Here is a 57,671-nt window from a genome sequence, read left to right on the forward strand (position 1 = left end):
GCGATAGCCCGAAAGGATATCGGTGAGCTTTACGCGAAAAATCGAGTTCAGAATAGCAAGGACCAGCCGGTTGGCCCAACGATTCAATTGCTTGAATTCACTTTTCGTTTGCGCGTGCAGCCGCGAGCCTACGACCATATCGGCCTCGTCATGCAAAATCGGCTCGATCAGACGTCGCACTTCGCTCGCGGGGTAAGTGCCATCGCCATCGACCATTACAAAAACGTCAGTCTTAATGCGCCGAAACATTGACTGAACCACGAAACCTTTGCCGCGCCGCGGCTCGCGATACACAATCGCGCCGGCTGCACGCGCGAGTTCAGCGGTCCCATCGGTTGACGCATTGTCAAAGACAAAAATTTCCGCCTCGGGCAATTGTTGCCTGAAACTGGTGACGACATCAGCAATGGTTTTCTCTTCGTTGTAACAGGGAATGAGAATCGCGATGTTCATTGATTCGTATTGATCGGCCCCTTATTCTTCAGGCGCACATGTAGCGGAACAGGCAGGACTGACGCGCACATGCCGGGTTAGCTGCGTGCCGGGACGACCCGTTCGGAAGAAATTAACGGCTATTCGTAGCCTGAGAGACCATCAGATCAGGGATTGCCTTGGCACTCGCCACTTCACCAGGACTGGACGAGAGTTTCTTCCCACCTGCTGCAAATATTCGAAATGATCCTAAGCCCATCCTTTCCAAACGGAACTTAATTGAGGTGACCAGAACCCCCAACCCGTAGGTGACGCTGCGCGTGAAATTTATAGAAGAGGCTTCCTCGAAGTATCTCGTCGGGCACGAAATCTCACCAATTCTGAACCGGAAGTAAATAACCTGGGCCAGCACTTCGTTATCAAACAGAAAATCGTTCGTGTTTTCTTCCAGTGGTAATGACTCCAAAACCTGGCGCGAGAAGGCCCGGTAGCCAGTGTGGTACTCCGACAGCTTTTGTCCGATCAGCAGATTCTGAAAGGCAGTCAAAAAGCGGTTCGCGACATACTTGTAAACGGGCATGCCCCCTTCAAGCGCGCCGTTACCTAAAATACGTGAAGCCAGCACCACGTCGTACTCACCGAAAGCGATCATTCCCACGAGCGGCGTTACGAGTTTTGGCGAATACTGGTAATCAGGGTGGACCATAACCACGATATCGGCGCCCCGCGCCAGGGCCTCGCGATAACACGTCTTCTGATTTTTTCCGTAACCCAGATTCTTCTCATGCACAAAAGTTGTCAGGCCGAGAAGCCGCGATAATTCAACCGTCGTATCCTGACTGGCATCATCGACCAACAGAACTTCATCGACGAGATCAAACGGGAGGTCGTGATAAGTCCTTTCCAGTGTCCGCGCGGCATTAAAAGCGGGCATCACGATAATGATTTTTTTCCCGTTGAGCATAGGCTTGCGTTTCTAAAACGTTAAGGTGGTGCGAATGATCAAACGATCAAAGTCGGGCGCCCTAACCTGAGTGAGATTCATCCCTAATTGATTTGACATCCAGTCATGCCGATCAACACAATGCCTGACTTAACCTTAATCAAGGAAAGCAAATAACAGCCTGGCCAAAATGATAACGTCAGCGTCAACTGAGACTCAACACTCGAATGAGCACTCGGGAAGAAAGACAACGTTAAGGAGAATAAGTCAACGCTTGGCGGGCAACAAGTACGCGCGCGAAGGATTTATTATCGCAGGTTTCCTGGCCCTCACGAGCCTGATGACCTGGCCATGGGTAACGCGGCTGCGCGATGCCTGCGCTGATCCGGGTGATCCGTATCTGCTTTCATGGGTACTCTGGTGGGATTACCACCAGACGTTCACCTCACCGTTGCATCTCTTCGATGCAAATATCTTCTATCCCCTGCGCCAGACGCTGGCTTTTAGTGAGAACGACTACGGCATCGCTCTGTTGTTCTTTCCGCTCTTCGCGCTCGGTTTTCAACCGCTGACGGTAAACAGTATTGCCACATTTCTGGGTTTCGCTTTTTGCGGTTACGGGGCATTTCGCTTGACCCGAACCTTGACGGGATCGACGGGCGCGGCGTGGATCGCCGGCATATTTTTCGCTTTCCTTCCTTATCGTTTTCATCTTCTCTCGCAGGTGCATTACGTTTTTGCCGGCTGGATACCGCTGACCCTCGAGGCGCTCATTCTTTTCGCGCGTGAGCGCAGCCGCAAGCGCGCGGTCTGGCTGGGCATCGCTTTTACGATGAACGGGCTGTCCTGCTTATCCTGGCTCGTCTTGTCGTCAGTCCCGCTCGTGTTGTCTTTGGCATTCCTGCTCATTCGTTACCAACTCTTGCGTGACCGAAAATTTTGGTTACGCGGTGTAGTCGCTGCGGGTGCATCGGGGCTGGCGCTTCTCCCCTTCATGCTGCCGTATCTTCGCGTCAGCAAGACATATGGATTCAGTTGGGGACCGGAAGTAGTTGCCAGAACTTCACCGACTGCACTTCGCTGGGTGGTCGCCGAATACCGCAACCTGCTTTGGAAAGGCTTGGGGGACAACGTGCCGGGAGGCGGTCCGAAATTGTTTCCGGGTCTGCTCGCCCCCTTGCTCGCCCTGGCCGCTTTGTTTCTGCCTGCGTGGGGGGGTTCTTCGCTGCGCAACTCGGAAGCAGAAACTACGACCGCTCGTAAAAGTGACGAGGACCACGGACCTGTCAAATGGGTTGTGGCGCTTGACGCGGTCGCAATCGTCGGTGCGATCTTTGTCGTGCTTTCACTGGGGTGGGCGGGGTCCACATCCCATCCATTCCTCGGACGATTTTTCGCAGGGGCCACGCTTTACCGATCGATCTATGTTCTGGTAGCCGCAGTCTTAGTGCGCTCTTTGATTAGGTACCCGGCATTCCTAAGGCGAGTGACAGGCGCTAAGAGCCTAATCAATCATCTCACCCGGCCCGAACGAACAGAACCACTGTGGCGCCGGGGGATATTGGTAATAGCCTCCCTTGCCATTTGGATCTCGGTGATTGCGGCGATCGTGCTTTTTCTTTTCGACTGGACTGGAGGTTCGGGGGGCGCGATTTCGGGGAAGTACCTAAGCGGGCCGCTGGATCAACTGCGGTTTGTTTTCGCTGTGGCCGTGATTGCGAGATTTTCATTTGCGTACCCCGGATGGCTAAGGCGCGCCACTGGCGCAGGAAACCTGATCGAACACATTCGCGAGGCGCGAAATGGTGACGCTTTGTGGCTGGGTGCGATTTGGGCGACCACAGGTTTCTTGATGTCCCTCGGAACCAACTCCTGGTTCTATCGAATCCTGTATGACCTGGTATTTCTTTTCCGCGGAATGCGCGAACCCTCACGCGCCGCGATGATGGCGAGTCTCGGCCTGGCCGTGTTGGCGGGCGTGGGTAGCATGAAAATCGCGCATGCCCTTGCGCGTCGTCGCCAACACGTTCGGCCCGCAATGGTCCTTTGCGTTATCGTTATCGCCCTGCTCTTCGAACTGCGCGCGGCGCCACTGCCCCTTTTTCGCGGAGCTGCCTACCCGGACGAATTGACGCTCCGCCTGAAGCAGACGCCCATGCGCGGTGGTTTGGTTGAGCTGCCAACGGGAAACGGCATCCTGCCCCATCTTTACATGCTTCGGGCCGCGGATCATGAAAAGCCACTCATCAATGCGATCTCAACCTTTGTTCCACAGCATGCCTGGGAGATTGAGAGCATGTCGAAAGCCGCCCCTATCCCCGGGAAATTACTGGACGCAATGGAAAAGGTACCCACTTCATATCTGGTGATCCATAGCCCGCTGATTGAACCGGAACGCCGGCCGGTTTACGAGGCGTTTCTATCCATCGGTGTGGCAACCGGCCGTCTGCGTTTCATCAAGCGGTATGGAGCCGGCGATGATCTTTATGCCGTAGTTAAAACTGAACCGGAGATAAAGAGTGAGGCGGAGTTACCTTTTGCGTTGAAACTGAATGAATGGGCGGCTCTTATTTCAAACGACCCAGTCAACATGCTGGGTCAACATCGCGAGTGGATGCAAACACTGTATCGAATCCACCTGGTCTCAACCCAGACGCTGCCGCGTTATAAAGAATTTCTCGAAGACGCAAAGCGAATGTCCGCCGGCGTTGTGTTTGGAGAAGAAGACCAACGGCAGCTCGAGCAAAATCTGCGCGACTTTGCGGCGACGTGGATCGAACGACCCGCCTTCAAGAGCAAGTACAATCAACTGACTAATGAAGACTTTGTTGATCAGCTCTTCCGAAACGCCGGAGTGTCCCCGGATCAGCAGGAGCGCAATACGCTCAGTCAGTCATTATCTCAGGGCCAGCTCAACCGTGCGGACGTCCTGCTGCGCGTAGTGCAAAACGAGAGTTTCAAGCGCAAGGAACACCATCGTTCACTGGTGGTACTGCATTACTTTGGCTACCTGCGGCGCAATCCCGACGACTTGCCGGACGGCAACTTAAATGGAATGCGTCATTGGCTAAACGCCGTCGAGCGATCAGGCGACATTTCGCGTCTCTCGGTAGCTTTCAAGGCTTCGTTTGAATACGAAAAGCTCCATCAAAAGAAATAACGTTTCCGCGGGCAACTGAATGCTGGGAATCCTCTTACTCGCCGGCTCCTGGTTAACAGGATTCGCTATCGTGCGCAGGCTGGCGAGCGAGCATTTCAGTCTTCCTCAACAGATCCTCTCCGGACTGGTTATTGGCTGGGTGTTGTCAGTGGCACTCACGTATTTGGCGGCTCGAGCGATCGGCAGACTGAGCTTTTCACTCATTATCGCTGCGACGGTCGTGGGTTGGTTCGTCGCACTCGCTCTTTCTTTCACGAAGATTAGATCACTTCGGACGCACTTTGAGCGCGGATTCTCGTGGCGTCGCGAACACACCGGTTTGGCGTTTGTGCTGGTGGTCCTCGCGCCAATCTTTTGGAAAGTTTTTTCCGCGCAAATGTTCGCGCGCGACGTGGACGGAGTTTATTCTGGTGGCTCGAGCCTCTACGACCTGAGCTTTCACGCCGCGATTGCATCATCGTTCGCCTACGGCGAAAACTTTCCACCTGTCTATCCGCTGCTCCCTCCTGAGCCGCTGCTGTATCCACCGCTGCCGGACTTTCACGCGGCAATGTTGATGGCCGCGGGCTGGGGTATTCGCGCGGCATTCATAGTGACTGCGATTCCTTTAGCGTTGGCAATTGCCGGACTCTTCTATTTTTTTGCGCTGCGTCTGGCGCAATCGGTACGCGCGGCAGTCATCGCAACTTTTCTGCTCCTCTTCAATGGCGGATTGGGTTTCATCTATTTTTTCCGCGATTGGCGTGCCAGCGGCCACGGCTTATTCGCCGCGCTGTCGCATCCGGCTGACAACTATTGCAATTCACCCGCGCACGGCCTGCATTGGGTAAATATCATCGCAGACATGCTCGCGCCACAGCGCACTAGTCTTTACGCCCTGCCGCTGGCGCTGATAGTACTCACGACCCTGGCGATTATTTGGCAGAGACTTGCGGAAAATAAATCGAACGAGCCGAAGTCGCGCACAATCGTTCTGCTTAGCGCTACCGGTTTGTTGGCGGGCGCGATTGCATATGTGCAGCCACACATTTTGATTGCTGTCGCGATTGTCGCGCTGGCGCTGTTCGCACTGAAACCGCGGCGCATTTGGTTTGCCTTTTTCGTTCCCGCAATCTTGATGGGCCTTCCGTTTCTTATCACTGCCGTTAGGCACGCTACCGGCGGCGGTTTCCTGCGGTTCCAGCCCGGCTGGCTGGGACGCGACGAACCAATCCAAATCATTTACTGGCTGCGCAACCTCGGCGCGCCTTTATTGCTGCTGTTTTTTGCATACTTTACCGCTCCGCTGCACTGGCGCCGGTTCTATTTGGCGTTTGCAGGTTTAATGCTCGTCACCGTGCTGTTTGTGCTTTCGCCGAACGATTACGACAACCTGAAGCTGATGTATGTGTGGTACGCGCCGACGTGCGTGCTGATCGGCATGTGGCTGGCGCGCTTGTCCAGAAAGAGATGGCTGGCACCGCTCGTCGCAATCACACTGGTAGTAAGCATGGCGTCAGGCGTCCTCGCGGTGCGTCGTGGGATGATCGAGCGAGAGATGATGTTTACCGCTGAACAGGCACAAGCGGCTGCTTATGTCCGCGAACACACGGCCCCGCGCGCGCTGTTTCTCGCCGCGCCCACGTTTCATCAACCAGTCTTGAGTCTCGCGGGCCGCCCCGTCGTGCGCGGTGTGACTGACTGGCTCTGGAGCCACGGCTACAATTTTCAGGACCGCGAAGCGGACGTGCGACGAATTTATGCGGGCGCTGAAGATGCCGCCGAATTGCTTCGCTATTATCGGATCGATTATGTCTACCTGGGCGATGCGGAACGCGCCGACATGAAAGCGGACTCGGCTTTTTTCGACCGTCACTTTTCGGTCTTCTATCGCTCCCGGTCAATTACTATCTATGACACGCGCAGTGCCTTTCAATCCTCGCCTGCGTTCACAAGACCTGAGCCGCGCGAACTTGCGTCGCGCATTGATAAAGACCCGTATGCGCTGCTAATCGAATTTCCACGCACAAGCTTTTTCGTTTATCGACTTTACAAGACTTCGTACGCGCGGCTGCCGCGCCGCGACGAATTCATGGCGGCCATGAAGAAGCTCGGTCAAGGAGTGTTTGTTGGCTCCCCGAACGGGGAAAGCCAATTGAGCGCCAACCAGACATCTCTGTTGAACGAGTGGATGCAAGGTGCCGAGTTCAAAACACTTTACGAATCCAGGTCAAACGCAGAGTTTGTCGATATGCTGCTGCGGAATACTAATGAACAATTGGGTGGGGCTGCGCGGGACCAACTAGTAAACCGATTGGACTCCGGAGCAGACACTCGCGCATCGGTACTGCTCCGATTTATTGAAGATGAACGTTTCCGAACGCGCGAATATAACTCGGCGTATGTGCTGGCGCATTTCTTTGGTTACTTGGGTCGAAATCCCGGTGACCCGCCGGACAAGGATTTGAGTGGATTTAACTACTGGCTTTCAGTTCTTGATCGGACGGGTGACCGTCGCAGCCTGAGCCGTGCATTTCTGGAATCATCCGAATACAAATCACGGCCCGTAAATTAATTCCGAGACAGGCTTTGCATTGGCAGACGCAAAGGCTGGGAGCCGTTCTGCGAAAACCAATTGTTCGGTTCCTGCACGAGATCAATTTCCAGAAGCGATGCGCCCAACGGCGGCGAAGTGACCGGCAAATCGACGTCGTTTACGTCTCCGGGTTCCAAATCGTAATTCAGCTCAGTCCTGCCCGCGTCCGAAAGAAACGTGCCGTCAGGTATAAGCCAACGCGCACGCACCACCACCGCATGCCGACCCTGACTATCGCCCACGCATGACCACGGCGCGTCGCTTGTGTTCTTCACCGTAACCCGCAGAGTTTCGCCACTACCAGTTTGCAGGATCTTCGGCGTGTGTCTCAGAGCAATTTGGGCGCGAAATGCTTCGCGAGGCAATGCGGCAACTTTCGGTTCAGCGTTCGAAGGCAGGACTACGTAGACAATGTAGTTCAAACTGCGCGCCAGCAAGCGACAACTGTCACATGTTCTCTCAGTGCTTATCACCACACTGTCCGCCGGTATGAGCTCGCGGCGGTCCGCGCGAACAAACCTGCCCGCATCAACATCGGTCAGGAGGCCGTGCCAAAGCGACTGGATGTAACCGGATTCGCCGGGCGGATCAAACAAGTAAATGCGGTCACGATGCAACGCGAGCGCCGGGGTCAGGACCTTGCGCGCGAACCGCGCGTCCATGAAATACCAGCGCGACGGGGACTCACGATGAAACAGAAATTGAAAGTACAGCCCCTGAAGAACAATGAGCGCAACTGTGGCCACCAGTAATGACGGTTGCAACCTTCCCTTTGCCGCGATGCTGTGCGCGCTGTCTTTCGCATTTGCGCCGGATGATAAGCGTTTGAGTGCCGGCACCATCAACACATGCAGAAACACCGGAAAGGCAACCAGCCGGAGCTGCGGAAACTCATTTACGGTCAGCGCGGCGGGCACGACTGAAACGAACAGCGCATAAACAATGAACCTCCACCACGCGTCGCGACGCAGCGTAGTAATGACGATCGCTAAGCCTGCTACTGCGATCACAAACGTCACCAGCAGCACGCTGCCCATGCCGCTTGTGTGATCTCGTGGATTGTTCTCGCCCAGAACCAGCATCGTCCAGGGGTTGATGTCCTGCAGGTAATGAAGGAAGAACTGCCAAACCTTTGCGAACGCCGATTCGTTGGCGCCGAGATAACTGATTGTTTTGAAGCGCGCAGACAACGCTCCCGGGTGCCTGAACGCAAAGACCATCATCGGCAAAAGAGTTACTGCATATGCCGCGAGGGTGCTCGCGACCGCGCGCCGGTTACCTTTGCCGGCAAATAAGATGAGACCTAACGCCAGCAACGGGCCGAGCAACCTGCCAATCGAATAGCTGTAGGTGAGAAGCGCGAGGGTTACGGCGATAAGAACCACGTCGCCTGCGCGCCAGGCAACTCGAACAGTGGCGCGACTCAACGCCAGCAGAAAGGCCACCACGATCAGTGGATAAGCAGCCGCTTCGAAGACCAAGCGGCTGCTTTCATAAAGCCATGGAGTTAGCGTTGCGGACAATCCGACGATCATTCCGGACATGAATTGGCCCGAGATTTTCCAGGCGAGCACCGCCAGAAGTAACGCCGCCGTCACGCCCAATAGGGCGCAAAGCGCGCGCGCCACAAACATGCTCGGGCCGGTGGCTTTAAAAACCAGAGCGAGCAGATAGATCAGTGTCGGATTTTTGAATTCTCCGAACGCCTGGAAATAGAGCGGCCAGGCCACGCCGGATTCGTCACGTCCGGATTGAGAAATGGTGTAAGCGTTGTAAGCGATCGATGACTCGTCGATGTAAAAGCCGGGTGGATCGGCGGGAACGCGATAGAAATAAATGGCGAGGGCAAACGCGATCAGTCCGGCACAGAAAAGGTAACGCCAAATCGACTTTGCCTCGCGCCAGCGATGAAGTTGAGTCTGCAAGCTTCGGATCAGGCCGCGCTGATGATCTTATCAACTACGTTCGACCAGCCAAGATTCATGGATGAGATTTTTTCCAGCCCTTTTTCGCCCATCAGACGCGCGCGGTTGCGATCGGCGTAAAGCTGATCGATTGCTTCAGCGATTGCTTTGGGGTCGGGTTGCACGATCCCTCCAGTGATTTGATCTTCAACGAATTCCGTCGCGCCGCCGCTGTCGCTCGTCACGATCATGGGCTTGGCTGACAACATGCCCTGCAAAGTTACGTAACCATAATCTTCATCAAAGGGCAGGTAACAAACGCCCAGCGAGTTCGCATACAGTCCGATCAGATCGTCCTCGGAAACAAAGCCGCGAAAAGAAATTCGATCGGCGACGCCATGTTGACGGGCCAGCGCCTGGTAATGCGAGGCGTCGCTTGAGCTGCCGGCAAAAACTGCCTTGACGGGCGCGCCTACATACTTCATGGCTTCGATCAGCAAGGTCTGTCGCTTCTGTGGTTCGAGGCGGCTGGGATAAAAGAGGTAATCGCTTTGCTCGCCCGCGCGCAGGCGATCAGCCAATGGCGGCGGATGATACAGCACCTCGCTTTCGAGGTTGTTGTATTTCTTCAGGCGGTCAGCAACGGTGCGCGAATTGGCGAAAACCTTTTTCGCGTCGGGAATCAGTTTCTCGTCACAGTGTTTGATCCACTCGCGGACGCGGGGGCCTTCGGGAAAGGTCGAAAGATCGTCGAACGCCGTACCCCAAAGGTTATAAGCCGAGCGATGCTGGTGCAAAATCCAAAGAACTTTATTTGGGTGCGCCACGAGGTAGGCCGGAAACTTCATTCCGATCACTAAATCGACGGGCCGTCCGTTCGCGGCCGACAGATCGAGCATGCGCCAGGCCATGGCGCCGCGCATGATTTCCATCGGTGGGTACCACTTGAAGGGCAGGGCTACGACCTCCGTCGCGTGCCCGGCGGCGACCAGCGCGCGCCGCAAGCCTTCGACGTGGTCTTCTGCGCCACCGCGTGTGAAAGGAACCTGGGTCGTGCAGATTAGGACATTTCGAATCATCGAGTGAACTTAGGGCGGGCCAAAACGTGAACGATATTCTGTCGAGCTAATGAACGCCTTGACCATTTCCGATCGAATGTAGTCGCCATTAAACGAGTTTAGCTTGGTCAGCCAGGAGTTGAACCCGGTAAAGTTGTTATCGGGCGGGTCGTCCGGGCTTCTGCGCAGATAGCCGAAGTACTCCATCAGTACAAATAAATTATTGAACTCTTGTTGTTTGAACGACGCCCTCTCAGATATTTCTCTTAGCACCGTCGCGCGTGTTTTCGTACCGCCGTTCAGTCCCGCCACCCACGCATCGCGATCGCTCGGAGGAAAGCCGCCACCCGCGTTCTGAATCAACCGGTCAACGTATTGCGCGTTGGACATCGCCGCATACGTATGCACGAATTCAGGCCGGGCAATAAAGTCGTTGAAATACTCCTGCTTGTTGGCAGCGAGCTGGGTCTCAAAGCTCCCGTTATCAAAAATGAGATTGCGCTGAAGCTGCTGCACGTCGCGCATGAACTGGCCGTACCGGACGGGCACGGGCGCCCCCGGAAGGTTTCCAAAGGCAGCCTTATTCGCCAGATACGAGATCGGGCCAGTGCGCTGAAATTCTATGGCCAGAAAGAACGCGGCTGAGACGTTGATCCGTTTGACTTCTCGGCACTGCTCCGTCAAGCAAGACGTGATTTCATTCGTCCAAAAATCCCAGCCCGAGGAGTCGGGTTCGCGATTTAGGAAATCGAGATAGTGCTCGCGCACAAACAGCCTTGCATCATCGTTCGTGTTGGGCGGTTGCCGCGGCGTGTCAAACTCGTTGTCCATTATCGACAACGTCGCCACCGAGGGCGCAACAATCTCTGCTCCGGTAGAGTTGCTCAGTGCGAGAAACAAAGGAGGTGCTGTGCCGCCGCCGATCTCATGATCGTCGATAATCAGAACGCGAAATGTCTTGCTGGTCTCTCCCGGATTGAAAGTTATTTTGCCCAGCGCAATTTCGTAGTCGCGGCCTTGCTGCGCGCTGTCGTCTACCGTTGCGTAATTCACGGTCGCCGGATCGCCGACGACGCCCGAACGAGTCACCGTAATGTCGACGAACGGATCTGTTTCGGAAGCAGAGTAAGACGCCGCACTAAATTTGATCGTGGTCGGCGGGATCCCGGTTACTGGTTTTAGCGATCCGAAGAGCCCGTGCCGTTGGCCGAAAATTCCTGCGGCGAAATACAGAACGTTGGCGTCACCACCGTTAACACCATTGCCAAACGTGAATCCGTGGAGATTGTCGATTTGCAATGCGGCCCCGGTAGCGTCACTCATGACGCCGATATGCTCACCGGTAGCCGTAAAGGCATTAATGCTGGCGCGGAAGGGTACGTTGATTACATTACCGACCAGCAACAACCCGCTGAACCCGCCGGAACCATCTGGTGCAATTGCGAGTCCCCAGGGGCCAGCCAGTGGCCCGTTGTCGATCGCGAAACTGGTTATGCGATTTCCGTCGAGATCGAATTTACGCACATAGCCGCTGGCCGAAGTTAAATCGGCGTAGGTGACATAAAGCGCGCCGCCAAGATTCTGAATATTGAATGGACGAAAACTGCCCGGGACGGTCAGGTCGGCGAAATTTCCGGGCAGCGATGCCGGGTTGAACGAACTATCGAACACATCGATCTTGCCGTTGGTGAAATCAGCGGCCAGCAGAAACGTACCCGATGCGGTGGTGGTGATTGCCACACCCGTGTAGTTATGACCGGGGACGAAACGCTGCACCGTGGCCATGTCGCCCATACCGGGCTGCCAGGCGTTAATCGCTCCGTTGCGGGTCACAAAAATGAAACGTGCAGGAGCTGCGGGAGTCGTAGGTGTCAACGACGCGAGGAACCCGCTGGTCGTGTTCGCGACCACCGCAGTCGCGGCTACCGGTATTGCAACGACACTCTCTGGCGGAACAATTGAAATTGAACGAAGGTCCGGATTGGGGACTAAGGGACCACCCGAAACGTCACCTACATAAAGACTCGCAGACGAACCCCCGTTGTTCACGACGCAGAACGGCGTATCCGGTCCGACTGAAACGCCCCAGGGGTTCCGAAGCAATCGATCTTCAATCAGGGCCACGCCCGGAAGATTTGCGACCAGGTTTGTTTGACGAAAGATCACTCCAAATGTAAGGGCGGCAGGATTTCGCTTATCAGTTCGGAGTTGTGCGACGGAAGTGAAAGAACTGACGAAAATCGCCGCGATCAAAGCCAGGCTGATTGTCGTGAATCGGAACGGATAAAAATTTACCTTCTTGACCATTGCATCCCCCAAATTCAACCGGCGATCGACGCCGTGGTGGCAACTATGTTGCAGACCGCGACCGACAACTCACGATCATCGCGAGTTTCATCCTGTCCCGGTCGCGGTTGCCATGTCCGGTCTGCGCGCAGCTCGAGCTCGAAGCGGTCAGCAGCACTGTTCGAGAGCTCATCAGGAACAGCCAAAGACATTTCGACCCAACCCTGATGAAATATGGATAGATACCCAATCCTAAAGCCGTTTAGCAGGACTTCGAGAGTCAGCGGTCGAGCGCGAAGCTCAGGCAGATGCGTAGTTAGATCGAATTCAATTAGTGAAACAGCGGGAGCGGAGAAGATCAGCTTAGCGGTCTTGCTCATCCACCGCGCGACCGGCGGCAGCATGTTGGGTTCGTACCAACCGTCGTCAAAGAGAGCGTCCGAATCGCGATCAAGTGAGATGGTTTGGCTCTCGCCGTTGTTAGTGTGTGCCTTTGGATACAGCGCGCGTCGATCGCGGTGCTCGTTGTAGAAACGGCCGAGCGGTTTGTCAGACGCCTTCAAAAAAACATACAGCCCGCTCTTTGGCAGCGACAAATCGAGATCGGAAATCTTCCCGAACACATACCCCATGGCCATGTCGAACGCGCGCCGTTCCTTGAACGACAACCCGCGCAGGTAATCCAGGAAATCTGATTCGAATCTGAGTCCGTATTTGTCGGACTGTTTTATGAATTCTTCACTACTCAAACAGAGGGCGTAGCGTGGCTCCCACGCGACATGCTTGAACAGGCGGAGAAAGCGTTTACCGTGCTCCTGTTCTTCCTCGAGGCCAACGTGGCCGTCGATATCTACAAATTTTCTGAGTTCCTCGGCGCTCATTTCGTCATAATTTCTTTGCGCGGCGTGATCGACGCACTCAATTCCATGCATCGTCACGCCGTCCGGACGCAGCACACGTTTGATCTCTGCCAGCACGGCGTCTTTTTCCTCGAAGCCGACATGGCCCAGGACATCCAGGCTGACGACATAATCAAAACTATCTTCCGGAAAAGGCAGGCGCATCAGTTCACTTGTGACTGTCACATCGTAGCCATTGCGCCGCGCCGCGAGCGAACATTCAGCAGACAAGTCCACGCCGGTGAGCTTTACCCCTTTCCGTTTCAGCAACGCGAGCATTCCGGCGCCGCAACCAAGATCCAGCACTGAAGCTCCGGCGCGCACGTTGTCGTAAATCCACATGGTGCGCGCGAAGCGGATATCAAACCGGTCCAGGGCTTTGAAGTAGCGCGCATCCAGCACTTCATCGGAGACAAATTTAGTGCGGTAGAAATCGCTGCGGTCGTAAATGCCGGCGCGGTTATAAAGGTTGTCGTCTCGGTCTGGCATCACCCAGAGTTTCGCTGCTCCAATTTTTCCACCCGCGCATCGAGGGCACGCCGGCCTCGATCCTCGAGGATCGCTGCCTCACTGACTTCCAACGAAAGCTGCTTAAACAACACGCGCTGCTCATCGCGCAGTTCGTTGGCTGTTTCGGCTATCTGTTGCGCGAGGCTGGTTTCAGTCAGGCGCTGCTCCGCGCGCAGTGTGTTGGCAGTTTCCGCACTCTGTTGCGCCAGGCCGTTCAGCATGTCATTGACGCGCGCCAGCGCGGCCTTAGTCTCAGTCAATCGAGTTTGGACCTCGGTGCGATCCTTTACCTGAGCTGCACGCAGCCGCTCTAATTCCGGCGCCTGTTTTTCGAGTAGCGAGCGCAACGAGTGAACTTCGCGCTCGAGGGCTTCCAATTTCTGATCGCGTGCGGCCGCGTGTTCGCGCTCCGCCGCGACCACAGTAAGAATATCCTTCAAGGCGTGATGGACGGCTGCGTTAAAGTTGACCTGTTCCCAGGTAAACCACCGCGTGAGGCCCTTGAACGAGTTCTTTATCCACAATTCCGCCCGCGCCAGAGCGCCGCTCCGATTGCTGACTACCGGGGGCAGCCGGTCCCAGGCCCGCGCGGTCACGCTCAAGTCAGCTGCCACTCGCTCCAGATTTTCATTACGAGCTACTGCCGGTTCCATCAATCCATTTGGTGATGGCTTCGGCTGGGTGACGTCTGCCGGAAGTGTGGCGGCGGTACGCTCTTCAGCCCGAACGCGCTCGCGAATCTCATTAAGGATGGTTTCCACGTCGCTGCTCATGTTTTCAATAGGTGACGCAAAACTTCGAAGCGCTTGCAGGCAACAAAGCGATAAGAACGTCGAGCCAACTCCATATGCTCAGACGGCCGTCACGGGTTCGGCAGCCGAATCAAGTTGGTGAGCGTCGAGCGTTTTCGAACTGCCCTGTTCGATTCGCCGCGCGGTTGCGGTCGCATTCAGATTGGCGACGCCTTCAGTCAATATCGCACTGGTTACGCGAAAGAAAATTACACCGTCCATCCAATCATATGCCTCGCCGTCCCGGCTGTGAATGGCGCAGGAGATCGAATACTGATCCACACCCAGCCAACAGTTGAAAGCGAACTTCACCTCGAGCGCGTCGCCACGTTGGATTGCGCCAAACTCGATCTGCTGCTCCTCCGTATTGGTGCCAAAGGCGCTGATGCCGTGCCGGTTGCGAATCAGGAAGCCGATGACCGGATTATCTATGTGGCGATTTGCCCGAGCCACGATGCGCATCGTGACGGCAGCTCCTGTCTCAACGATTTCGACGCGCCGGTGATTTGCGTCCTTCAGTTCGGCAGCGACCAGTTCAGCGGCGTGATTTCCATGACGATAGGTATAAGCAGGCGGCTCAAAAATTTGAAGTTCCGCGAGCTCGGCGTCAGTCGTGCGCTCTGTTTCGGCGTCGAAAGCGAGCTCGCGGTCCATAATGATCTTCTGGTAGAGGTTCAGTACGTCAGGCGGCGCCCCGTCGGCGATTATCTTCCCATGATTCATCAGGATGGCGCGCGAGCACAGCGCTCGTACGGCTGCCAGATCATGCGAAACGAATAACACGGTGGTGCCGCGCTCCTGCAATTCGTCGATGCGGCGCAGGCAGCGATTCTGAAAAACGGAATCACCCACCGCCAGCGCTTCGTCCACCAGGAGAACATCCGGTTCGATGGTGGCCGCAATGGCAAACGCGAGCCGCACGTACATGCCGCTGGAATACGTTTTGACGGGTTGATGAACGAAGTCGCCAATTTCGGCGAAGCGCTCGATTTCCGGCAGCAGCTTTTCGGTCTGAGAGCGTGAGAAACCCATGAGCGACGAATTCATGAAGATGTTCTCAATGCCCGTGAACTCAGGATTAAAACCGGCACCCAACTCGAGCAGCGCGGCGATCCGTCCGTCGTAGTGGACGCTGCCGTGCGTCGGCTCGAGCGTGCCGGTGATGATCTGTAACAGCGTCGATTTACCGCTGCCGTTCGGTCCGATGATTCCGGTTGTGGTTCCCTTTTCAATTTCGAAGCTGACGTCTTGCAGTGCCCAGAACTCCTGATGGCGCTTAAGACGTCCGCGCGTGAGCGACTCTTTCAGGCGGTCGATCGGCTTCGCATAGATGCGATATTGCTTGGAAAGATTTTCGACGCGGAGGGCCAAATTCACATGGTGGAATTTAGCAGAAGTGACCGGCAAAGCGGTAAGGGCGAGGCGCAGAAGGCAAACGGGCGAAGGGCAAGAACCCGGAGCTAAAAGCTAGGCAGCAAAGACTGACCGCAATTTCCGGGCGCTAAGCGGAATGTCAACAACCAAAGAGAAAGGGCCAGGAGTAGGATTTTCTCCCACCCCTGGCCCATAGCTCTTTTCCCTTGCTGTTTAGCTTGGGCCGAAGCGCTGGCGGTACTCGGCCGACGAGATAAAGGCCTTGACCATCTCAGCCTTGATGAAGTCGCCATTGAACGAATTCAACTTATTGAGCCAGAAGTTGAATCCAGCGGTGTCCGGGTCGCGGCGCAGGTAACCGAAGTACTGCATCGCAACGAAGGCCGTGTTGAATTCGCGTGTCTGCATCTCTTCGGCCTCGGCTACGGCGCGAAGCACTTGCGCGCGCGTCAAAGTAGCGCCGTTCAACCCTGCCACGAGTGAGTTGCGGAAGGCGTCGGCCGCGGGGAAGTTGCCGCGGATCTCGCCCCCCGGGAACTGTGTCGTGTGGAAGTTGAGGTAGGCGCGCCCCTCACGGAGGTTACTGAGCTGCGCGGCGAGCGTCGTGGTGTTGCCTTCCGGCGCATCCCATTTACCTCTGAACGTGCCGCCGACGCCGGGAGCGAAGGGCGTCACCACCGCGTCGTTCGGATTGTTGTCGTTAAAGGGCGTGCCGATGAATCCCCAGACCACGGGGCCGTTGACGCCAGGCGCGACCGCCGCGCCCGCATGGATGTGCGCCGCGGTCAGGTTGTCGTTGGTGTCAGCGGTCTGCGCGCCGGTGAAGTCGATGTTGTTGACTGTCCCCGTCACCGTCAGCGCGGTCTGGGCGCTGTTGAACTGAAGCCGCGCCGTGCCGGACGATATGGGTCGCGCCGCGCCCGTCGTGGTTGTCGGGGTCACCGTTCCAGGCTCCTGCGCGTTCGTCATCTGCAGAACGAAGAGTCTTACCTGGCTCGGCGAAAGTCCCGCCGAGGCGAGCAGGTTGTCCACGTATTGCTCGTTCGTCAGCGTCGACGGATAAGCAGCGACGAACTGGGGACGCGTCACGAACTGGTTGAAATACGCGACCTTGTTCGCTTCGAGCACCTCATCATCGTCAGGCGCGCCGAAAATGTAATCCCGCTGAAGCGCCTGCGTGTCGCGCATGAAGTCACCGTAGAGGACTGGCGCGGGCGAGCCTGAAGCGTTTGCGCCAAAAGCCACGCGGTGCGTCAGATAAGCGAGGTACCCTGTACGTTGAAACTCGAGAGAGAGGAAGAAGGCTGCCGAGACGTGAATTCTCTTCACCTCACGGCACTGTGCAGACGCGCCGCATGACTCGATCTCGTTGGTCCAGAAGGCGAGCCCAGCCGCATCGGGCTCGCGATTGAGAAAGTCCAGGTAGTGCTGGCGGACGAAGAAGGCTGAGCCGTCGATGACGTTACTAGCGGGCAAGCCAATATCGTTGTCGAGGATGGTGATCTCGGCCGTGTTCGGGCTTCCCAGTCCAACACCCGCGCCCGTCGGGTTCGAGAGTTGGAGGTGGATAATCTCGTCAATTTCGTCGCGCGTGTCGTTGACGAGCAGGAGGCGGAAGGTCTTCGAGGTTTCGCCCGGAGCGAAGGTGAGCGTGCCGAGCGCGATCTCGTAGTCACTCTTCTGATTGGCGTTTATGTCTGGTGCGGGCGTCGGGGTCGGTGACGGCGTCGGCGTCGGTGACGGGGCCGCAAAAAAGTCGAAGGTGTTGTAGTTGATCGTAGCCGTGCCCGACACGTCGCCCGTGCGCGTCACCGTCACATCAATGTGGCCGGAGCCCTCGTCGATGGCGAATTCGGTGTCGGCGAACTGGATGAGCGAGGTGGCCGAGGCGGTCGTCGGGTTGAGCTTGCCAAAGACGCCATGCTGCTCCTCGCCGATGCCGGCGGCGAAGTAGAGCGTATCCACGTTGCCGCCACTTCCACCATTACCGAACTTCAAATCCCACAGCTCGTCGATGACGATGCCGTTGCCCGACTCGTCCTGGAGCGTGCCGAGAAAGGCGCCGGTCGTCGGGTTGTAGGCATGGATGGACGGGTTGCCCTCGCCGAAGTTGCCGACGAGGAGTGCGCCCCCGAAGATGCCGAAAGACGCGGGCGCTACAGTCACGCCCCACGGTGAGTTGAGCGCGCCGTTGTTGATACCGAAGGTCAGGTCGCGGACGCCGTTGGCGTTGAAGCGGCGGACGAAACCGTTGCCGACACCCGCCTCGTCAAACCCGTCAGGGCCGACCTTGGCGTAGGCGACATAGAGCGAGCCGCCGATGGCCTGAATGTTGAAAGGGTGAAAGGTGTTTCCCATCGTCGCCGGGATGGTCGGGTCGGCGAAGGGGAAGCTGGCCGCGGGCTGCAAAGCGAACGAAGTGTTGAAGACATCAATCTTGCCGTTGGCGAAGTCGGCCGCATAAAGGAAGTTGCCCGAGCCGTTGTTGGCGTAGGCCAGACCCGTGTAGACATGACCGGGGTGACTGGCCGCGGTGACGGCGGTTACCGAACTGGCGGCCGGCGCGTTCGGGTCCCAGCCCGTGATATTGCCGGTGATCGAGGCGAAGAGGAAATTCGCCCCGCACGGCGCGCTGGCGCAAGGCCCGGGCAAAACGAACTCTGTAGCGACCGGGTTGGCAACTGTCCCCGTCGGCAGGCCACCGGGGATGGTCACGGTCTGCGGACTTGGGTTGAGCGTTACGGGCGCGCCCGAAGGTTGGTCGCCGCGAATGAGTTGCGTCGTACTCGTCCCGTTGTTGGCGACCCAGAAGGGGCTACTCGCAGTCAGCGAAATGCCCCACGGGTTGACGAGCAACGGGTCGAGGACGGGCGCATAGCCAGGCACGTCCGAGACGAGCGTCGTCAGCCGGTAGGCTGAACCAGGAGCGATAACGGGAATATCTGGCTGTTGCGCAGTCACCCGGCGGTTAAGCCGCGAAGAAGACAGCATTAACGTCAATGAGCCGGCCAGTATTAGGCCGATCAGAATGTAGGGACGACGTGCAGCCCGACGAATTTCGCGCATGGACAGTTCCTCCTGAGTAGTTTGGACGTGACGCAGAAAATGGGGGGATTATTTCTGACAGGAGAGAACTCCCGTCGCTAATTTTACTGAACCTCAATAAAGCCGAATGCGCGAAACTTTATGCTCGAACATTCAACCCTGTCAAGTAATTCCGTCAATTTGTTGAACGGCCTTCTCAAACCTCTGATGTCGAACTGAAAACAGAAAAGCCCGCGCAAGTTTTCATCGCGCGAGCTTTAAGTCGAACCGAGAGTCCATTAACGATTAGGGATTGATCTTCACCAGTGGCGGACTATCACCCGGCGTGGGCCGGCTGGTTGCTGCGCCCACTCGTACAACGACGGGAAGATTATCACCGCGATCGACTGTTGACGGCAGCGTGAACGTTACCAGATCAAAGCCGGGCTGGTCCGTTGGTACGTTCGATGTGGCCACAATCGGGGTGGTCCCAATAATCACACTGATAAGGCTGGCCGTGGTGGCGCGCACTCCGGTCAGATGCAACTCAAGTACTGTCGGCACCGGAGACCCGCTGGCGTTTGGCGAAGTGACGTTGAATGGTTCCATCTGGCATCCGGATACCGCCGGATTTGTAACGTTACAAATCACGGCGCGGCCGTTGGGGCCATTCGTAGTTGTTTCAATGTCAGGCTGCGCGGCGACAATCGCAATGTTGCCCCGAATCACAGTGCCATTGTTGTTGATGACGATCGGATAGACGCCGGCGGGAAGACCGCGCGGCACCACAAACGAAATCGCGGACGAACTCACTGAATAAATTCCGGCGGCGGCGCCCCTGATTGAAACCGACACGCCTTTAAGCTCGACCGGCAAGGCCGGCCCGAAACTCGTCACTGATGCGTTTACCGTTGCCCCGGCTGCAGGCGCGAGGCTCGCACTTGAAGTGATCCGGGCCAACTCGCCCGCGGCCAATCCCGGCGCAACCAGTGGTCCGGCCGCCGGACTTCCAGTGGGGCTGGGACTCGGTGAAGGCGAAGGACTACCGCTGGGACTGGCAGTCGGCGATGGAGAAGCGACGGGAGCGAGACTCGCGCCCGTGAGTACTGAAATCGTCGCCGATGAATCCGTGGTCGCAAGCGGCACCAGATTGTAGTAAACCTCAGCCGAGAAATCTCCGTTACCGCCACCCAATTCAGCGCCGCCGTAGGTGAACGCCACGCGCCGTCGTGAATTGCTCGGCAAAGAGTTCAACGGTGCAAGCACGTTAGTTGAGGTGATGTTGGTTAATCGGGTAAACGGACCGGCTGTCTGCGCCGGCAGTGACGTCGCGAATAGCTGCGTCACGCGTCCGGGATTCATTCCCGTGAGGTCCTGATCGCTTGTCGGGAACGTGCCGTCGCTTTTGAAGTTAAGGGCTGAACTGAACACGACTGTTCCCGGACTGGTGCCGGTATAGTCGGTGAATCCCGGGAAGTGGGTGACGGTTATCTCGAGCGCTGACGTAGAGCGTGGTCCCACCTGCGCAAATGTATCGCTCAGGCTGTCATAGACGAAAGCCGCGAAGAAGTCTTTGTTGGTCGCGCTATTCGCCTTGGGATCATCTGCCAGCGACGCGAAGACAATGTATCGCCCATCGCGACTCAAGCGTCTGCCGAGCGTAAACAAAACCGCACTCGTGTTTCTTGTCTTGGTTACCTGGCGCAGACTGCCGGCGACGATCGCTGCGCCGTTATAAGTGGCGAGGTAGATCTCACTGTTACCTTTACCCCCGCCGTCGTCATTGTTCGCTGTCAAGTTGGCGTTCGATGAAAAAGCGAGCGTAAAAGCGCCGCCACTACCCGCAATGTTCGCGTTCCCGTTGCGGATCGGGGACGCATTATCTGTCGTTATCGTGCTCGTGGCTTGCGTGAAAATACCTGTGCCGCGATTGAAGAGAAAGATTTCAGGATTCGGGATTTGGCCCGTATCGACATTACCGGGCGGCACAAGATCGCGAGTCGAAACGAACGCAATCACATCGCCGGCATCGCTGATTGTGGCGTCGAGGTTATCGTCGGCGTAGAAAGGAGCACATACGCCTAGTGGACAATTCGGATTAGCTGAACCCGGCAGCGGCGCGCGACTGGCAGGCGTATTCGTCACTCGAGTAAACGTTCCCGTGCTCAAGTCCTGAAATGCGAGGTCCGCACCTTCAGCCAAATTCACTGCATCAGGAACGGTGAACTGGTAGGTCCAGATCTCGGTATTCATGTCCGTGTTCGTCGGCGCGCCCGGGTCCGTCCCGTCAAACAGAGCAGGCGTCACGGGTGCATTCGAGCTGAACACAATCGTGTACGTTCGGTTACCCGCCGAGAGCACCGGCTCAGCACTGATCATCGGCCGGCGGTTCGTGATTTCGATCTTAATACTGGTGGGGTCGATCGGAGTTGGCGTCGGACTGGCCGTCGGCGACGGGCTGACGGACGGGCTTGGACTCGGACTAGGAGAAGGCGACGGACTGCCCGCGGGATTCAGCACACTTCGCGTGTTCGTCAGTTGAAAAATTCGCCGCTGAGCGTAGTCATACAGGAAAATCTCGCTGTTCCCGTCGGTGTTAGCCGGGCTCTTGGTGGCCCCAGTCTGTCCCGGCTTAAGTGTCGACGCGTCGGCAACAGATTCAAACACGACAAATCGTCCGTTGGCCGAAATGTCTGTCGCGAACGAATTGCCGTTCGCGCTGGTGACCTGCGCGACAAATGCGTCGGGAGTGGTAGCGGTTGTTTGGGCCGAAGAAAGCGCGCCCGCAACCAGCATGCACGCGGCTGCGGCACACAAAATGGCAAATAGAAGTCTCAGCATGAAGATACCAACGAAATAATCAGTTGCTCACCGGGGATTGAGCCAAAATTAGAAACCGCAGTGTACTAACGGTCAGAGTGCGCCATTGTAATGGTTAGGCCGCGTGACAGCAAGCGAGCCTTGATCCAAGTCCTCACGCTTCGGATGCGCGAAAAACCGCCGCGGTTTACCGGATTTACCTGAATCCCTGGCCAATCTGCTCAGTCCCGAAAGTGCCGAGGCCGTTGAGGCGGAAGGCGAAGACCATGCGGTTCTCGCTCCGCAATGCCAGATTGAAGGTGAAGTACTGCATGGTGACGGCGCAGCACTTCCATGTGTAACCGAGCGTCGCGGTCGAGCTGACCAGCGCGCGCTCGCCGGCGAACGGATGCTTCTGAAAATCGAAGAACAGTGAGAGACCGCCGAATAATCCATTTTCACGATCACCAAAAAATACAGACGGGCTCCATTGTGAGCCCCGCAATGTTCCCGGCTCAGCGCCCTGCGGGTTTGCAAACTGCCTGAGCGACGGCACCAGTTCAACCGCACGCGTGTAGTAGAAAGTTGAAAACGCTTCGATGATAGCCGTGCGATTGAAGCCCACCGTAGCCGCCATCGCCCGCAGCCCGCCGCCGCGCGTGTCGATGTCGCTGCGAAAGTCAGCGAACGTGTGCTGTGTCGGCCGATAACGCACGTCGATGTTCAGGGGCGAGAAGCGCCGCGGCACCGCGCCATAGCTAAAAGCCGAGAATGTGTCGATCGGATAGAACTGATTGCGCTGTCCGGGAATTAGCGCGCCGCCAAAGAACCGATCGAAGAAATACTTTCCGCGTAAGGTGATGGTCAACGCTTCGTAGGGCTGGGTCGCCAGCGAGTCTTTCTTCTCGCGCGCGAGTCGCGCTGCGGTCGGCCCGACACTTTCCGTGGAGCGACGCGTGAAGAAACGATTGGTTAAGCCGAACTCAATCTCGTTCGTGTTAGCGATCGCATCGACATAATCGAAACGAATGATCCGGTGAAAATCATCGATGCCTGCAATGCGACGATAAGTGATGTACGGCTCGATCACGTGACGAAAGCGAACTGAGCCGTCGTCGCGGCGGAAGTTGCGGGCGAGCGCCGGCGGCCGCACGTCTAATTCAAATTCGCCGTAACCGCGCACGACGTCGCGAGGCGTCACCAACTGCGTCACCGGGTCGAATGAATTGGAATAATAAGTGCCGCGCACGCCGGCCGTTGCGGTCACGGACCAGCCCGCAAACGTCAATGGCACCGAAACGACGGGATGAAAATCAAAACGCTGCACAATCGACGGAGTGAAGATTGGATCGCGACCCACCTCATCGCGGAAGAGGGCAAGGTCACCCGCGGTTTCTTTGCGGCTGACGCCTTCGACGCCACTCTCCCACGACAGATATACGGGCAGCTCCTTCAGCCAGCGCACAATCGATGGACGGCGATCGAAATTAAGACTGGGCAGTTGACGAAGACGAATCTGGGAATTCTGAAGCGAGGTTGCTTGCGAATTCATCCGAAAGTTCAGGCTGTACGCGTTGTAGTTCTTGTTGATGAAAACCTGCGAACGCTCTTCCGGTGAAATCGCTTTCTGAATCGTGTCCGAAAACCTCTGCCGGAACGCCAGGTTCGAAGTGATATTCACGTCGGCCGCCGCCAGGAAGCCATTGGGAAAGTAGTGCACCGCGTCGACGTAGAAGCTCGAGCCGCCCTCATCCGGATGATCCGCGTCTTCTTTCGGCCCGAGCACGCGATCTTTAACGATGAAAAATCCGAGGTTCATGAACGAGCGCGAGTTGGCTCGCGTCCGCAGGTCGCCACCGATTCCGTAACCGCGCTTCGAATACAAGTCTCCGCGCAGAGTGAAATCAGCCGACCGGCCGAGCGTCAGGTAGTAAGCCTCAGAAATTCGAAAGCCTTTTTCTCCCGACGCGCTGAAGGTCGGGGTTAAGAATCCGGAAGATCGATCGCGATGCTTGATCGAAATCGACACGTAGGGCATGAAGATCACCGGCAGGCGCTTGATGCGAAACGACGCCGACTTAATCCGCACTCGATCGCCCGTCTTGATCGTGGCTCTCTTTGCGCGAAAGCTCCACTTCGGAACTTCTTCGTCGCAGGCGGTGATTTCGCCGTTAATGACGACAATGGTCGTCAGGTTGACCTTCTCGACACGATCGGCCGTGAAGTACATGCGCGTGCCGTCTTGCGTCTGGTTCGTATAGCCGGTCGAGTTGACGAAGAAGCCTGTCTTCGTCCGGTAATTCCATTCCGCGTGACTGCCGGTGATGCGCTGCTGATCGCCCTGATCGAAAACTACGTTGCCTTCCGCGATTACTTTGTTCGTCGCGTCGTAGACAGTTACTTTGTCGGCTTGCAAGCGATACGTGCCGATGCGGGCGTCAACGTTGCCTTCGCAAATCGACACCCGATTTTCTGCCGGCCCGGAAATGCTTTCCCGGTTACAAACGACGCTGAGCGATTCCGTGCTCTGCGCGCCTGGCTGCTGAGCGGTCACCGTCGGCCGGATCGGTTGATCCTGTTGCAAAGGATTTACGTTCGGCGTGTCGGTAATCGGGTTCTCGACTTTGCGATCGACCGGATTGGGTTGTTGCGCTGCAACGCGCGTGACGACAAAAAGCGCCAGCAAGAGGCATGAGAGAATGGTCAGTACGCGCGAGCTTCGCAGCAGCACATCGCCCTCTCCCTGTGGGAGAGGGTCGGGGTGAGGGCTTAGCGCACCGTTCGTCTCTTGGATCTTTATTCTCAACTAACCGAACCACAAACGATGAAAGAAAGTTTCGTTCTTTGTTTACGGCAGCACTAGCTTCGCCCCTCGCCCTACCCTCTCCCAAAGGGAGAGGGAAACACAATTTTTTGAGAGCCTTGCAAATAGTCAATCGCGCCTTCTGCGAAGCGATGAACCCGCAGCCGGCGCGCCGTTTTCACTAAGCAAGTGCGCCGATGCTAACATGCGCGCGCGATGGGGAACAAGCGAGTTGCTGACGAACCGAAAGCGTGATCATTTGACATTTGGCATTTGAGATTTTTCATCTGGTCATTGCAATCTCGATGTTCCTTGCGATGTCGAACGGCAACCTTCTCTAAACGAGAACGCTCGCGACTTAAATGGCCACGTGACAAATGTCAAATGCCAAATCTCAAATTGATCCCACTTCGCTCCGCTTAATGCTCGTCGCCGGTGAAGCTTCCGGCGATGCCCATGGCGCATCATTGGTGCGTGCCCTGCGCGAAGCGTCATCTCAAACGAACTTCGAATTCTTCGGCGCCACAGGCGCACAGATGCGCGCGGCTGGAGTCGAGTCGATTGTTGATACAGACACGCTGTCCATCATGGGCCTTTGGGAGGTCGGCAGTGTGCTGCCAAAATTTCTGCGCGCGTTCGGCGATCTGAAACACGGCGCAATGGAGCGCCGTCCCGACGCGGTAGTTTTGATCGACTGGCCGGAATTCAATCTGCGACTGGCGCGTTGGCTACATCGGCGCGGCTTCCGTGTCATTTATTACGTGAGTCCTCAGGTATGGGCCTGGCGTTCATATCGCGCGCACAGCATCCGGCGCGACGTCGATCTGCTGCTCTCAATTTTGCCGTTCGAAAAAGACTGGTACGCCGCGCGTGGCATGAATCACGTTGAGTACGTCGGGCATCCGTTGGTTGGGACCGTGAGCCCAACCTTCGATCGTGAAGAATTTTGTCGCCGTCATGATCTCGATCCCGCGCAACCGATCATTACCTTCTTGCCCGGCAGCCGCCACAAAGAACTTATGCGCATCCTGCCATCAATGCTTGATGCCGGAGCGCGAATTTCAAAAACTCGACCAGACATTCAGTTCGTTCTCGTGATTGCACCCAATCGCGCCCTGACAGAGGTGCAACAGATCACTTCCCAAAGGCACGCCGGTTCGCTGCCTGGCACGCTGCGGGTTATTCATCACGAAACGCGTGAAGCGCTGGCCGCATCCGATGCGGCGGCGATCGCCAGCGGCACGGCGACGTTAGAGGCGGCGCTGCTCGGCACGCCGATGGTCATCGTTTACAAAGAATCGCCGATCAACTGGCATTTGCTGGGCCGGCTTATTCAGGTGGATAACTACGGATTAGTGAACCTGGTCGCAGGACGTGAAGTGGTGACGGAACTGATGCAGAACGATTTGAACGGCGAGCAGTTGGCGGGTGAACTGCTCGCCTTGCTTGAGCCTGCCCGTAACCAGGGAGTTCGAAATGAACTGCAGGAGGTTTCAGCGAAGCTTGGCGAGCAAGGAGCCTCGCAACGAGCAGCCGCAAGCATTCTGGAGTTCCTGCGCTCGAGAACCTGAGCCGGCGACCTCGATCGTTTCTGAAGTGGACTCATTTCGTTCACAAACCTGTCACATTGGGTCTTGTACGCGCTCAGTCCGGCGGTTAGAATCACATTTGCTCAGCACCTCACGCATCGAGCAAGCAAGGCCCCACAAAGTTGAATAGGAGTCGATTACTTCCCTTTGAATTTTAGAAAACTGTTCCCCTGTCTGCTGACTGCCGCCTGCGCGCTGTCTCTTTCCGTCACCGCTGTCGCCCAGAAAAGGAATCCTGATGATCGCCCGCGCTATGCGCTGGAGATTCATAATCCGCTTCCGGAAGCACCGACAGAAGAGCTCATCGACGACAGATCGCCAGCGCCTGCAAAGAACGCCTCTGCGGAGGTCCGCTTTCAGACGCAATTGTTCGGCGCGATTGAATCTCATTTGGGAGCCCCATATCGCTTTAACACGACCGGGCCGAACACCTTCGACTGTTCCGGTCTGGTGTGGCGCACGTTTAACGAGATCGGCGTGAACTTCACGCGCGGTCCGGCACGCTCATACTGGGCGGTCTTTGAAGCGCCGCCGGCGAACGAGCGGTTCAAAGCCGGCACCCTGGTTTTCTTCAGTGGCCTGACGCACGTGGGCATCGTCGCCGACGAAAAAGGTTTCTATCACGCCTCGCGCCGGAACGGTGTGATCTATTCCCCGTTTAGTGAATATTGGCTTTCGCGAATTGACGGCTTCCGACGCGTGCCTTTGGAAGGGCTGCAGCCAATCGCGATGAAGCGTCAGCCGAAACCGGCAGTCGTTAACCTTAGCGACGAGGGAACGCCGCGCTAGCTCAGAACCACCTGCGGGACCGGGTGGTTTGTCTCACGGAAAGACTTCTATAAATGAGAAAGCCGTCGCGAGAGATCGCGGCGGCTTTTTTGTCTAAAGTGGCACAGACTTCAGTCTGTGATCTTCGTACTCATCAGCACCACTGAAGTCTGTGCCACTTCTCAGTTCTTGAACACGAAACCCGGGTGGCGGCTCCTGTCTTTCTTCTCCCAAACCGCAACTATCTTATCGACGGCGATGTAAAAAACCTCGCCCTCATCATTTTTCAGCTGCAGCACGCTGTTCTCGACGCCCACACATTCGCCGCGCAGGGCTGAGGTGCCCGCGCAAATAACATCGATTTCGCGTCCGATCAGTTTTGCGAGAAGTTGTTCCATTTTCGGAGCGCCCGCATCCTGCGGGCGGTTCGCAGGCATCCTGCCTGCCACTGCGGATTAGTCTTCGTCACGAAATGTAATCTGCACCAACGGCAGAACCGTCCGGTCGTTCTGCTGGCTACGTTCGAAGGTCAGCAGATCATAGTATGCGCAACGTTTGCGCGCGGGAAACTCGCGACAGGTCAGCGGACGCGCGTCGTAAATCGTGCAGCGGCGCGTTTCCAGATTGAGAAACTTACACGCTTCTCCGAGTACTGGATCTGATTTGCGGCGCAGAATGCGCTCGCCTTGCCAGGTGGTCGTGAAGCGCTTTTCGGCGGTCGCGTAGTCGACGGTGAAGTGCCTCGCCAGCCGCTTAATGTCGCGCGGCGTCACTTGCACGCGCTCGTAGATCGCGCAACAGTACGCCGGGCAACTTGAACAATTGTAGTAGGTGCGATTCGGCACCGTTTCTATTTCGTTCGAAAGCTTTAGCCGTCCGTTGTTTCCCATCGTCCTTTTGAGCCTATCGCAGTCGGTCCTGACCTATCGCCTGGTCGATCGTCTGTACTCAGTTAGCAACAACTCCATGAACTCTTCACGCCGGTCGTACAAGCGTCGTGGTGGCCGCGGCTTGTGCTTCGCCAGAGCGTACGCCGTAATAATCGGAAGGGCCACGGTTGAATCAAGGTAACAAACTACTGCATCGGGCAAGCGATCGGGATCCACTTTGCCCCACGAAACGGCTTCGCCCGGCGTCGCACCGGAAAGGCCGCCCGTGTCCGGCCGCGCGTCAGTGACTTGCAGAAAATAATCGTGGCCGCGCTCATCGATGCCTAAAACTTCCTGGATCTGCGGTTCGGTTTGCAGGGCAAAATTCTTTGGCGAGCCTCCGCCGAGAATGAAGATGGCCGACTTGCCTCCGGATTTCTTCTTATTTGAACCCTTGACCCGATCACGAATCAATCCGCGCTTCGCCGCCAGCACAATCGATGCAGTTTCATTCACGTCCAGCGAAGGATCGAAGGCGAGCTTGTTGCCTTGTAGAGCCTTCGCCGCGACGTTCATGCCAATCGATGAATCGCCAGGCGACGACGTGTAGAGCGGTACCGCATGTTCATGCGCCGCCGCCAGCAACGATTTGTTCTTGATTCCCAGCTTTCGTTCGCGCTCCAGCACGTAACGGCCGGCACGATAGTGAAACTCGGCGGTGGACATCGGCTTTTGAAATTCGTCCGCTTCGATCATGCGGCGAAAGAACGCGTCGGTGTCGAGCAGAACTGAGTAATCAAAGAAGATGTCGTAGATCCTGACCACCTCTTCTTCGCGTAGAACGACGTCCGAGGTCTGCGCGCTGCCTTCGTGCATCGAAAGGCCGAGACCAAAGTGCGTGTCGTGATAAAAGTTGGCGCCGGTTGAAATGATCCAGTCGATAAAGCCTGCTTTGATGAGCGGAATGAGGGCCGACATGCCGAGGCCCGCCGGCGTCAACGCGCCGGTCAACGTCACGCCGACGGTGACGTCGGGCTCGAGCATCTTCTCGGCAAACAATCCGCACGCTTCGCGCAGACGCGCCGCGTTGTAAGCGACGAACGCGTTATCGACCAGATCGACCAGCTTCGTCGTGCGCGTGATGGGCTTCGGATCGATCCGTCGCCCGCGCAGAAATTTACTTTGCTTCTTTGCCAACGCTTCTCAGTTGAGGAGTGAATTTAACCGCGAAGAACGATAGTCAACGAGGAGTGAATTGTTGTCAACGTAAAAAACACGTGCCCGCCGGTAAACAATCAACCCGTCGCCGTCCCGACTGGCCGAGACTCAGGAGCTTGCTTCAATCTCAGTCGCCCGATCCGTTTCTCATCAGCGTTGAGCACTTCGACTTCGAGACCGCGAAGCGTCAGTTGTTCACCTACTCGCGGCACGCTTCCCTTCTCGGCCATGACTAAACCGGCAATAGTCGTAAAGTCGTCCGCTTCGATCTCCATGTCGAACAGCCGCTCGATCTTGCCAATCTCTGTGCTGCCCAGGACCTCGTACACCCCGTCGCCCACGGGAACGATCTCCTCCAGCTCCTGCCTGCTGATATCTTCGTCTTCGATCTCGCCCACGATCTCTTCAAGGATGTCTTCGACGGTCACCAGACCCGCCACGCCGCCGTATTCGTCAATCACGATGGACATGTAGGTGCGCGCCTTCTGCATCTCCTGAAGCTGCTTGTCGACCGGCTTGGTCTCAGGGACAAAGAAAACGGGCCGAATAAACGGTGTGATCGGCGAATCCGATTTGCCCAGAGAGAGCAGCGGCAACAAGTCACGGACGTAGACGATGCCTTCGATATTGTCGATCTGATCGCGATAGACCGGCAGGCGCGAGTGACGCGATTCGATAATGATATCGCGCGCCTGGCGCACGGTCGCGTTGTTCGGCAGCGCCACAATTTCTGTGCGCGGCGTCATCACTTCGCCCACGCGCGTGTCGCCGAATTCGATCGCCGATTGAATCAGTTCGCGCTCTTCCTCTTCGATGATGCCTTCCGCTTCGCCGACATCGATTAGGGCTTCGATGTCGTCCCCGTTGTCTTCTTCATCCTCTTCCGAAACGTCCTCTTCCACATCAACCTTGCGCATCCGATCGAACGAGCGGTGCCAGGGTTCAGCCGCGAAACTCAGCACGCGATAAAACGGCGCGACCCACGGCAACAGGCGCAGAAGTTTTGACTCCGGATTACGCAGGGAGATCAGGCGCGGAATAAATTGACGAAAGATTGCGGCGAGGACCAGCGTCACGGCGAGGGATACAATCAGGCCGACGGCCGCGCGTGAAAACCAGCGCAAAGATACGAATGTGACCAGGACCGTGAAGGCGACCAGCAGGATCTGAATCGCGGCTGAAAGAGTAAAACTGAACCGCGAACGATTCTCGAGAATCTCATTGAGCAGCGGAGCGTAGCGCGCTTTCGGCTGTTCCTCGGCTTCGGCCGCGAGCCGACGCAATCCGACGTCGCTCAACTGGCCGAAAGCCATGTCCACCGTAGCGAGAAATGTCAGCGCCAGCAGCAGGAGAAAACTGACGGCTAAAGCAATTTCCATAGAGGCGACTAAATAGTAAATCGTGAATCGTGAATAGACAAAGACTTGGAGTGCGGCGACTTGTCGCCGCTTTCCCAAAGCGCTGACAGGTCAGCCACTCCAAAAATACTCGAGTGGTTCACCTTCTCCGCATGCGGGGAGGGGCATAGGGGTGGGGTCGAGGCCGTGCCAACCTCTCCCCCTAACCCCCTCTCCGCTGCTGAGAGGGGAACCATCTTCCTCGATCAAATTCCCAATTTCTTCCGTAATTTAAGCTCCAGTCGATTCATCTCACCGTCGTCCGTCTCATGATCGTGGCCGCAGAGATGAAGTAAGCCATGCAGGATTAGCTGTTCGACTTCGTTGACCAGAGTCAATCCGTTTTCTTTCGCCTGGACCTGGGCGCGGTCTAGCGAGATCACGATTTCGCCGAGATTCGCTTCGGCTTCCGCCTCAAAAGACTCAGGCTGCGCCGGAAAGGAAAGCACGTCCGTGGCCGAGTCCTTCCCGCGAAACTGACGATTCAGTTTTCGCATCGCTGCGTCGGAAACAAAAACAATCACCGCGTCGCGCTTGCCGGCGCCGATTGCTTTTGAAGCTCCCGTAGCGAATTCGCGCCAACGCTTCGCCTGTACCTTGTGACGCCGCTGGCGATTGATGATTTCGATCACATCTCGATCTTCTTGGTGTGCGTCTCGTACGCTTTGATAATCATTTGCACGAGCTTGTGACGTACGACGTCTTTGTCGCTGAAGTAGATAAACTCGATGCCCGCAATGTTGGCGAGGACACGTTCCGCTTCGACAAGTCCGCTCCGCTTTCCGGTCGGTAGATCGATTTGCGTGACGTCACCGGTGATTACCGCCTTCGAGCCAAAACCGATACGTGTGAGAAACATCTTCATCTGTTCGCTGGTGGTGTTCTGCGCCTCGTCCAGAATCACGAACGCGTCTGACAATGTGCGTCCGCGCATGAATGCCAGCGGCGCAATTTCGATGACGCGCTTTTCCAAAAGTCGCGTCACGCGCTCGTAATCGACCAGATCGAACAGCGCGTCGTACAGCGGTCGCAGATACGGGTCAACTTTCTCCTGTAAATCCCCGGGCAGAAATCCAAGTTTCTCGCCCGCTTCAACCGCCGGTCGCGCGAGGACAATGCGGTTGACTTGCTTCTGCATCAGCGCCTGCACCGCCATCGCGACGCCGAGATAAGTTTTGCCGGTGCCGGCCGGGCCGATCCCAAACACGATGTCATCTTTCTGGATGGCCTCGACGTAGCGGCGTTGCATGGCCGACTTTGGCGCTACCTGCTTCTTGCCCGCCGGGCTGAATCGCGAACGCGTGAAGTAATCGTGCAGGCTGTAAGCGCGATCCTCGGCAATTTGCGCAAACGCTTCGCGCAACTCTTTGTCGTTGAATTGGCGGCCCTCGGCAAAGAGCGCGGCGAAATCCTGCAAGATTTGCTCGACGGTTTCGACGTCCTTCGGATTGCCGTCAACGGTGACGTTATGGCCACGCCCGTTAATCTGAACGTCGAGCAAAGACTCGAGGTACTTAATATTCTGGTCGTGAACGCCGAAGAGCGTTTCCAGGCCTCTGGGTGGAAGCTCGATTTGCTTCAAATGACTACGACGATCTCCTTACTGGTGAACGTTCTTGCAGAGGTGTTTGAGGAATGAATTGCGAAAGCAATTTGTCGCATAAGTGCGTAACCGCAAACTACTACAGGGCAGTAACAGTGTCAATTATCAAGCCTTCAACATGCCAACGTCCGCCCGACACTGAGCCACAGGAACTCAGTTTGGTACCTCAAGGCCTTGCTAAAGGCGGCGGCCAGATTCTAGGATTACCCGGATCGAGTGGCGTGAAATCGCGCCACGGTTAACTTTAACAATCAGCCGTACTCTTACGTAAATGCGACCCCTTCGGTATGCCATCAACGTCACCCTGGACGGGTGCTGCGACCATCAAGCCGCGACCACGGATGAAGAGTTGCATCGTTACTGGGCCGAGAGACTCGCGCAAGCCGACGCGCTCCTCTTCGGCCGGGTAACCTACGAAATGATGGAGGCCGCGTGGCGACCGCCGGCCACGGGAGTGAGGCCGGATTGGATGGCCGATTGGATGGAGCCCTTCGCCCGGACGATCGACGCGGCAAAGAAGTACGTCGTGTCGAGCACCCTGGACCGGGTCGATTGGAACGCGGAGCTCGTGCGCGGGGATCTGGGGGAGGCCGTGCAGCAGCTCAAGCAGGAGTCGGGCAAGGGACTGTTCCTGGGAGGCGTGACGCTCGCGCTGGCGCTCGCGGAGCTGGGACTGATCGATGAATACGAGTTCGTCGTGCATCCCAGGCTAGCGGGCCATGGGCCGACATTGTTCGCGGGGCTATCGAAGTATATCGACTTGAAGCTCGTCGGCCGGCTGGAGTTCGGCTCGGGAGCCGTGGCGATGCGGTATGAGCCGATAAGATAACCCCGCCTTGGTCTTCACATGTCGTCGCGCCCGGATCGCGGGGATTGCCACCTCTCGATTGAGAGATCGTAGATTAAAAATTCTCGCTTGCCAGTTTGGCGGTGGATGAAAGGTTGGCTAAGCTATAGCTCGCCTGAGCGCCCGTCACGGAGGGGTAGCATAATTGGTAATGCAGCGGTCTTGAAAACCGCCGCCCGCAAGGGCTTGCAGGTTCGAGTCCTGTCCCCTCCGCCACTCTTCCAACCCGCATTTTTCCTCACGAAAACCGCGCGACACAGTCTCGTGTAGAAGTCTTTAAGATTTCCGCAACATCAAATCTTGCCGTCAGGAATAGAATGCGAGGCCAAATTCGGGTTGAGGGGAGGTAGCAGTCGCAGCGGCTTGCTTGAGGGGTTAAGCCCGGGGCCAAAGCGATGCTCATCAGGACATGAATTCTAAATTCGAATATCCGATCAATACCGGCTCATTGGGCGGCCCCCGCCGCGCGAGTACGCCAGTCTCCCCATTTGAACCGCCGACGCCCAATCGTTTTACGTTTGAGCACGCGTGGTTGCCGGCAGTTTTGGCGCAGCAACGGCCTACTGTTTTAGTCGTCGAAGATAATGACGAGACCTCGTTCCTGCTCAGGACCGTTTTGACGCGCAAAGGTTATCGCGTCATCGAGGCCTGGGACGGAAAGCAGGCGATCGAAGTTGCGGAGACGGAAGAGGTGGATCTGATTCTGCTCGATCTGCAATTGCCACGGCTGAACGGTCTGGGCGTGATTCACCGTCTGCGGCAAAATCCAAACTTTGAGACGGTGCCTATCGTGATCGTTACCGGCCAGGATCCGGAGAAGTATCGCACCAGCGCGATCGCCGAAGGCTGCGATGACTTCTTGTTAAAGCCTATCGATTTCGACCGGTTGGATGCACTGTTGGATTACTACGCGCCGACGGGAAAACTAGCAGCGTAAAAATTCGCATATTGACGAAGCGTGGTTTGGAGGAGCATTGATCTGTTCCAGGCAGCCATTCGTGCGCCTGCACGACTTAAGGGCTAATGCTTAGGACACCCGCATTGCTCGTCAAGCCGCGAAACGTGACTGAGACTGACACATTACTGGAAAGCATTGGATCCAGCTTAACGATGATGTAGGAAATTCCTGGCACGCCTGCCAGCGTGCCGACAGCTTCCACTGTGAGCGGAATTCCTCCCGCCGTCACCGACAGATCGCTCGTCGGCTGCTTCAACCCGAGGTTCGAAGTGAAGATCATCACGCGTGTCCTCTGGTCCAAACTGAAATTGTGGGAACCAACAACAGAAATCGGATCGCGGACCAACGTGACCGAATCGACCGCGATAGCATGATTATCGTCGTCTGTGATCAGGCGCGGCGAAGATTGATAGGCGACCAATAAATTCGAAGCCGGCACGACAATCAGTCCGTCACCGGCGCCGAGTCCGGTGTGCGGCCGGGTGACCGGCGACTCGGTCGCCTGAACGGCCGCACCCAGGTTCCCCGTCCAGACGTTCGCCCCAGTATTCCCATCGAGAGCGTAGACCTTTCCGCTGCTCGAACCAATGTAAACGTAGCCGTTAACTACGATTGGCGCGGAAATGAGGGTGCCATCGCCCGTGAAGGACCACCGGATTGCCCCAGAGTAGGCGTCGCGCGCTCTTAGAATAGATCCGGAGAGGAAGAAACCTGTGGAGCCGCTGAATGCCGGAGGTGGACCTGCCGGGAAAGTGCCTAAAACCGCACCAGTGGGCGCATCGAACATCAGCTTTGGTGACAGAGAATCGCCCACATGCAAACGCCCGCCGAAGAAGACTGGTGTACTTCCTCCTCCGCCGGTGCACCCCTCGGCATGTTCCCAGATCAGAGACCCGTCCTGAGGCGAAAAATCGTAAACGTTGTTGCAAGAAAATGCGACAAATACTCCATTTGAGGTTACGGCTGGTGAGCTGTCGTTGCCACTAAAGAGCAGGTTGGACCAATTCACTGTGCCATCCTGCTCATCAACGGCGTACAGTGTCACGCCCGAACCGGCCCCGACCACGTACACCACGCCATCTGACGCGGTCGGCGGTGAGTTGAACGAGTATTGCCCAGGAAGCTGCTTCGACCATAGCAGCGTGCCTGACGCTGCGTCGAAGGCGCGAAGGACGCCGTCGACATTTACCGCGAAGACGCGTCCCGAATCATAGGCGGCGTTGGACCAGCCATAGTTTCCTCCGAGATCGACGGGCCCCCACAACGTGGCGCCATTTGCCTCGTCGAGGGCATATAGTTTTGTGCCAGGGCTGGCTTGGTTCGCAACGGTGACGAAGATCCTGCCGCCGACGATTAGGGGATAAGAGATCTGACCGCCCAAGTCCCTGGACCACCGCTGCACCAGAGGTGGAACAACCGTGTCGAACTGCGCTCCGGTATGGGCGGCGTCGATTTGATAGGCCACTGCGCTCCCCTGCGTCGCCGGGGGTGTCGCCGCGGGAGTCGGCGCCGGGCAGAAGCTGCTCATTGACATCACCTGGAACGTGTAACTCCCTCCAAGTTCCGCTGTGCCGTTGACGGAGAAGACGACAATCGCAAAGCTGGTGTTGCCCGGAACCGTGAACTGGAACGACTTAATGTTAGGTGGGCTGCCACTACTAAGACCGGGATCACCAAGGTAACGGGATGCATTGGTGATGTCAGTCGCGACAAACGGCGCCAGGAAAGCCGCGATTTGATAGTTCGCGTTGGACTGGGAATTTACAGTCAACGCCGCTGATACACAGACTGGCGAGGGTGATGAGTTCGTTAGCGTATAAGCGTCGAATGGAAATGAGCCGGAACCAGTATTCCCGGGGAACGAATTGGTGCTGCAGGTGCCCTGCGCTTCGCCTCGAAACAATCGGGTTGTCATCGTACCGGTCGTTGCGGGTGCCGGCGGGCTGCCGAGGTTCGCTGTAAAACTGCAACTAGCGTTGGCTGGCGGTGTCGGACTCGGGGTCGGACTCGGGGTGGGTGTAGACGGCAACTCGAATGTATAGGCCGCGCCAGTCTTGGAGTTCTTACCCACCGCACCGACCACCACTGTGTCGCCCTCGATCCCTACCGACGAACCAAACTGGTCCTGCGCCGCCGTATCACTCCCGGTGAGTTTCTGCACCTCTCCCCAGCCTTCAACGCCATTCTGATTGCGCTCGAAGATGTAGGCGGCACCACCAGTGGCGAGATTTATGGCCCAAGCTCCGACCACCAAGGTGTCGCCATCGATCGCTACGGAAATACCGAATTCATCCAGTAAATTCGCATCACTCGCAGTCAGTTCCTGCACCTGTCCCCAGCTTCCAACACCATTGTGATTGCGCTTGAAGATATAGACCGCACCACTAGTGGCGCGGTTCCCATGAATAGCTCCGACCGCTAACGTGTCCTCATTGATCGCGACCGAGATACCGAATTGGTCGCCGCCTACACCATCACTCGCGGTTAGTCTTTTCACCTGTCCCCAGTTCCCAACTCCACCGTGATTGCGCTCGAAGATGTAGGCCGTGCCAGGGTTCTTGCCGTAAGCTCCGACCACCACTGTGTCACCGTTGATCGATGCCGAGTAACCGAAATACGCATGATTTGCCGGATCACTGGCGGTCAGTTTCTTTACCTGTCCCCAGTTCTCAGCTCCACCCTGATTGCGCTCGAAGATATAGGCCGCGCCAACGGAGACATAGTCCGAGCTGGGGACAGTGCCGTAAGCTCCGACCACTACTGTGTCGGCGTTGATCGATACCGACGAACCGAAAAGGCCATTTGCGGCGGCATCACTGGCGGTGAGTTTTTTCACCTGTCCCCAGTTCTCAGTTCCGCCCTGATTACGCTTGAAGATATAAGCCGCGCCAGTGTTGGAGTTCTTAAGCCAAGCTCCGACCACTACGGTGTCGACGTCGATCGCTACGGACCAACCGAACCGGTCATTTGCCGCCGCATCAACAGGAGTAACTACCTTCACCTGTCCCCAGTTCTCGGCTCCACCCTGATTGCGCTCGAAGATGTACACCGCGCCAGTGTTGGAGTTTTTACCGTAAGCTCCGACCACTACTGTGTTGCCGCTGGTCGCTACCGAGTAACCGAATCGGTCATTTTCCGCCGCGTCGCTCGCCGTTAATTTCTTACTCTGAGTAATCTGGTACTGTGCCGCCTCGATCAAATTCTGCAGTCGAACATAAAGGCCATGCTCTTTCAGATAATCCTTGGCTGGCTTGCCTTGCAGGTTGAGCAGCGGTTGGGTCGATTGCGTCTGTGAGGCGTGAGCTAAATTATCCGAGGCCAGGCGTGTGGTCAGGCTGGGAACGCTGGTGGATGCGCTGTTTGCCTGAGAGTCGAACCGGCTCGTGGTTAATAGCAGCGCAAGGGCGACTAGAGCGAAGAGCGCCACGGAAACGACTGTGCGAGAGGGCATTCGACGGAATCTCCTAATTGTCGACTACTGTTCAGGCATCCGTTAACGCCAAACGTGGGGCGAAAGGAAGGTACCGCCAGGTGCATGAGAAATCGGCATAAAAAGCCTCAGACTATAGCACGCGCTCGCGAGGTAGGGGTGTGTCCTGAAGCACAATCCACTGCCAAACGTTCTGCGTGCCAAGAATCCTGGCGCAGGTGGAATCAGCGTCGGCGGCTAGCGGCCGCAACCCTCGGATTAAGCTGGCTGCGAGCTTGAGCTGCAACTAGTCTTTCGCTGATGCCCGCATGGTGAAAATGGCAAATGGCCACCGCAAGGGCGTCGGCCGCGTCGTGTGGCTCAGGCACTGAAGGCAGAGACAAAAGCAGCCGCACCATTTCCTGGACCTGTCGCTTCTCGGCATTTCCATAACCCGCCACCGTTTGCTTGATTGAACGCGGTGAGTACTCACCGATCTCTAACGCGGCACTTTCGGCAGCGAGTAAAGCGACGCCGCGCACCTGTCCTAACTTCAAAGTAACTTTCGGATTAGTGGCGAGGAAGGCTTCCTCAATCGCGCAGGCGTCCGGTTTCAGCCGCGAGATGACTTCGTCGAGGGCGCGACTAATTTTTAGCAGTCGTGAAGAAAAAGTCGCCGCGGAGTTGAGTCGCACCACCCCGAATTCGATCAAGCGATAGCTGCGGCCGTTCGTATCACCTTCAACGACGCCCCATCCGGTTACTTGACTGCCTGGATCGATTCCGAGAACACGCACGCCGCGACGTTAGCACGGCACCGATCAAGCTGTCACCAGTTTTCGTAATTAGGAGGATTGGTGGCCGAGAAGCCGCAGCACATCGGGGCGGTCTTTGCCGAGGACGTAGACAGCGCTGCGCAAGCGGGAGATTTCAGCGTCTAAATGCTCGTCTCTGGAAGAGATGCGATGCTCTATCGAGTCGAGCCGAAGATGAATCTGTTCAATGTCGCCACGAACTGCCGTAATAGAAGCGTCAAGATGCTCCTTAGTCACCATTCGCTGCGTGATTAAGTTGAGCCGATCGCTCATCGCCTCGAACCGCTCGTTCAGCGCTTCAAACCGGCCACCGATGAAACCAATTAACTCGCTGTTGTTCGAATCAGCCATCGTGGACCAGGATCGTAACATTGATTCTGAACCTCGATGTCGCAAACAATTGGCAACCTAAGCCGCCGCCATGTCGGCGGCGCTCATATCAAAGTTCGCGGAGACCTTCTGAACGTCGTCGTGATCCTCGAGCGACTCCATCAGCTTGACCATCTGATTTGCTTGCGCACCTTCAAGCTTGATGTAGTTCTGCGGTAGCATCTCGACTTCGGCTACCTGCGGCGTAATTCCCGCTGCCTTGATGGCGTTTTGCACCGCTTCGAAAGTGTCGGGCGCGGTGATAATTTCCCAGTTGTCTTCATCATCGCGGATATCTTCCGCGCCGGCTTCGATCGCAAGATCGAAAAGCTCATCTTCGGCCTTCGCGGTTTTATCAACAACCAGGTAACCCTTTTTTTCGAACATCCAACCGACTGAGCCTGACTCACCAAGGTTGCCGCCGTTCTTCGAAAAGATGTGACGGATCTCAGCGACCGTGCGATTGCGATTGTCAGTCATCGCTTCGATGAGCAGCGCGACACCGCCGGGACCATAGCCCTCGTAAGTGATCTCGTCGTAGTTGACGCCTTCTTCTTCGCCGGTGCCGCGGCGAATCGCGCGGTCGATCGTATCGTTCGGCATGTTGCCGGCTTTCGCGTCGGAGATGGCTTTGCGCAAGCGCGCATTTGCGTCCGGATCGCCGCCGCCGGTGCGCGCCGCGACGGTCAGTTCCTTGATGAACTTGGTGAAGAGTTTGCCGCGCTTGGCATCTGCCGCGCCTTTCTTGTGCTTAATCGAATGCCACTTCGAATGTCCCGACATGGAAAGAGATCCTTATTGAGTTGGATTGATTGAGGCCAGACTATATCACGCGAGCCGCGCGTCGAGGTAGCAGGCGGACTACTTCAACTTGTCGTATTCCTGGCGCGCTTCGGCGACAAAAGGGACCGTCGCATCAGCGTTTTTCCAGAGGTCGAAAAAGTCCTGGTAGGCCTTGCGAGCTTCGGCAGTGTTGCCGCTTTGCGCCGAAGCCCGGGCGTATCCCAGTCGCGCCAAAGCGTAGAGCGGCGACAGCGGGTGCCACCCGCGATGATCGAGGATATATCGGAATTCGTTTGCTGCCTGCAAGCCGTTCCCCTGTTTCGCATACGCCTGAGCGCGCACGTACTGCGGCCAGTAATCGCCGTAGACTTCGTACTTCCGAGTCGCTTCGAGCTGCTGGATCGCTTCCGGGGTGTTACCGCGCGCGAGTTCAAGTTGAGCACGAATCAAAGGAATCCACACATTGTGGAGCAGCGTGTCCCGCGGAAAGGCGTCCTGCATCTCCTTCATCAGCGATTGAGCCGCAGCACCCTGCCCGCAAGCGGCCAGCGCGTGGGCTGAGTGCTCCAGGTACAAGAGGTCGCGCGACAATGACAACGCCTTGCTGGTGAGCGCACTCACTTTTCCACAATCGCGAAACGTCGCGGCGCGCATCGCTTGTTGGGCGAGTAACTGAGGAGCCGCGTCGCTATTGTTATCCACGGCTTTGTCGGTGAACTGATTAGCCTCAGCCAACTTTCCATAAAACTCCGCGGCGTGCGCTTGCCAGACGTTTAGCAGATATCTCGATGACCTGCTGGCAGCCCAGTCCAGTTGGTCCTTGATGCCCCCAGCGTCGTTGTTCACGAACGCGAGATTGTAAAGGTGCTGGTGCATCGAGTCGGTTTCCATCTTCTGAGCCAGCGCGTTCCACAAAACCTGCTTTCCGTCGTCAAATCGATTCAGACCGATAAACGCGTTGGCGCGGTTCGCGTGCACCTTCGGCTCCTTTGGATTCAAGTGCGCCGCTTCGCTGGCTTCCTTAAGCGCTTCATCGAACGGCCCAGTCAGCGTGTACCGAACGGCGAGCAGGTGGTGCGGCTCCCAATCGCGTGGAAAAGTTCGCTTCCACACATCGAGGGATTCTGCGGCTTTGACGATGTCACCAGTAACCGCGCCGTAGTAATTCCACTCTACGTAAAGCTTCTCGCGCTCGCTGGCGCGGTCGCGATATTCGTAGGCCTTTGATGACGCAGCCCGCGCCTGCTCTAACTTCTTCTTGACGTTGTAGCACGTCGCTAACCGCGCGTACGCGATCGCGAATCGCTGATCTACTTCGATCGCGTGCTCATAGAGCGGAATCGCGTCGTCATAGCGACCTCTCGAATGTTGCTGGAAACCCAGCGAGTAGTACCGCAGAGCCTCAAGCTTCGAGGTCGTAACTTGTTCAATCGGAGCGTCGAATTTCTTAATGTCATTAAGCGATTCGCCGAGCTTCTCGCGCAGGCGCGATGCCGCCTGTCCGAGCGCCTTTAGCACCTGTTCCTTGTTGGTCGCCTCAGCCTGATCAGCCGCGATAGTGTCGCCCGTCTCACCGTTCAAAGCCTCCAGCGAAATCACGTAACCACTCCCGACGCTTGAAATCGTTCCGATCAGCATCGCCTTAATACCCTGGCGCTGGCAGATGTCGCGTGCGATTTCGCGCGTTACGCGCTCGTCCGGAGACCGGTCCATGAGCTTCAGCGCGTCACGAACACGATCTTCAGACACGATGTCGAGAAACGGTGACTGCCGCAGTTGCGCCGCCAGTGCCTGTTTCAGGGTCACATCAAAAACCGTATCGTCGGTCGTATTCACAAAGTCGGCCAGCAGAATATGGTCCTTGTCAGTCAATGCGGGGGTTGCACGACGGAAAGCCAGAAGCCAAACTCCACCAACCAGCAGTGCGATTCCGACGGCCACGGCTGCGACCTTGAGCTTGTGACGCTTGATGCCTTCAAAGATGTACTCAACACTCGAGGCCCGCGTTTGTGCGGCACTCTGAACAGTGCTGGTCGAGTGCATCGTCGACGGGAGCGCCGGTTGAAAACTCAAATGCGACGAGTGGTGCGGCACGTCCGTATCACCGAACGTCGTCATCGCGCCGGTGAGACGGTCGGGACCCATCGAGCGTTCCAGCTCTGTTTGAAACACGACTTTCTGTTTCAGCTTTTTGAGATCGGACTCGAGTTCTTTGATTGTCTGGTAGCGCTCGTCGGCGTTCTTGCGAAGCGCTTTCATGACCACCCACTCGAACTCAGGCGGAAGTCCGGGCGCGAAGCGGGCAAGCGGCGAAGGCTCACTTTTGGCAATCGCCACGATGATGTCGGTTTTCGTTTCGCCCATGAAGGGGGCGCGGCCGGCTGCCATCTCGTAGAGGATTACGCCGAGGCTCCAAATGTCGCTGCGCGCATCGACCCCTTTGCCGCGCGCTTGCTCGGGCGACATGTACAGCGAAGTTCCCATCACTACACCCGCGTCGGTTTGTACAAACGCGCGCGTCACGGCTTCCGTATCTGTCTGATCGCCCTCGACTGATCGGTCCAGCAGCTTTGCCAGACCGAAATCCAGAACCTTCACGTGACCATTCTTACGAATCATCACGTTCTCAGGCTTGATGTCGCGGTGAATGATTCCGGCGGCGTGGGCTTCCTCCAACGCGCCGGTAATTTGGATCGCGATGTCGAGAATCTCGGTGAGATCCATCGGTTGTCCGCTCAGCCGCTTGCGCAGAGTGATCCCGTCGATGTATTCGGTGGCGATGTAGTGACGGCCGGCCTCGTCACCCATCTCGTAAATTGTCAGGATGTTGGGATGATTCAGCGCGGAAGCTGCGTAGGCTTCCTGGTCGAACCGGCTCAGGCGATCTCGATTGTGAGTCAGCTCTTCAGATAACAGTTTGAGCGCGACTTTGCGGCCGAGCTTCGTATCCTCAGCGAGATAAACTTCACCCATGCCGCCAGCGCCGAGCTTCTGGAGGATGCGATAACGGGAGATTGAAGTGAGCTCCATCCCGGGAACTGTTACTGCGACTGAATCAAACGTTCGAGCGTGTCGGCGTCCACGCCCTGAACTCTAATAGTTTTGTTTCTTGAACTTGTGCCGGCAATTATCTCGACGGCATTCTGCGACACCTTTAGTGCTCTCGCGATCACCCGGGTCAATTCGCGATTGGCCGCGCCGTCTACCGGTGGCGCGGCTATTCTAACCCGTAAAGCGCCATCGTGCTCACCACTAATTTCGCTGCGGGAAGCTCGGGGCGCCACTCGCACCGCAAAAGTGAGGGTGCGGCCGTGCTGCGAATAACGAATCACTGGCGCGGAGATATTAAATCGCGAATCGTGAATAGTAAACGAAGCGCTAGAGTACCGACTTCAGTCGGGTATTTTCAACGATTGAAAGCCGACTAAAGTTGGCACTCTAACGCTATCTAGAAGAAATGAACCGGCCAGCCCTTCAATAGTGTCGCCGCGACAATGGCTTGCAAAACCCAAAGGATGAGAAAAGCGATGATCGGCGAGATATCAAACATGCCCACGGGGCGGATGTGGCGACGCAGCGGGCCCATCAACGGCTCGGTGATGCGAATAAGAAAACGCATCCACCGATTTCCGTAGCCGAGAGCGCCATAGGAAAGAAAGATCCGCATGAAAATCGCCAACGTGTAAAGTCCCAGCAGCCCGAAGACAAGATAACCAACAATGGCGATGGGAAAACCAGGAACGCCACTGCTCACGGCATAGAGGATGCCCGCGATCGTGTTGAGCACGCTGCTCGCCACTTGAAATACAAAATAACCAACCAGAATGATCAGGAGAACGGCGATGAACGGCGCTATTTTTGGCTCGAGCCGAAACGCGACCAGCAGGCGGCGAATCGGAAGAATCATCGGATCGGTTGCCCGCTTCAAAGAAATCGCTGAGCGCCGAAATGGGTTTACGTCGGCGTAGTTATAAATCGATCGCAAAATGATTAGCGCAATTGCGGCGATCGCTAAGGCCATCACACCCCACGTGATGAACAGATAAAGTGTTTTCAGGATTAGCATTGTTATGCCGTTTCGCGCGCACCGAAGATTGCCGTGCCGACGCGCACCATCGTCGCTCCTTCTTCAATCGCCACTTCGAAATCGTTCGTCATGCCCATTGATAATTCACCCTGCGCGCCGCCGAACACGCCGCGGTCCTGATATTCGTCGCGCAAGCTGCGCAGCTTCGCAAAAAACGGCCGCGTCAATTCCGCATCTTCGAAGAAGGGCGGCAAAGTCATGAATCCGACCAGCTTTAGACGTGCGCTGCCGGTCACCGCGCCGATGAGTCCCGGCAGTTCTGTTTCGTCTGCGCCGGACTTCGTCGTCTCGTGTCCGAGATCGACTTGAATCAGAACCGGCAATTCTTCCCGATCTAGCTCGGCGCACGCACGATCGAGCTTTTCCACCAGTGCTGCAGAATCGATCGAATGAATCATGTCGAAGATCTGAACGGCGCGTCTGGCCTTGTTCGACTGAAGATGCCCGATCAAGTGCCACCTCGCGGCTTCACGTCCCAGTTCGTCGATCTTCGGTTCCGCTTCCTGCACACGGTTCTCGCCGAGATCCGTCATGCCGACCTTGATCGCCGCGCGCAAAACATCAACCGGATGAGTCTTGCTCACCGCAATCAGTTGGATCGCCTCGCGCGGTCTGCCGCTCCGTTTCGCCGCAGCCTCAATGCGCGACCCCACACCAAGCAAGCGCCGGCGCAACTCGTCCTCAATCGAATCCACCGAATTCATTTTCTTAGGCCTTACGCGCACTATAACAACGGTTTTCAAGGACCGGCAAATACGACATCCATCAATATCGACGTCCGATATCGGCCCCAAGCGTCACGATATCGTGCGGCTTAAACCAATAAAATCGCCGCAATTCCCGCAAATGGGTGGCGATCTCCTGCGGCACGGCGGTTGACTTAATAACCATGTACCCCGCGCGACAACCAACTCGCAATAATTTTTGGATTTTCAAATTCGGAGGAACTGATAATGAACTTAACTAAAGGAAGCAAGTTCGCAAAAGCGATCTTGTTGGGACTAATTTTGCTGGTAGCGATGCCGGTCCTGACTTTCGCGCAAGGGCGCGGACGTGGCCGTGGCCAGGACAAGAAGAACGAGAAGTTCGTGAATGGTCACGATGCTCGCGATGGCCGCTGGGACGGACGTGGGCCAAACCGCAGCAACAACATCTATCGCAATCGCCGTTGGCGCGACCGCGATGACGATAATCGCTACGGGCGCAGCCGACGCGTAGACCGAGATGGCGATGGTGATTTCGATCGCAATGACGTGTTCCTTGGAAGACGGAATCGCGTCGACCGTGACGGTGATGGCGACTTTGATCGCAGGGACGTTCGGCTTAGCCGACGCGCGCGACGAACCACAAGCTGGAATCGATAACCGGCGGATTGAGTCTGCTTGACACTTCCAGAGACGCGTCCGTAAGATCACCTTCCGTTCGCGGATGTGGCGGAACTGGCAGACGCGCAGGTCTCAGAAGCCTGTGATGGTGACATCGTGGAGGTTCAAGTCCTCTCATCCGCACCAAAAATCAAAAGGCGAGCTCAGGCTCGCCTTTTTTTCTTCGGTATGCTCGCGATCCGCGTGCATTTGCGCTCATAGCACGCCGGAGGCGTGCGTACCGCTCAAGTCCGCTTCTTTAACTTCCCACCAATCACCGCGCCCAGCGCGCTGACAAACGGAAAAACGAACGGAGCCCAAACCGGCCAGGACGCCTTTTCCATGGCTTCCATCGCCGGAACATCGCCCACGCGAACCATGTCGGCGTTTGCCCTGCTCTTCATGATCGCCGGAATCGCCAGCAGTAACCCGACGACGAGGATTAGGCCCGCCAAAGCCAGGGTCGCTTTGCGTCCACGCGCAATCGCTGCGCAGATGAGCCCGGCGATGATGCCTGACACGATCATGACCGCAAGTGCCATCACGAACCAGCGGTTCGAAGCGACGTACAAGCGCGGTTTGAATGCCTGGCTGGGGCCGACGACGGCGTACAGGCCGATGAAGCCCAATAAGTTCAGCACAAACATGGCGATGTAGCTGACGATTACGGCAATGATTGAACGGACCATTGAGATCCTCCTTCAGATAAGCTTAGTGGTGCGCGTTTATCACACGGCGGCGCCGGCTCGCAAGCTTTGCGCGATCAGCGGAATGATTTTTCGTGGGATGTCGATGGCGGCTTTAATATGTCGCGCATGCGTGAAATGACCGGCAACGTAGAGGCCCGGCACGTTTGTCTCGAACGTTTCCGGATCGTAAACCGGAACTTCAGTGAGCTTGCCGGGCTCAGTCGTCACCCCAAGTTTCTTAATTAGAGTGAGATCGGCGTCGCTGCCCACCAACACGAATACCACATCGTTTGGGATCGACTTCGATTCATCTGTATCTGTCGTCAGGCGCACAGATTGATGAGTTATTTCGTCGATCTGTTTGTAAAGAACGACCCGCAAGCGGCCTTCGGAAATTTCGCGTTCCAGCGGCGAGCGCACCCAATGCTTCATGGCGCCGGCTTTCGGATCGCGATTCTCCCAATCTTCACGCCAAATCGCCATCGTCGTGCGAGCGCCTTCTTCGGATAAGAACAAAGCGGCTTCGGCAGCGCTGTTACCGCCGCCAACTACTAAAACTTCGCGACGCACGTAGGGATAGGGCTCGACGAAACGATGGTGGACTTTCGGCAGGTCTTCACCCGGAACGTTCAGCCGCCGCGGATGCTCCATGGCGCCGATGGCGAACAGAATTGTGCGCGCGTGGTAAGTGTTGTCCTGCTGACCTGCCTGAAAACTGCGGCAGTGCGTGCGTACCTCAAACCCATCCGAAGTCTCGCGCTCGACGTCGACGACTTCTTCACCTGTGTTGATGCGCAAATCGTTATCGAGCACGAAATGGACGTAGTGCGAAAGCAGCTCTTCGCGCGTCGGCTTCTCGCGAATTGGTTTCAGCGATCCTGCGCGCATCTCAAGTTCGTTCGGCGTCGAGAACATTTCGCGACCCACCGGGTACTGCCGAATGGTGTTCGCGATCGTCCCTCTCTCGATGACGAGATAAGACAGACCTTCACGCGCCGCCGCGTCCGCGGCCGACAAGCCTGCCGGGCCAGCGCCGATGATTAAGAGATCGAGAAGGTCGGACATTTTTCTTCTGACTGAATTGGATTGAATCGTCCAGAGTCCAACGTCCAATGTCCAAAGCCTTCACCTTCGGGAAATACCGCCACGGTATTTCCGGTGAACGGCTGATCAGTAAACACGTGGAGTTGTATGAACCGATACTGAAGCAATGCCCGCACCTCTTTTCTAAATAAACATCATCATTGCCGCGTCAGCGGAAGGCGTCAAGCAGAACCAACGTAGTGTCCTGGTTGAGTGGCACGCGCATCTTGCGCGTGATTTCACACTCTTTCAGACTAGGGCACTCCTAACGGATCTTGACGAAGTTGGAGCGACAAGAGTTCGTCGTCGGGGTGACCTACGGACTGCGTGCGGGACTCGTCGGCGAAGGCGTAGCGGTGGGGCCCGCGGCAGGCGAGGAATTTGGCGATGCCGAGGGCTCGAGGGGCTTCGTCACCACGGGCTGGTCAACTAGTAAAACACGAATCGGCTCGGGTGCCGCGGGCGGCCCACCGATTCTCCCGTCCGTCCACTTGTAGATTTTGTGTGAGATTTTTTTCCGGAACCCCGTGTTGGCCAGTTCATCGACACCAACAAAAGCGAAGAACACGATTGCGGCAAAAACCACCGCCGCGCCGACTCCCAGCCATCGGTTTTTGCCGCGCATCAAATCGCGCAAAAGAAAGACGGCGAAATGCGTCGCCAATGTCAGCGCGAGTAAGTTCCACGCAAAGCTCGCCACGCCGGGCGTGGAAAGAACGAACGTCGCCAGAAACAACATGAGGATCTCAAACGCGTAGAGAAGCTTCAGCCAGTGACGGAAGAGCCGCGCGGCTGTGCTTTCCGGCACGGCGACCTCGACCAGGCCCGAAAAGATTTGGCCCGCCCGCGCGATCCATCGAATCGACTTACTATCAACCTGGTTTGACTGCGCGACGTCATCAAAGATTTTTCCCGTCACCTGCGTCGCACGTGCTATTGATCGCAACAACGGCTTTGGTTCAAGCTTGCGATTCACTTCGTAATGCTTTTTGACGAAATCCAAGAGTTTTTTGTCCTCGAGGCACGACCGCATCGCGATCTCCATCCGCTTTTTGACCTTGGGACCTTTTAAAGGCCCCATCACTTTGACTAACGCATCCTCAAACGTTTCGCCGGAACTGGCGCGAATCAAAGCTTCCGACAACAGGCGACCTAGTTGCTCCTGTGACGCTGGCGGCATCTCTTCCTGAAGGATGGCAACATGGGCGTCGCTGATTAACTTGTCTCTGACCGTCTTGTGCTCGGGGTCCGGCATCAGCGCGGTGATCAGCCGTTCGGCACCGTCCAGGCGCCCCCACATGATGTCGTTTTCGCGCCACATGCGATCGAGAAAAGCCCCGAAGTGAAATAGAGAAATGCCCGCGAGTTTCCGGCGGCGGTCAGCGCCCGGCCCGGCTTCACGAATTAGACTCGGGGCGTCTTGCGGGCTGATCCGGAAAATCTCGACCAGGTCGGACTCGCCGACGTCGCTGCCGTAGAGGATCGGAAATCGCACTTGATCGTAATCATCGAACTGGCTGAAATAACGCCAGAGAAACTCGCGAATGCTATCCGCGTGCTTCAGGGAGATTCCTTCGAGTAAAGCACTACACGTTCGAATTGGTTCCGGAAGAGGATGGAGTTCGACGGTTCCATCTTCCTTGAGCGACCCAGTTTTCAGCAGTGAACGGCCGCGAGTCCATACCGGGTCAACCACTTCTTTGTGCAACTCGCTGCTCAAGGCTCGCGCTGCTTCTTCGATAGCTGCGGCCGGATTCGGAACATCAGCGGGCCCTTTACCGGAGAAAAGATCCTTTGCCCGCGCGACACACTCGTCTTCGTTAAGCTTGCCCAAATCGAGGTCGCCATGCGAAGAGTGGACGTCCAGAATGTAATCGAGCAGTTTTGGTCCAATCTTAACGTTCTGAAGTTTTGCCGCGAAACTGTTCGGGTCGGCGGCGCTGGACACACGTTGCAGCACCCGGCCGGCAACGCGCAACTCTCGATAGAGCTCACTGAATTCGCACTTCAAGTACGCCACAACCGCTTGGAACTGTCCGCGTTCCTCCTCCGAAAGGCTTTCGTATTCCAGCGGGTTGAATTTCAACGCAGCCAGTCTCTCGATGGCGGCCGCCCGCCGCCCAGTGGCGTCTGTGCCGCTCGTCGTTCCGGCCTCGTTCAACCTAAGCAGATCGTCAATCTTCGAGCGAATGAAAGTCAGGCGGCGCAACCAGTACTTGAAATCGAAATCGATCAGAAACTGATTTGCCGTTCGCTGGCTGGTTGGGGTCTCTCCATCCTTTGCGTGGTAATCAGGGTAATTCAATTCGCGCCAGGCTCGAATCATCAGTCGCACGGCGGCGAAGTGCGCCGAGTTCTCTTCTAATCCGGCCACGCTCGATACCAACTTCGCCAGTTCATCAGTGGCTGATGCAATCCGCAGACGCCGGTAAGGCAGGTAATAGCTCCCAAACTTCCTGACCATGCCGGCGAGATCCAACGTCTCCCACTCATCCTCTTTAATCGGCGGCCTTTTCCACTCCGCGTGGCTCAAGTCCCGTTCGATTGCATCGCCGATTCGGTTGACGCGGTTGAGCAGTCTATTCCGTTCGTTAACGCGCTCAATATCCTGTCGAATGGTTTCGTAGCCGGGCAGGTCGAGCAGTGCCGCCTTGGCGTTTCCAATCGCACTCGGAGTCTGGTTCTTCTCACGAGCATTTAGTTGTTCCGGAGAGGGTTCGATGTAAACGAGTTTTCGATCTACGGGGACGTACCCGCCGCGTCTGCTCAGCGTTTCCGTCGGATAAGAAAACGGCTTATTGTCCAGGTAGCCACCATCACCAAATGCTCGTGTTTTGGTATCGGTAATAGGCTTCCCGGTATCGGGATCAACATACGATGAGAAGAACTTCTTCCATGTCGGGCTTTCCGATCGCGAGTCCTCATAGCCCTCAAAGTTATCAACCACTTCGTCGATGTCTTCCAGTTTCATCGGCTCGAAAGCGAACGGAAACGAAGAAGTACAGCGCGCCGCAAACGCGAGGAAAGGGTTATGGCTCCGCTTCAAATCATTACAGTGCGCGCCAAATACAGATTCTTGCTTCGCATACTTGAAACGAAATACGTGGCGATGGCGGCGTTCGAGGACCTTCATATCGGACAGCCTGATAGACAGCGGCAAGCCCTGAATATCAGTGGCGGTTACGAACAAGTCCAACTCATCCACACAAGGCGAGATGTACGTTTCATCCCTTGGTGTCTGTCGATCCATTTCATGAAATGCATCGAGCAGTTTGAGATACATTCTGCGGCTGTTGAGCAATGACTGGGGAGGGTCCTGATTATCCAACGGCAAGCCGGCTACTGATTTTTTGTCGTTAATGAGCAACTCGATGTCCCCTTCTTGAACCCACAGTTGCTTGAGCCGCTCGATCGATTGATTATTCGCCAGGGCCTTCGCGAGGAAGATCGCATTAATGCCGCCCGCTGAAGTTCCTGACAATATGTCGATGACGAATCCGACGGGGATTGGTGGCGGACCGCCGCCAGCTGTCTTCTTAACCAGATAGTCGTCCATGAAATCGGACGGTGGAGCATCACTATCATTTTGATTACCAGGATTAAGTATTGACCTCTCGTATTTATCCAGCAGCGCGTCGTCGCCTAATAAGTAACTGAGTTTCCGGTAGACTCGTTCGGTCCCGCTGAGCTTCCTTGCCTTGTGCGGATCGTTGTCAGTTATCCGTTCTGCGGAAAGCGTTGTGTCCCCGTCAGCGTTTTCGGATACGAGCGCCGTAGACCGCACCAGCCGGAGCAATTCCTGGGCAATTCCGTTGATATAAATCGCCAGCGAGACTCCGCCATACATCACAACGGCAAAACGAACCTCTTTTTTGTAGTCAAGATTGGGGGTCGGCAGATCGGCCATGGGAAACCTCCGTGAGAATTGGGTCGCGACAGTTAAGCGGGTACGCTTTGGCAGAAAAGGCGGGCCGACACCCTGCTGCTTAAGGGAGCTTGCGGCCTGCGTCTGCACTCAACGGGAAAAGCGCGGGCAAGATATTAGCGACGCGGTGAAATGTCAACAGAGAGCCGGGTTTGCGGAACGGGCCGTATGGCAATCAACTGAGTTTAGCTTTCAGCCAGTCCGCAATGTGATTCATCGCGAGGTCGTACACATCCTGCTGAGAAACACCGGCCGCCTTAGGCACTTTGAGAGAGTGGTCGCCACCTTCAATCGGAAAGAGGTCGGCAGGCAATTTGAGTTTCTTAATGATGCCCGCGATCTCCACTTTTGTTCCGAACGCGTCGCGGGAGCCCTGCATGAACAGCATGGGCGCCTTTATCTTCGGCAAATGTTCCGAACGCATTTTGTCGGGCCTTCCGGGCGGATGCAGCGGATAGCCAAGGAAGACAAGGGCGGCGATGTTTTCGCCATTCTGAGCTGCGACTTGCGAGGCGATCCGTCCGCCCATCGATTTGCCGCCAATCACCAGCTGATTGCCTTTCAACTTTTTGTGCTTGAGCGCGGCATCGATGATCGCGCGATAACAGCCTTCGAGTCGCGGGGCGGGATCAGGAATCTTTCGTCCTTGTTCAGTGTAGAGGAAGTTAAAAGTCACAACGTCTACTCCGCGTTCCGCTAAGCCCCGGGCGAACAGGCGCATGAATCCGCTCAGCTGATTCGCGCCCGCGCCGTGACCGAGGACGAGTGTTACGCCGGCACGCTTCTGCCTCGCTGCCGAATACAACACCGCCGTGACGCTTTCGGCGTCAGTCACTTTAACTTTGATTTGAGCTTCTGACATCTTGCGTTTTTAGACCCCGTTATCCCGGTAAACTCTCGGCACGCGGCCGCTAATGCCGCACGTGATTTCATAGGAAATTGTTCCGGCAAGCTCGCCGAGGTCTTCGGCCGTGATAGAGCAGTCACCGTCGTTCCCCAGCAAGGTTACCGGATCGTCATGCGCCACATCCCTTACGTCCGTCACGTCGATGATCGTCAAGTCCATTGAGATGCGACCGACAACCGGCGCAAACTGGCCGCGCACAATCACACGCGCGCGATTGCTGAACGCCCGACGGTAACCGTCATCGTAGCCAATCGGAATTGTGGCGATGACGGAATCTCGCGTCGTTTCGAATGTGCCGCCATAGCCGAGCTTCGCGCCTTTCGGCACCTGCTTTAAAAGCATGATGCGCGAATACAGCGACATCACGGGACGCAAAGGGGGCGTGACTGAAGTTGCCGGCAGCACATCACGGGTGAATCCGTAGAGCGTGCCGCCGGGACGAACCATGTTGGCTCGCGATTCAGCGAACGTGAACAGGCCAGCTGAATTGGCCGCATGAATGTAAGTTGGTTCGAAGCCGTGATCGCGAAACGCGGCAAGGGCTTGCTCGAATCGTTGCAGCTGCGAGACTGTAAATTCTGTCTGCTCTTCATCATCAGCCGAAGCCAAATGCGTCATAAGCCCGTCAACGCGAATGTTTGTGAATCGCTTCAGCGCGGCGCAGAAATCCCGAACCTCATCGGCTCGTACGCCCAGCCGACCCATTCCGGTGTCAATTTTCAGATGAACCTTAACAGTTGTTCCCGCAGCTTTCGCGGCCCGATCTAACGCCTCGACCACGTCGAGACGGTAAACAACCGGGGTGAGATGCTGCTGAATACACGCGTCTTCCTGCCCGGCCCAAATCCCGCCCATGCACAGGATCGGCTTTGCGATACCGGCATTGCGCAACTCAATCCCCTCCTCCGGCAGAGCAACGCCAAACCAATCCACCCCTTCCCGATCCAGGCGCGTCGAGCATTCAACTGCGCCGTGACCATAAGCGTCGGCTTTGACTGCGGCGAGAATTTTGACGGCGGGACCGACGCGCTCACGAATCACACCAAAGTTGTGCGCCAGCGCGTCGAGATCGATCTCAGCCCAGGTTGGACGACCGGCCGATTGATTCATTGATCCATCGCTCCATTGATTCATTGAATTGAATTATTGAGTCAATCAGTAAATGAATCAACGAATCAATGAATCAGAACTCGCCGCCACCGCGACCGATGCGGGGCGAGCCTTTCGAGCGATCAAAGCGGCTGAGGTATTGGCCGAGTGCTTCCCGTTCCAGATCGGTGAACTTGGCGAATTGATTGAGGAAGGCGAGATAGACTGTGTCGGTGGGGCCGTTGCGCTGCTTGGCCACGATTAATTCGGCGATATTCTTGTTTTCGTCGCTGCGGTTATAGACCTCTTCGCGGTAAATAAAGGCCACGAGGTCGGCATCCTGTTCGATCGCGCCCGACTCGCGGAGGTCGGCAAGTTGCGGTCGGTGATCGGTGCGGTTCTCCGGCGCGCGGGACAACTGTGACAACGCGATCAAAGGAACATTGAGCTCTTTCGCCAGCGCCTTCAGCTCGCGCGAGATTTGCGAGACTTCTTGCTGCCGCGATTCAGTCCGCCGCGACGAGCCCGACATCAACTGAAGATAGTCGACCATGATCAGGTCGAGCTGCTTTTGCTCAGTGGCCAGCCGCCGTGCTTTCGCGCGCATTTCGAGTACCGATATCGCCGCCGTGTCATCGATGAAGATGCGCGCGTCCGCCAACTTGCCGAGCGCTTTCCCAAGGCGCGCCCATTCTTCATTCGAAAGAAAGCCGCTGCGAAACTTCTGCGCATCGACGTTAGCTTCAGAACACAACATGCGCATCGCCAAAGCTTCCGCGGACATTTCCAGGCTGAATATGCCGACGACAGCGTTGCTTTCGATAGCCGCATGCTGCGCCAGCGCGAGCGCGAGGCTCGTTTTACCCATCGAGGGCCGCGCGGCGATCACGACGAGATCCTGCTTTTGCAGACCCGAAGTCAGCGTATCAAGCCCGCGAAACCCGGTGGCAACGCCGGTCACAACCAGATCGCGATGCTCCACGGATTCGGCCTTTTCCAGCACGCGCTCAGCCGGATGTTTGATGTGCTCAAAACCCTGGCGAATCCGTTCGTCAGCCAGCGCGAAAATGGCGTGCTCGGCATGGTCGAGAATGTTCTGCGGCTCGTCTTCTTCTTCCAGCGCCTCAGCGGTAATTTTGTTCGCGACCCTGACGAGCTGTCGCAAAAGCGATTTCCCCCGAACGACCTTCGCATAAGCAGCTAAGCTGGTTACGTGAGGAAGACCAAATGCCAGGTTGCTGAGAAAGAGCATGCCTCCTGAAGATTCAAGTGAACCGTCGCGTCGAAGTTCCTCAGCTAAAAGAATTGAATTAATCTCGGATCCGCGTTCGAACAACGCAATCATCGCGGTGAAGATCCGGCGGTGCGAGGGCACGTAAAAATCCGACGGCTTCAACATCTCGATCGCCTGGGCAATGAGAGTATTGTCCAGAAGAATTGAGCCAAGTAGCGCTCGCTCCGTATCAGAGCTACTGGGCAGCGAACGTTCAAGAACTGGATCGCGAACAGGATCTGGGGTTGCCATCGTTAAGAGTATGAGGAAACAAAAGGGTATCCGTTAGCGAGCATGTGCGCCACTTTTTTTGCCCGTTGAGCTGTTTTTTTTGAGAGGACCGACCTAATTGGCTACTGCCAGTCAGCTCCGGACTCTATTTTCTCCAGCACCTGTCCTTTTGCATCAATTCTGATCCAGTCTGCGCTCAGCGGGCAAGCACCCTTAGAATGTAACACGTAGAATTCACTCACTGGCCTGTTCTCCGTAGCGGTCACATGCAGCAAAACTCCGCACTCACGACACACAAGATTGGGCACTGGGAGATAATCATTCTGATCCACCACTCCTCCTTAAGCTGATCGAGTGGTCTAATACCGCCCCTTCCGATCATTACCGCTCTTCGCGCGCAAAGTAAGTCTTTTGCCCCCAAACCATGTATTCAGGGTGATTGCGGATCTCAATGTGGACTTTTCTGCGCTTACCGTCGCGCGCACGATTCGTCGGGTAATAACCAATGACGTAACGACGATCAATATCCGTGAGGATGCGGGTGTAGATTTCGTCGGCCTGGCTCGGTTCTTCCAAAAACTCGGTCCACGCCCCGGTAAATCTCGCCACTGCTGCCAGAGCTGTGTGACGGCGCAGCCATGTGTTTGCCTGCCGTTGGAGAATCTCATCCGGCAGCTTCGTCGGCTCGGCACGCCCGGACGAATTGTTTAAGGTCCGTTGCAGTTGCCCGTTGGCTTTGTTGCGGTTTCTCAAATCGGCCTCAGCACGCTGAAGCAACTCCGCTTGCGGGACACCGAAAAACCGGACGCCCGAAATCACCGAATAGACGGTGACGCGAGACCTCTCCGTCGCCGACAAAATATCTTCAAGGCCGAACTTGCGCGGAAGCGAATATGCATTATATGGCTGAGGCGAGCCGCCTTTGAGCGATTCGAGTTCATCGCCGTCTGTCTGAAAAATAATAATTGGCCGAGCGTCTTCCGGGCTGAAGAGCTCAGTCATTGTCGCGAGCAACGCGTCGTATTGGTCGCTCGCGCCGAGTGCGCCCGACAGAGCGCTCTCTTTGAGAGTTTCCAGACGCTTTTTCAGCAAGTCTTTGTCGCTAGTGAAATCAACCAGAAGGTTCACGTCATCCGTTACCACTGCCATCCGGTCTTTCGGATTTAGCTTGTCCACCAGCATCTGGGCGGCTTCGATACTGGTCTTGATATAAGGCAATTGGCTGCCGCTGTAGTCAATGACGAGGACAATTGACCGCGGCACATCCTGGCTGTCGCCCATAGAAACACTGGCCACCTGCTGCAACCCGTCATCCTCTTTCACGATGAAGTCTTCTTTGCTCAAGCCCCTCACAATCTTGCCCTCGGCGTCCAGCACCAGCACCGCCGCCACTACCAAATCCGTGTCCACGCGAACCACATCGTCTTCGTCGGCGGCCTTTTTCTCAGAACGGAAGGCGCGTTCACCTGGGCTTAGAACGAGGCTCGATCCGAACCTTCGGCCGGCCGGCGGCGCCAGGGTTGGCACAATCGAATGTGATGACGTCGCCGTACTACCTGGCAAGGGAGCTATCGCGCGGTGCTCTGGCATCTTGAGCTGCAGACTCTCAGGCGAAAGATCGGGATTGAGTTTTGGTTTGAAGAGAACGGTTGATTCAACTTCGGAATCTCCGAAGGACACTTTGCGGGATAGCTTAACGATTACGTACTGGGTCTTATCAATCCAGAGTTTGATCGGTTGCGTTCGCCACACCATTCCTTCGAGGCGAAATGTTTCGCGGCCGTCGACCTTGTCCAGTCCAGCCAGCCGGACGTCAGACATCGATGAGAGCAGATCACTTGTGCGGAATAAATCAGGAAGCAGCAACGGCGAAATAGTGAGCGACCCACCCGCAGATGGAAACGCGATTCGTTCAAGCGCCAGATCCAGCGGCGCTTCGCGTCGGTTGCTAAAGCCGGGTTGAATATATCGGGGCAGCCAACTATTGACCGCGTCCCCGTTCTTCCACACCACCCAGCCCCGTCCGCTCTCCTTATCCTCACGACTCAACCATAATTCAAACGCTAAGTGATTGGGCCTTACAAATGTGGTGCGAAAATATCCGCTGCCAAATGCCTTCGACCCCGATTTAATCGTTCCCTCATCGTAATAGCTGCGACAGGACGCGTAAGTGGCTGCCACTTTATTCAGTATTTCGTTCGCATTGGGTTCTTGTGCCCACGACGGCGCAGACGCAGAGGTCAGGGCCAGCAGCGTGAAAAGGACTCTCGGTATGAAATTTCCTGGGAACACTCGAGCCTGAGAATCGATTCGGCCAAACCTCAATCGATTGTCGGCCTCACTGTGTAGCAGGATCTGGCCAGAGAGACAAGGGGTAATCAAAGCAAGAAGAGCCCTGCGCATTTAACGCAGGGCCCTAATTACTCGCAGTTATGAAAATGGGGACCGAAGATCAGCTGGCGTCTTCGTTCGCAGACTCGTTCGCAGACTCGTTCGTGAGTTCGTTCGCAGGTTCCGGAGCTGCGTCGCCCGCGGTCCCCGCTTCGGCCTGTAGCGCCTCAACGTTCACTTCGACGCCGCCCTCGCCAACCACGCTGACGGGCAGTTCCACCGTGACTTCACGATGCAGACGAACCGGAACTGTGTAATTGCCGAACCGCTTGAGCGGCTCACGGAGAGCGATCTTGCGACGATCGATCTTGTAACCCTGCTCTTCCAGCGAGTGCGCAATGTCCATCGACGTGACTGAGCCGTACAGGACGCCCGCTTCGCCAACTTTGCGTTCGAACTTGAGCGCCAGATTGCGCAACTGATCGGCCTGCCCTTCAGCCGACGAGCGCTCTTTCGCTTCGCGCTTCATCAGCGCCGCGCGCTCGCCTTCAATTTGCTTAACGTTACTGGCAGTCGCTTCGACCGCGAGATTTCGCGGCAGCAGATAGTTGCGCGCATAGCCGGCTTTGACGCGCACGATTTCGCCGCGCGCGCCGAGGTTATCGATGTCTTCGCGTAAAAGAACTTGTTTGTTTCCCATGAAAACTCCTCATCGAAGTGGCCAGTTTCCGTCTTGATTCCCAATCGGATTCTCAGACTGAAGTCTGTGCCACAAAACTGTTAATCAGCCGCGTACGGCAGCAGCGCGATATTGCGCGCGCGCTTGATGGCTTCGGCCAGCATACGTTGATGCGTCGCGCACACGCCGGAAATCCGCCGGGGCAGAATCTTGCCGCGTTCCGGCGTGTAGGACTGCAAGAGCTTCACGTCCTTAAAGTCGATGTAATCGACCTTGTCGATGCAAAACCGGCAAATCTTTCGCCGCTGCATGCGGCGTGGACCACGGCCGGGCATGCCGGCTCGTTCGTATTCCCGTTCAAAACCAAACGGGCTGTCGCGCTCTTCAAAGTTTGATGACATATCTTCGTTCCTTATAAGTTCGCTTCCAATGCCGCCCCTACCCGGCGGTCGTGACTTCACGCTACGCGGCCGCTTCGACTCCCGACTCTGCGTCGTCATCGTTCGCGTTTACTTCCGCCTTGGCCTTGCCGCCCGTCGGACGCCGCTCAGCCTTGCGCGCGCGACGGTCTTTCAACTTCTGCGCGCGGCGCCGATATTCGTCAACGCGCACAGTCATGTAACGCAGGACCCGATCGTTCACGCGCATACGGCGCTCAAACTCGGCGATCTCGCGGCCCGAACCTTCAACCTCAAGCAGCACGTAAACGCCATCGCGCTGATGATTGATCTCGTAAGCGAGACGGCGTTTGCCCATCATTTCGGTCTTGACGATGCTGCCGCCCTGGTCGGTGATGATCTTCTGCGCGGCTTCAGTCAGCCGCATCACTT

Annotated in this window: 42 protein-coding genes and 2 tRNA genes (2 of these 44 cut by a window edge); 9 read left to right on the forward strand and 35 right to left on the reverse strand. The window is 56.5% G+C overall.

Annotated elements, in window-relative coordinates:
* Together VFX97_07285 and VFX97_07290 are read right to left on the reverse strand one after the other, a co-directional pair.
* Nucleotides 1-453 carry the 5' end (the start) of a glycosyltransferase gene (locus VFX97_07285; GenBank protein HEX5702986.1) on the reverse strand. It extends 486 nt beyond the left edge of the window, so only the first 453 of its 939 coding nucleotides appear in the window; its start codon is at nt 451-453; its stop codon lies off the left edge, out of view.
* 112 nt (nt 454-565) lie between these two features.
* Nucleotides 566-1,396 carry a glycosyltransferase family 2 protein gene (locus tag VFX97_07290; GenBank protein ID HEX5702987.1) on the reverse strand — a complete coding sequence of 277 codons (831 nt, stop codon included), beginning with the start codon at nt 1,394-1,396 and terminating at the stop codon, nt 566-568.
* 253 nt (nt 1,397-1,649) lie between these two features.
* Between VFX97_07290 and VFX97_07295 the strand changes: the two genes are divergently transcribed.
* Both VFX97_07295 and VFX97_07300 read left to right on the forward strand, forming a co-directional pair.
* Nucleotides 1,650-4,535 (forward strand): DUF4214 domain-containing protein, encoded by a 2,886-nt coding sequence (locus VFX97_07295; GenBank protein ID HEX5702988.1) that lies wholly within the window; start codon nt 1,650-1,652, stop codon nt 4,533-4,535.
* A gap of 19 nt (nt 4,536-4,554) precedes the next feature.
* Nucleotides 4,555-7,089 carry a hypothetical protein gene (locus tag VFX97_07300; GenBank protein HEX5702989.1) on the forward strand — a complete coding sequence of 845 codons (2,535 nt, stop codon included), beginning with the start codon at nt 4,555-4,557 and terminating at the stop codon, nt 7,087-7,089.
* On the opposite strand, the gene VFX97_07305 is transcribed toward VFX97_07300, so the two are convergent.
* From VFX97_07305 to lptD, 9 genes are all read right to left on the reverse strand, one after another.
* A complete protein-coding gene (locus tag VFX97_07305) occupies nt 7,086-9,035 on the reverse strand; it encodes a hypothetical protein (protein ID HEX5702990.1) in 1,950 nt (649 codons plus the stop codon). The genes VFX97_07300 and VFX97_07305 overlap by 4 nt on opposite strands.
* A gap of 8 nt (nt 9,036-9,043) precedes the next feature.
* Nucleotides 9,044-10,093, reverse strand: coding sequence for a glycosyltransferase family 4 protein (locus VFX97_07310; protein HEX5702991.1), 1,050 nt, complete (start codon nt 10,091-10,093; stop codon nt 9,044-9,046).
* Nucleotides 10,094-10,102: 9 nt separating this feature from the next.
* Nucleotides 10,103-12,379, reverse strand: coding sequence for a TIGR03118 family protein (locus tag VFX97_07315; protein HEX5702992.1), 2,277 nt, complete (start codon nt 12,377-12,379; stop codon nt 10,103-10,105).
* 14 nt (nt 12,380-12,393) lie between these two features.
* A complete protein-coding gene (locus tag VFX97_07320) occupies nt 12,394-13,746 on the reverse strand; it encodes a methyltransferase domain-containing protein (protein ID HEX5702993.1) in 1,353 nt (450 codons plus the stop codon).
* Nucleotides 13,746-14,540 (reverse strand): hypothetical protein, encoded by a 795-nt coding sequence (locus tag VFX97_07325; protein HEX5702994.1) that lies wholly within the window; start codon nt 14,538-14,540, stop codon nt 13,746-13,748. Before VFX97_07325 ends, VFX97_07320 begins: the two co-directional genes overlap by 1 nt.
* A gap of 78 nt (nt 14,541-14,618) precedes the next feature.
* The gene (locus tag VFX97_07330; GenBank protein ID HEX5702995.1) at nt 14,619-15,935 is read right to left on the reverse strand and encodes an ABC transporter ATP-binding protein; all 1,317 of its coding nucleotides are present in this window, start codon (nt 15,933-15,935) and stop codon (nt 14,619-14,621) included.
* 210 nt (nt 15,936-16,145) lie between these two features.
* Nucleotides 16,146-18,998, reverse strand: a complete 2,853-nt coding sequence (locus tag VFX97_07335; GenBank protein HEX5702996.1) for a TIGR03118 family protein — start codon at nt 18,996-18,998, stop codon at nt 16,146-16,148.
* A 264-nt stretch (nt 18,999-19,262) separates the two neighbouring features.
* Complete coding sequence (locus VFX97_07340; GenBank protein ID HEX5702997.1) at nt 19,263-21,797, reverse strand: hypothetical protein; 2,535 nt, start codon at nt 21,795-21,797, stop codon at nt 19,263-19,265.
* Nucleotides 21,798-21,972: 175 nt separating this feature from the next.
* The gene (lptD, locus tag VFX97_07345) at nt 21,973-24,486 is read right to left on the reverse strand and encodes an LPS assembly protein LptD (protein ID HEX5702998.1); all 2,514 of its coding nucleotides are present in this window, start codon (nt 24,484-24,486) and stop codon (nt 21,973-21,975) included.
* Between the two features lie 449 nt (nt 24,487-24,935).
* Between lptD and lpxB the strand changes: the two genes are divergently transcribed.
* Both lpxB and VFX97_07355 read left to right on the forward strand, forming a co-directional pair.
* Nucleotides 24,936-26,129 (forward strand): lipid-A-disaccharide synthase, encoded by a 1,194-nt coding sequence (gene lpxB, locus VFX97_07350; protein ID HEX5702999.1) that lies wholly within the window; start codon nt 24,936-24,938, stop codon nt 26,127-26,129.
* 165 nt (nt 26,130-26,294) lie between these two features.
* Entirely contained in the window at nt 26,295-26,936 is a 642-nt protein-coding gene (locus VFX97_07355; GenBank protein HEX5703000.1) for a C40 family peptidase, read from the forward strand.
* A gap of 161 nt (nt 26,937-27,097) precedes the next feature.
* Here VFX97_07355 and VFX97_07360 read toward each other — a convergent pair whose 3' ends face one another.
* The 6 genes from VFX97_07360 to VFX97_07385 all read right to left on the reverse strand — a co-directional run bounded on the left by VFX97_07360 (nt 27,098) and on the right by VFX97_07385 (nt 31,981).
* A complete protein-coding gene (locus tag VFX97_07360; GenBank protein ID HEX5703001.1) occupies nt 27,098-27,313 on the reverse strand; it encodes an MM0924 family protein in 216 nt (71 codons plus the stop codon).
* Nucleotides 27,314-27,370: 57 nt separating this feature from the next.
* Nucleotides 27,371-27,805: a YkgJ family cysteine cluster protein gene (locus tag VFX97_07365; protein ID HEX5703002.1), complete on the reverse strand. Its 435-nt coding sequence runs from the start codon at nt 27,803-27,805 to the stop codon at nt 27,371-27,373.
* 33 nt (nt 27,806-27,838) lie between these two features.
* Nucleotides 27,839-28,981 carry a deoxyhypusine synthase gene (speY, locus tag VFX97_07370; protein HEX5703003.1) on the reverse strand — a complete coding sequence of 381 codons (1,143 nt, stop codon included), beginning with the start codon at nt 28,979-28,981 and terminating at the stop codon, nt 27,839-27,841.
* A gap of 98 nt (nt 28,982-29,079) precedes the next feature.
* Complete coding sequence (locus VFX97_07375) at nt 29,080-30,381, reverse strand: hemolysin family protein (GenBank protein HEX5703004.1); 1,302 nt, start codon at nt 30,379-30,381, stop codon at nt 29,080-29,082.
* 224 nt (nt 30,382-30,605) lie between these two features.
* Nucleotides 30,606-31,031 (reverse strand): rRNA maturation RNase YbeY, encoded by a 426-nt coding sequence (gene ybeY / locus VFX97_07380; GenBank protein HEX5703005.1) that lies wholly within the window; start codon nt 31,029-31,031, stop codon nt 30,606-30,608.
* Nucleotides 31,028-31,981, reverse strand: coding sequence for a PhoH family protein (locus VFX97_07385; GenBank protein ID HEX5703006.1), 954 nt, complete (start codon nt 31,979-31,981; stop codon nt 31,028-31,030). Before VFX97_07385 ends, ybeY begins: the two co-directional genes overlap by 4 nt.
* A gap of 292 nt (nt 31,982-32,273) precedes the next feature.
* Here VFX97_07385 and VFX97_07390 point away from each other — a divergent pair, with 292 nt between their 5' ends.
* The 3 genes from VFX97_07390 to VFX97_07400 all read left to right on the forward strand — a co-directional run bounded on the left by VFX97_07390 (nt 32,274) and on the right by VFX97_07400 (nt 33,786).
* Entirely contained in the window at nt 32,274-32,831 is a 558-nt protein-coding gene (locus VFX97_07390; GenBank protein HEX5703007.1) for a dihydrofolate reductase family protein, read from the forward strand.
* Nucleotides 32,832-32,979: 148 nt separating this feature from the next.
* A tRNA-Ser gene (locus tag VFX97_07395) sits at nt 32,980-33,065 on the forward strand.
* Nucleotides 33,066-33,258: 193 nt separating this feature from the next.
* Nucleotides 33,259-33,786, forward strand: coding sequence for a response regulator (locus VFX97_07400; GenBank protein ID HEX5703008.1), 528 nt, complete (start codon nt 33,259-33,261; stop codon nt 33,784-33,786).
* Nucleotides 33,787-33,862: 76 nt separating this feature from the next.
* Here VFX97_07400 and VFX97_07405 read toward each other — a convergent pair whose 3' ends face one another.
* The 8 genes from VFX97_07405 to VFX97_07440 all read right to left on the reverse strand — a co-directional run bounded on the left by VFX97_07405 (nt 33,863) and on the right by VFX97_07440 (nt 43,974).
* On the reverse strand, nt 33,863-37,258 hold the full coding sequence (locus VFX97_07405) for a PQQ-binding-like beta-propeller repeat protein (protein ID HEX5703009.1): 3,396 nt from the start codon (nt 37,256-37,258) through the stop codon (nt 33,863-33,865).
* A gap of 203 nt (nt 37,259-37,461) precedes the next feature.
* A complete protein-coding gene (gene ruvC / locus VFX97_07410) occupies nt 37,462-38,013 on the reverse strand; it encodes a crossover junction endodeoxyribonuclease RuvC (protein HEX5703010.1) in 552 nt (183 codons plus the stop codon).
* 48 nt (nt 38,014-38,061) lie between these two features.
* On the reverse strand, nt 38,062-38,403 hold the full coding sequence (locus VFX97_07415) for a hypothetical protein (protein HEX5703011.1): 342 nt from the start codon (nt 38,401-38,403) through the stop codon (nt 38,062-38,064).
* Between the two features lie 36 nt (nt 38,404-38,439).
* Nucleotides 38,440-39,183: a YebC/PmpR family DNA-binding transcriptional regulator gene (locus VFX97_07420; GenBank protein HEX5703012.1), complete on the reverse strand. Its 744-nt coding sequence runs from the start codon at nt 39,181-39,183 to the stop codon at nt 38,440-38,442.
* A 78-nt stretch (nt 39,184-39,261) separates the two neighbouring features.
* Nucleotides 39,262-42,213, reverse strand: a complete 2,952-nt coding sequence (locus VFX97_07425; GenBank protein HEX5703013.1) for a protein kinase — start codon at nt 42,211-42,213, stop codon at nt 39,262-39,264.
* 11 nt (nt 42,214-42,224) lie between these two features.
* On the reverse strand, nt 42,225-42,515 hold the full coding sequence (locus VFX97_07430) for a DUF167 domain-containing protein (GenBank protein HEX5703014.1): 291 nt from the start codon (nt 42,513-42,515) through the stop codon (nt 42,225-42,227).
* Between the two features lie 116 nt (nt 42,516-42,631).
* Nucleotides 42,632-43,249 (reverse strand): YggT family protein, encoded by a 618-nt coding sequence (locus VFX97_07435; GenBank protein ID HEX5703015.1) that lies wholly within the window; start codon nt 43,247-43,249, stop codon nt 42,632-42,634.
* A 2-nt stretch (nt 43,250-43,251) separates the two neighbouring features.
* On the reverse strand, nt 43,252-43,974 hold the full coding sequence (locus tag VFX97_07440; protein HEX5703016.1) for a YggS family pyridoxal phosphate-dependent enzyme: 723 nt from the start codon (nt 43,972-43,974) through the stop codon (nt 43,252-43,254).
* Nucleotides 43,975-44,223: 249 nt separating this feature from the next.
* On the opposite strand from VFX97_07440, the gene VFX97_07445 reads away from it, so the two are divergent.
* Both VFX97_07445 and VFX97_07450 read left to right on the forward strand, forming a co-directional pair.
* Nucleotides 44,224-44,634, forward strand: coding sequence for a hypothetical protein (locus VFX97_07445; GenBank protein ID HEX5703017.1), 411 nt, complete (start codon nt 44,224-44,226; stop codon nt 44,632-44,634).
* Nucleotides 44,635-44,694: 60 nt separating this feature from the next.
* Nucleotides 44,695-44,781: transfer RNA gene (locus tag VFX97_07450), tRNA-Leu, on the forward strand.
* Nucleotides 44,782-44,879: 98 nt separating this feature from the next.
* On the opposite strand, the gene VFX97_07455 is transcribed toward VFX97_07450, so the two are convergent.
* The 10 genes from VFX97_07455 to rpsF form a co-directional block, all read right to left on the reverse strand.
* A complete protein-coding gene (locus tag VFX97_07455) occupies nt 44,880-45,323 on the reverse strand; it encodes a hypothetical protein (protein ID HEX5703018.1) in 444 nt (147 codons plus the stop codon).
* A gap of 39 nt (nt 45,324-45,362) precedes the next feature.
* Entirely contained in the window at nt 45,363-46,388 is a 1,026-nt protein-coding gene (locus tag VFX97_07460; GenBank protein HEX5703019.1) for an NAD(P)-binding domain-containing protein, read from the reverse strand.
* Nucleotides 46,389-46,722: 334 nt separating this feature from the next.
* Nucleotides 46,723-50,313, reverse strand: coding sequence for a patatin-like protein (locus VFX97_07465; GenBank protein ID HEX5703020.1), 3,591 nt, complete (start codon nt 50,311-50,313; stop codon nt 46,723-46,725).
* A gap of 193 nt (nt 50,314-50,506) precedes the next feature.
* On the reverse strand, nt 50,507-51,193 hold the full coding sequence (locus VFX97_07470) for an alpha/beta fold hydrolase (protein ID HEX5703021.1): 687 nt from the start codon (nt 51,191-51,193) through the stop codon (nt 50,507-50,509).
* 9 nt (nt 51,194-51,202) lie between these two features.
* The gene (gene alr, locus VFX97_07475; GenBank protein HEX5703022.1) at nt 51,203-52,372 is read right to left on the reverse strand and encodes an alanine racemase; all 1,170 of its coding nucleotides are present in this window, start codon (nt 52,370-52,372) and stop codon (nt 51,203-51,205) included.
* 49 nt (nt 52,373-52,421) lie between these two features.
* The gene (gene dnaB, locus VFX97_07480; GenBank protein ID HEX5703023.1) at nt 52,422-53,852 is read right to left on the reverse strand and encodes a replicative DNA helicase; all 1,431 of its coding nucleotides are present in this window, start codon (nt 53,850-53,852) and stop codon (nt 52,422-52,424) included.
* A gap of 360 nt (nt 53,853-54,212) precedes the next feature.
* A complete protein-coding gene (locus VFX97_07485) occupies nt 54,213-56,012 on the reverse strand; it encodes a VWA domain-containing protein (protein HEX5703024.1) in 1,800 nt (599 codons plus the stop codon).
* Between the two features lie 271 nt (nt 56,013-56,283).
* Nucleotides 56,284-56,862: a 50S ribosomal protein L9 gene (gene rplI, locus VFX97_07490; protein HEX5703025.1), complete on the reverse strand. Its 579-nt coding sequence runs from the start codon at nt 56,860-56,862 to the stop codon at nt 56,284-56,286.
* A gap of 80 nt (nt 56,863-56,942) precedes the next feature.
* Entirely contained in the window at nt 56,943-57,152 is a 210-nt protein-coding gene (gene rpsR / locus VFX97_07495) for a 30S ribosomal protein S18 (protein ID HEX5703026.1), read from the reverse strand.
* 151 nt (nt 57,153-57,303) lie between these two features.
* Nucleotides 57,304-57,671: the 3' portion of a 30S ribosomal protein S6 gene (rpsF, locus tag VFX97_07500; protein ID HEX5703027.1), read on the reverse strand. The gene runs 61 nt beyond the window's last position; only the last 368 of its 429 coding nucleotides appear in the window; its start codon lies off the right edge, out of view; it ends in the stop codon at nt 57,304-57,306.

The organism is Pyrinomonadaceae bacterium (assembly GCA_036277115.1).
GTDB lineage: Bacteria > Acidobacteriota > Blastocatellia > Pyrinomonadales > Pyrinomonadaceae > UBA11740.

Coding starts and splice junctions, on each gene's coding strand:
- VFX97_07290 (HEX5702987.1), bottom strand. CDS start 1,396: ATGCTCAACGGGAAAAAAATCATTATCGTGATGCCCGCTTTTAATGCC.
- VFX97_07300 (HEX5702989.1), top strand. CDS start 4,555: ATGCTGGGAATCCTCTTACTCGCCGGCTCCTGGTTAACAGGATTCGCT.
- VFX97_07310 (HEX5702991.1), bottom strand. CDS start 10,093: ATGATTCGAAATGTCCTAATCTGCACGACCCAGGTTCCTTTCACACGC.
- VFX97_07315 (HEX5702992.1), bottom strand. CDS start 12,379: ATGGTCAAGAAGGTAAATTTTTATCCGTTCCGATTCACGACAATCAGC.
- VFX97_07320 (HEX5702993.1), bottom strand. CDS start 13,746: ATGCCAGACCGAGACGACAACCTTTATAACCGCGCCGGCATTTACGAC.
- VFX97_07325 (HEX5702994.1), bottom strand. CDS start 14,540: ATGAGCAGCGACGTGGAAACCATCCTTAATGAGATTCGCGAGCGCGTT.
- VFX97_07335 (HEX5702996.1), bottom strand. CDS start 18,998: ATGCGCGAAATTCGTCGGGCTGCACGTCGTCCCTACATTCTGATCGGC.
- VFX97_07340 (HEX5702997.1), bottom strand. CDS start 21,797: ATGCTGAGACTTCTATTTGCCATTTTGTGTGCCGCAGCCGCGTGCATG.
- lpxB (HEX5702999.1), top strand. CDS start 24,936: ATGTCAAATGCCAAATCTCAAATTGATCCCACTTCGCTCCGCTTAATG.
- VFX97_07360 (HEX5703001.1), bottom strand. CDS start 27,313: ATGGAACAACTTCTCGCAAAACTGATCGGACGCGAAATCGATGTTATT.
- VFX97_07365 (HEX5703002.1), bottom strand. CDS start 27,805: ATGGGAAACAACGGACGGCTAAAGCTTTCGAACGAAATAGAAACGGTG.
- VFX97_07375 (HEX5703004.1), bottom strand. CDS start 30,381: ATGGAAATTGCTTTAGCCGTCAGTTTTCTCCTGCTGCTGGCGCTGACA.
- VFX97_07390 (HEX5703007.1), top strand. CDS start 32,274: ATGCGACCCCTTCGGTATGCCATCAACGTCACCCTGGACGGGTGCTGC.
- VFX97_07400 (HEX5703008.1), top strand. CDS start 33,259: ATGAATTCTAAATTCGAATATCCGATCAATACCGGCTCATTGGGCGGC.
- VFX97_07405 (HEX5703009.1), bottom strand. CDS start 37,258: ATGCCCTCTCGCACAGTCGTTTCCGTGGCGCTCTTCGCTCTAGTCGCC.
- VFX97_07415 (HEX5703011.1), bottom strand. CDS start 38,403: ATGTTACGATCCTGGTCCACGATGGCTGATTCGAACAACAGCGAGTTA.
- VFX97_07420 (HEX5703012.1), bottom strand. CDS start 39,183: ATGTCGGGACATTCGAAGTGGCATTCGATTAAGCACAAGAAAGGCGCG.
- VFX97_07425 (HEX5703013.1), bottom strand. CDS start 42,213: ATGGAGCTCACTTCAATCTCCCGTTATCGCATCCTCCAGAAGCTCGGC.
- VFX97_07435 (HEX5703015.1), bottom strand. CDS start 43,249: ATGCTAATCCTGAAAACACTTTATCTGTTCATCACGTGGGGTGTGATG.
- VFX97_07440 (HEX5703016.1), bottom strand. CDS start 43,974: ATGAATTCGGTGGATTCGATTGAGGACGAGTTGCGCCGGCGCTTGCTT.
- VFX97_07445 (HEX5703017.1), top strand. CDS start 44,224: ATGAACTTAACTAAAGGAAGCAAGTTCGCAAAAGCGATCTTGTTGGGA.
- VFX97_07455 (HEX5703018.1), bottom strand. CDS start 45,323: ATGGTCCGTTCAATCATTGCCGTAATCGTCAGCTACATCGCCATGTTT.
- VFX97_07460 (HEX5703019.1), bottom strand. CDS start 46,388: ATGTCCGACCTTCTCGATCTCTTAATCATCGGCGCTGGCCCGGCAGGC.
- VFX97_07465 (HEX5703020.1), bottom strand. CDS start 50,313: ATGGCCGATCTGCCGACCCCCAATCTTGACTACAAAAAAGAGGTTCGT.
- VFX97_07470 (HEX5703021.1), bottom strand. CDS start 51,193: ATGTCAGAAGCTCAAATCAAAGTTAAAGTGACTGACGCCGAAAGCGTC.
- alr (HEX5703022.1), bottom strand. CDS start 52,372: ATGAATCAATGGAGCGATGGATCAATGAATCAATCGGCCGGTCGTCCA.
- dnaB (HEX5703023.1), bottom strand. CDS start 53,852: ATGGCAACCCCAGATCCTGTTCGCGATCCAGTTCTTGAACGTTCGCTG.
- rplI (HEX5703025.1), bottom strand. CDS start 56,862: ATGGGAAACAAACAAGTTCTTTTACGCGAAGACATCGATAACCTCGGC.
- rpsR (HEX5703026.1), bottom strand. CDS start 57,152: ATGCAGCGGCGAAAGATTTGCCGGTTTTGCATCGACAAGGTCGATTAC.